The following is a 57671-nucleotide window of genomic DNA, read 5'->3' as shown; positions in this document are numbered from 1 at the left end:
TGATCTCACGGGTGAGAGGTTCGCGCAGGTTGTTCTCGAGGTTCCGGCGGTGGAGTTCCGAGGGGACGGCGAGCACCACGATGGAGTCCCCGATCATCCCCTTGGGCACGGCTCCGGCGAGGAAGCCCTTGTGGTGTGCGGAGATGTCCGGGTCGTTGAGCAGATTCGTGAGGACCGTGGTCCAGATCTGCCCCAGATCGTCGTGCGCGGTGTCCACCGTGGTCGTCCTCCCAGAAGCCTGTTGTCCACACCGCCTGTGAGCGAACTCCATCCACACCTGTGGGCAGAGCGGTGCATAGCGTCCACATAGTTTTCCACAGAATGTGCAAACTGACGAAGGCATCCCCGGATTCATCCACATCTGTGGGCAAGCATGTGGAAATCACATGGGCGTTCTTTGTGGACGGAGCTGTTCACGCGGCGTGTGAATAACCTTCCGGACGCACTGTGGACGCCTGTGGGACACATGGCCCGAGGCGGCTGTGGGCAACGGGCCCGCGGACTGTTCCCCGGAGTGGGCTGGAGTGGGGCCGACCCCGCGAGAGAGGCGGATCCGGGGCGGTTTTGACCGCTGCGCCCGGAGGCCCTTATGCTTGAGTGTCCTGTGTTGTGGGCCAGTACTCCCAGTACTCCGGTGTGTGCGAACTTCCCCGTGTCTCCCTCGACGCAGGAATGGAGTGCCGAGGACTCTCGGCTCATCCCCCTGTTCAGCGGAACCGCACCCGCTGGCGCCCCGCGCCCGCGAAGACCGTAGGAGTTAGACAAGTGAGCAAGCACACCTTCCAGCCGAACAACCGCAAGCGCGCCAAGACGCACGGCTTCCGCCTGCGCATGCGCACCCGTGCCGGCCGCGCGATCCTCGCATCGCGCCGCCGCAAGGGCCGCAGCGCCCTCTCCGCCTGAATCAGCGGACGAGAGGCTGAGGCTTCGTGCTGCCTCGTGAGAACCGTCTGAGCGATCCCCAGGAGTTCCGGACCGCATTCCGCACCGGAGCGAAGGGGACCAGCGGACATGTGATCGCTCACCTGGCGCACACCCGCGAATCCCACGCTCCGCGCGTGGGATTCGTCGTATCCAAGGCCGTGGGCAACGCAGTGGTCCGGAACCGGGTCAAGCGCCGGGCCCGGGCCTGGGCCGCGTCGCGCCTCTCCGCGCTGGAGCCGGGTGAGCTCCTCGTGGTGCGCGCACTGCCGGCCGCCGCGGAGGCGGACTGGACGCAGCTGACGGGATCGTTGGAGCGTGCGCTGCGCAGGGCACGGCGGCGGCAGGATTCCCGTGCGGAGGCATGAGGACACCGAGTCCTCCCTGCCGGTGTGGCCCTCGGGCCGGCGTGCGCGCATTCTGCATGGGGTGCGGCTCGCGCCCCGCATGCCCTTCGTATGGTTCATGCGAGCCTATCGTCGCCTCGTCTCGCCGCTCTACGGCGATGTCTGCCGGTACTATCCGAGCTGTTCCAAGTACGCTCTCGACGCCTTCGAGGTCAAGGGTGCGGTCAGAGGATTCGTCCTGACCACGTGGCGCGTGCTCCGGTGCAACCCTCTGTCCTCCGGCGGAGTGGATCATGTGGAGGGTTCGGTGCTTCATGCGAGGAGCCGAGCCATCTGGGCCGCTGCCGGGCCCACGGCCCCGTCCGTCGAGGCGGACGACGAGCCGGACAATGGCAGAATGGACAAGCGGTAGCGACACGATGATGGCACTGCTGAGCACTGGTCTCAGAGGGCCGAGGAGAGTGAATGGGCTTCTTCGATACGATTCTGTACCCCATCCAGTGGGTGGTGGCGTGGATCCTCGCCCTGTTCCATGAGCTGTTCACCATGCTCGGGATGGATGCGGCGGGAGGATGGACGTGGGTGCTCTCGATCACCGGCCTCACCGTCGTGGTGCGTGCGGCGGTGATCCCTCTCTTCGTCCGGCAGATCAAGTCGCAGCGCAAGATGCAGATGATCCAGCCGGAGATCCAGCGCCTCCAGCAGAAGTACAAGGGGAAGAAGGACCAGTTCTCCCGCCAGGCGATGGTGGAGGAGCAGCAGGCGCTCTTCAAGAAGCACGGGACCAGTCCGTTCGCCTCCTGTCTCCCGCTCCTGGTGCAGATGCCGATCTTCCTGAGCCTCTTCCGTGTGATCATGCACGTGCCGCAGGTGGCCGCAGGCGAGATGAACCCGGTGGGCGGCATGACCCGCGACCTCGCGGTGCAGATGGACGGCGCGACCGTCTTCGGCATCCCGCTCTCTGCCTCGTTCCTGGATCCGGGGACCGATGTCAACGCCTGGGCCGTGCGGATCCTCACCGCCGTGCTCATCGTGCTCATGGCTGGCATGCAGTTCCTCACGCAGCGTCACATGATGACGAAGAACATGTCGGAAGCCGCTCTGAACAACCCGTTCATGCAGCAGCAGAAGATGATGCTCTACCTCATGCCCGTGGTCTTCGGCATCGGCGGCATCTACTTCCCCCTGGGCGTCCTCATCTACTGGGTCATCTCCAACGGCTGGACGATGGGCCAGCAGACGGTGATCATCCGGAACATGCCCACCCCCGGTTCCCAGGCCGAACGTGAGCTCATGGAGCGCCGTGCGAAGAGGGGGAAGTCCCCCCTGCCGGGTTCCGAGCCCATCGAGATGAAGCCCGAGAACGCCAGCACCACGGGCAGCACCTCCGGCGGCCAGCGCCAGCAGCCTGTCAGCGCCAAGCGCCAGAAGCAGAAGCAGAAGAAGCGCAAGAAGTGACCTGAGCCGTGTGAGCGGCCACCTCCACGAAGGGACGATCATGAGCGACGCCGAGAAGACACCGGAGTCTCCCGGGCACGGATCCGTGCCCGGTGCCGCTGATGTGCCGCAGGAAGCCCCGGTGACCGCCGGGGAGCATGCTGCTCAGGGCGGCGCCGCGGAAGCGGCAGGGGAGAGCGGCCCGGACGGCCGGGCGCAGGAGGCGAAGCGCAGCAGAACCGAACTTCTGGAAGAGGAGGGCGACATCGCCGCCGACTACCTCGAGGAGCTGCTGGACATCGCGGATCTCGACGGTGACATCGACATCGACGTGGTGGACGGTCGCGCACACGTCGCGGTGGTGAACGAGGAGGGCGGAGATGACCTCCGGAAGCTGGTGGGCGCAGACGGACAGGTCCTCACTGCCCTGCAGGAGCTCACCCGGCTCACGGTGCAGGCACAGACCGGTCAGCGCTCCTGGCTGATGCTGGACGTGGACGGCTATCGCGATCGCCGGAGGAACGATCTCCGCGCCCGTGCGCAGAAGGCTGTCGACTCCGTGCAGGAGACAGGTGAAGCCGTCGCCCTGGAGCCGATGAACAGCTTTGAGCGCAAGGTGGTGCATGACGTCGTGGCCTCGGCCGGACTGCGTTCCGAATCCGAGGGCGAGGGCGACGGCAGGCACGTCGTCGTGCTGCCGGCATGAGCGCGGAGGCAGAACCGCTCGAAGCGATGCCCGCCTACGTGACGGAGCTCTTCGGCGACCGCACTGCCCTCGCACAGCGATACGCCGGGCACCTCGCCACGACGGGTGTGGAATGGGGCCTGATCGGCCCCCGGGAGGTGCCGAGGATCTGGACGCGGCACATCCTCAACTGTGCCGTGCTCGCAGAGCTCCTGGAGGCCGGCGACGAGGTGGGGGACATCGGGTCCGGTGCAGGACTGCCCGGGCTCGCGCTGGCGCTGGCTCGTCCCGACGTCTCTTTCGTCCTCGTGGAGATCATGGAGCGCCGCGTGGAGTGGCTGCAGATGGTCGTGGACGATCTGGGTGTGGAGAACGTCCGGATCGTCCGCGCACGCGTGGAGGAGCTCGTCGACGAGGAGATGTTCACGGTGGTGACGGCTCGCGCCGTGAAGAGCCTCTCCACGCTCATCGAATGGACGGTGCCCGTCCTGGCACCTGAAGGGCGCATCCTGGCCATCAAGGGGGAGCGCGCTCCTGAGGAGGCGGAGAAGGCGGCGAAGCTCATCCGGAAGAGAAGGCTCGAGGGACCTGTCTTCCATCGTCTGGGCAGTGAACATCTCGACGTTCCGACCACTGTGGTGGAGCTGCGCCGGCGCTGATGTGACGTCACTCCCCTACGGGGACGAAGGGAATATATACCGATAATCGTACTGGCTGTTGTGGGCGGTGAATCTTCTGTGGCCGGTCCCTGTTTCACGTGAAACAGGGACCGGCCACAGAAGATTCACCGCCTGCCCTCAAGAGTAGAATGACCGGGTACCCCACATCGAACGAACGCGGAGTGATCCACATGCCTGTGATGGACGAGTCGACTCCGCTCGGCGCTCAGATCGCACGAGACAACATGCGAGCCGAGCGCCTGGCGTCGACTACCTTCCCCAAACCCGCTGAGACGCGGATTCTGACCGTCGCCAACCAGAAGGGCGGCGTGGGGAAGACCACGACGGCGGTGAACGTGGCTGCTGCGCTTGCGTATCACGGTCTTGAAGTGCTCGTCGTGGACATCGATCCGCAGGGCAATGCCAGCACTGCGCTGAGTGTGGAGCATTCCACCGGGGTCGCCGGCATCTACGAGGTGCTGATCGACGACTACGACATCTCGCAGGTGGTGGCGGAAGCGCCGGACTTCGAGACGATGAAGTGCGTGCCCGCCACCATCGACCTCGCCGGGGCGGAGATCGAACTCGTCTCCAAGGTCGCACGTGAACTGCGCCTCCAGCGTGCGCTCGGGAAGTACCTGCGTGAGAGGGAAGCCGAGGGCAACCCGGTCGACTATGTGCTCATCGACTGCCCGCCCAGCCTCGGGCTGCTCACCGTCAACGCCTTCGTGGCTGCCCGTGAGGTTCTCATCCCGATCCAGTGCGAGTACTACGCCCTGGAGGGAGTGAGTCAGCTACTCAAGAACATCCAGCTCATTCAGCAGCATCTGAATCCCGAGCTGTGGATATCCACGGTTCTGCTCACCATGTACGACGGGCGCACCCGGCTGAGCGCCCAGGTGGCGGAAGAGGTGCGAGCGCATTTCGGCGAGCAGGTCCTCGACACCGTCATCCCGCGGTCGGTTCGGATCTCCGAGGCGCCGAGCTACGGCAAGACAGTCATCACCTATGAACCGAGCTCTACCGGCGCGCTCTCCTACAGGGAAGCTGCGGAGGAGATCTCTTTGAGAGGAGCAGCCAATGGCTGAGAAGAGGAAGGGCGGCCTCGGGCGCGGCCTGGGGTCCCTGATTCCCACCCCTGAGACGGGGAGGCCGGCTGATGTCTTCTTCCCTCGCAGTGAGCGCGACGAAGCAGCTGTGACCGACGGGTCCGAGGCCGAGGGCAGCTCACCGCGACGGTCGGCGGATCCTGCCGAGTCGATGCGGCGTGCGCAGGCGGGACGCCGGACCGCGGCGCCCAAGAAGGCGCCGGCGAAGACGGGGAAGAGCGCCGCCTCCGGGGCCTCAGAGAAGGGGCAGACGAAGAGGACCGATTCTGCGCGGGAGACCGCAGGCCCTGAGCAGAAGGCGTCCGGCGGTTCGCGGAAGGCCTCCGCCGCGAAGCCGAAGACCGGCGCGGCGTCGAACGGAACTGCCAAGCAGCGGGCTGCCGGTAAGGGAGCGACGGCTGCTGGAAAGGCGGCAGCTGCCGCAGAAGCCGAGTCGGAGAAGGTCTCCACGTCCACGGCTCAGCGTGTGCGGGATGTGACTGAGCCTGTTGATAGAGGCGTCGTCGGCGAAGGGCCCGCAGCCCAGCCTTCCCCCGTGAATACAGGGGACACACCGTCTGCGGCAACTGTGGATAATCCGGTGGAAACCGCTGTGGATGCCGCTGTGGATCAAGGAGAAGCCGCCGGGGCCGTTTCACGTGGAACGGGGGACGAGCAGGAGCTCGTTCCGGTTCCGGGAACCACCTTCGGTGAGATTCCCATCGAACTGATCCGCCCCAATCCCCGCCAGCCCCGCGAGGTCTTCGACGAAGACGCGCTTGAGGAGCTTGTCACCAGCATTCGCGAGATCGGTGTGCTGCAGCCCGTGGTGGTGCGACGACGCAGCGATGATCCTGCGAAGTATGAGCTCATCATGGGTGAGCGGCGATTCCGCGCGTCGCAGGAGGCCGGCCGTACGAGCGTGCCGGCTATCGTCCGAGAGACCTCGGACGACGATCTCCTTCGCGATGCGCTGCTCGAGAACCTCCACCGCGTGGATCTCAATCCGCTGGAAGAGGCGGCCGCCTACGCGCAGCTGCTCGAGGACTTCGACTGCACGCAGGAGGAGCTGTCCGGCCGTATCGGTCGCTCTCGTCCGCAGATCTCCAACACGCTGCGGCTGCTCAAGCTTCCTCCCATGGTACAGCGCCGTGTGGCAGCAGGTGTGCTGTCCAGCGGACATGCGCGGGCGATCCTGGGCCTGAATGACGCTGCGCAGATGGAGGTGCTTGCACAGCGAGTGGTGGCTGAAGGCCTTTCGGTGCGTGCTACGGAGGAGGCGGTAGTCCTTCTCAACCGCGGGGAGAAGCCAGCCGTTTCACGTGGAACGAAGGAGGCGGATCCGGCCCTGACTGAGCTCGCCCGCAGCATTGGGGACCGCCTTGAGACGCGGGTGAATGTGACGATGGGGAAGCGCAAGGGAAAGCTCTCCGTGGAGTTCGCCGATCAGGCCGATCTCAAGCGCATTCTCGAGTTGCTGGGCATCTCACAGTAGGTCGTTCAGCCTCGCAGAGCGAGTAGTCGACACAGCCGGTGCACGCTCATGGTGGAGCGTGTCGTGAACGCAGTGGCCGGGGCATAGTGCCCCGGCCACTGTCATATGCGCTCGCACTCGGCTAAGTCCCGTGTATCCGCGGAGATGAGGAAGTGACGCCATCAGCCGATAGAACGAAGTCACCCGTCCGCGATGCGCTCCCTTTCACGCGGGCGGTGCAGGACGTGAGTCGTTCTCGCGTGGATGGGGGAGCAGCAAAGCACGACTGTCGCACTCCATGGTCCCTCGCGCCGTAGTCCGTGTGGATGCCGTGCTGTGCGGCCGACTTGCTGCTGGCAGGCAGCTCGAGTACACACAATTATGTGAGCGTGTGAGCGTGTGAGCGTGTGAGCGTGTGAGCGTGTGAGCGTGTGAGCGTGGCGGCGGGCGGTGCTGACTGGATGTTTCACGTGAAACAGGGGGGCGGGGTGCGACGCGCCGCTACACGCGATCTGGATCCGGCACCGTACGGCCGCGGGGACTGTCCTGGAATGCGCGACTCGATTGCGCACGATGCTGGCAGTGCTCGGCGCGACGCTGTCGGGGCGATGCGACTCAGCTGCGGATCCCCTTCTGCTCATGCAAGCAATGAAGCGCCTCCCGTGCTTTCAGTATCGATCGTCTCTCGGAAGCGAGGCGGTCACCCCTGGCTCTCCGGTGACACCTCCGGTCCCGTTTCACGTGAAACGACCGGACTAGACATGCTCGGGCATCCGGAACCTCCCCAGTTGATGTGGAACGGATAGCCTTCCAAGGCCTCTGCCAGTACCTCAGGACGACCTGGCGACGGGGGAGGCGCGGCAGCTATGCACGACGCGCTTGAGCCGTACTGTGGGAGCTTTGATTCCTCAGGATGCAGGGCAGGGCTTCATCTCGGGACCATTGACTGTATGGCGTGTCGGTCAGATCAGAAACAGCGAGAGGATCCCCAGAGGGGCGACCTGCCGATGAACGCGAGGAGGTGCCGATGGCCCGCCCGCACGTGTCCGGGGCGCCATGGTCCGAGGCGAACTGTACTGGGCGGATACCGCTGGGACAACGGCACTGAGCGAATGGCACTGGGAGAACGCTGTAGGACGGATGCTGTAGGATGCGTCCACTCGTTGTCGGTCCGCTCAGCGCCCGCCCCCACTGGTCCTTTCTCCCACAGTGCTGGCATGCGCTCAGAAGCGCCCAGCGGTAGAGCATTACCGTACGTCAGTTGCCTGGAACGCGTGGCGCATCTCCGCTGCACGTGGGGACCTGTACTCACACGTCCGGTGCGCGACTTCCAGCACGCGAGCTGTCCACCAGCTCCGTCCCGGCTCTGTGCGGAGACTGAATGGTCGGAAGGGCCGCATGCGTGCTGGCAGCCTGCGCGGTCGGCTTGGTGACGGGGCCCCACGCCCGGCCGGGTGCCGGGATCGCTCATAGGTTCTCTGCATCCCCTTTTGCCTCACTCGCCCGCATGTTCCGCCTCTGTCAGGACACTGCTCACGCCGTCAGGACACTGCACACATCACGCTGGGAACATCGACCTCCGCAATGCCGAAAGGCGCTGGGGCGGTGGGCGGATGCTGGTGCGGAGAATGCCAGGAGACGCATGGGCTGCGGCTCGCAGCCGCGCAGCACAGACGCCGATGTTTCGTACGGAAGAGGTATCAGTTCCCGGTGTACAGCGCCTGCAGACCTACGCGCCTATGGGCGAGTAGCCGAGAGGTTGATGAGTAGGGTCGATTCGATCCGTGCTGTGGCGCATATGCTGAATGAGATTCGAGTGCAGGGAGGCAGCGCGTGAATGCGATCGTCGAGTTGAGCTATCCCTTTGGGGGCCACTGGCGCGTGCGGAACAGTCCTGCCGACCGTGTCCCCAGCCATGGCACCCGGCTCTACGCCTCGGCATATGCGATTGACTTCGTTCCTGTCGATGAACGAGACATCTCTGCGCGGATGGGATTTCAAGCGTTCATGCGTCCGGAGGCTCCTGATCGCTTCGCTGGGTTCGGACGTCCGATCCTCTCTCCGGTGGCCGGAACAGTCGTGTCTGCGCACGACGGGGAGGAGGATCACACCGCCTACAGAGGCATTCCGTCCGTGGGGTATGCACTGACGCAATACCGGCGAGCAGCGTTCGGATGGCGGGCGTTGGCGGGCAACCACGTCCTGGTGGAGAGCAACGGCGTGGTCGTCGCTCTCTGCCATCTCCGGCACGGAAGCGTGGCGGTGCGTCCCGGTATGCGAATCCGGAGGGGTGAGGTCCTGGGACTGTGCGGCAACTCGGGCAACAGTACGGAGCCCCAGGTTCACGTACAGGCCATGGACGGTGCCGATATCGCCTCCGCTGCTCCAGTGCAGATCGTGTTCAGCGGCAGGGTGCCGAAGAGCGGTGAGATCGTCCGCGCGGGGAGAGCGCTGGCATGAACCGGCGGGAAGCCTCAGCAGACAGACTCGATAGGCGTGAAAGAGGGGCTGTGCTCCCCGTGAAAAACAGTTTCACGTGAAACACAGCCCCAGGAAGGCGGCCTCTCAATGCCGGGCCGTGCGGCGGGAGATGCCTGTGGCGAACCCGACGATGCGCTCCGGCAGGCGTCACCTGTCGGAGTCGGACCGCTCGATCATCGCGCGCAGGGCCGTGAGATCGACCGTGCCCGTTTCCGGATCATTGCGTTCCGTGAGGTACAGGCGCTGGAGGGCGACGGAGACGGATTCGGCCACGGCATCCCTCACCACTGCGGAATGGAGCCGGCGACGATCCTCCGGGTTCGTCATGTACCCGACCACCACGTGAGCGGTGGGCACTCGGTGCTTCTGCAGCGAGCCCCAGGTCCGTGGATGCGTGCCGCAGTCGAGGAAATCCGTGCGCGAGGCGATCTCACGGCTGATGAGCTGTGAGAGCCTTCGTCCGATCGGTGACTGTTCGCCGTTGACGGAGCCGAAGTAGAAGACAGCGACTCCGTTGGCGGCGGCATCGGAGTGCAGGTCCTGGGAGATCGTGATGAGTGCGGAGCTCTTGGTGTCCGCGAGCTGCTCCGCCTCCCGGTTGTCCGCGTCCATGACGAAGGGGGAGGCGCCGACCGCCGCCAGCCGGCCGGCGATGCGCCGAGCGATGTCGCCCGAGTACCCCAGCATCTCCGCATCGTGTTCGCGGTGAAGCTGCGGATCGGGTGATACCGGAATCTGAGGCGCCGCGTCGATGAGGAAGGTGCGCCCGGAGAGCGAGGGGCCGTCAGAGCGCAGCCGTGCGGTCTCGCGCAGGGCGAAGAGATCGCCGCTCGCCTGTCCGCGGGTGACGGCCGAGAGCCCGCGGAGCGTGCGGGGCCCGGCGACGCCGTCCACCTCGAGCCCCAGGCTCTTCTGGAGTTCGCGCACTGCGGCATGCGTCCGTTCCGCGAACACGCAGTCCACGCGCCAGGCGTAGAGCCCCAGCCGTGCGAGGCTCCGCTGCAGTTCGGCCACGTCGTCGCCGGCGAACGGACGCACAGGGTCGAAGCGGAGGACGCGGTCACCCAGGCGATGACGTGCCAGCTCCACCTGCCCCCAGGTCTGCTGGCCGAGCACACCGTCCGTGTACAGGCCCCTGTCCTGTTGGAACGACCGCACCGCGTAGTCGAACATGTGGTCGAAGACGCTGCTGGAGGCGTCTCCGACGGAATACCCCAGCCGGCTCAGCTGGGCCTTCACCGCGGGGAGCACGGCATCGTCGTCACCCAGGCGGTAGGTGGTGGTGTGGCTAGTCATCTGTCTCGTCTCTGGCTCGGTTCCGGCAGGGAGTGCGGGAGCTGTGTCCCTGTCGCTCGGTGTCCTCGCTCCGCCCTTGCAGCAGTCCCTCAGTGCGCCTCAGGCGCCCGTTGATGCTACAACGGGCGCCTGAGAGTTCCTGAAGGCCGGTGAAGGGCGTCAGGAGGTGCTGCGGGGACGCCGCTCAGAGGGAGGGCTCGATCTCCTGCAGCAGTGCCGGCTTGGGCCGAGCACCGATGATCTGCTTGACGACCTCACCGTTCTTGAAGAGATACATCGCCGGGATCGAGGTGATGCCGTAGGAGCCTGCGGTCTGCATGTTCTCGTCCGTGTTCACCTTGACCACCTTGAGGCGGTCGGAGAGCTCCTCCCCGATCTCGTCGACGATCGGGGAGACCATGCGGCACGGACCGCACCAGGGCGCCCAGAAGTCCACGAGGACGGGCTTGTCCGATTCGAGGACCTCGGCGGAGAAAGTGGCATCTGTGACTTCGAGGGACATGTCGTCCTCCTTGCAGTAGCGGTGGTCTCGGTATGGGGGAGCTGTCGGGTTCGACACCGGCAGCCGGATGGAGGGTGTGGGGCTCAGGCGCCTGCGACCGCGGTGAGAGGAGCCTCGGCGGCAGCCTGGTCGCGGTCTGCCAGGTAGTGTTCTGCATCCAGTGCGGCGGAGCAGCCCGAACCTGCCGAGGTGATCGCCTGCCTGTACACGGGGTCGATCACGTCACCTGCGGCGAAGACGCCTTCGAAGCTGGTGCGGGAGCTGCGTCCCTCGACGGCCAGGTACCCGTCCTCACGGAGCGTGAGGACGTCTGCGAACAGTGAGGTGCGGGGATCGGACCCGATCGCCACGAACATGCCGGTGACGGGCAGCTGGCTCCGCTCGCCGGTGACGGTGTTCCGGATCGTGAGGCCCGTGAGGGAGTCCTCACCGTGGATCTCGTCCACCGCCGAGTCGAAGAGGAACTCGATCTTGGGGTCCGCCTTGGCGCGGTCCTGCATCGCCTGGGACGCACGGAGCTCCTGGCGACGGTGGACGACAGTGACCTTGGAGGCGAAGCGACTGAGGAACGTCGCCTCCTCCAGCGCGGAATCGCCTCCGCCGATCACGGCGATCTCCTGGCCCTTGAAGAAGAAGCCGTCACAGGTGGCGCACCAGCTGATGCCGTGGCCGGAGAGCTTCTTCTCGTTGGGCAGTCCGAGCTCGCGGTACGCGGAGCCGGTGGCGAGGATGAGGGACTCGGCGGTGTACTGCGCGCCCATCGCGGTGACGAGGCCGTGGGCACCGGGCCGGAAGTCGATGGTCGCCACATCGTCGTACACGACGGTGGCGCCGAAGCGTTCGGCCTGCTGGCGCATGCTCTCCATGAGCTCCGGCCCCTGGACCCCCTCGGGGAACCCGGGGAAGTTCTCCACGTCCGTGGTGTTCATCAGCTCGCCGCCGGCGGTCACGGAGCCCGCGATGACCACGGGTTCGAGGTTCGCGCGTGCGGCGTAGATCGCTGCCGTGTAGCCCGCCGGGCCCGAGCCGACGATCACGAGGCGGTGGTTGGTCATGTCCCTCCTAGGTCTCAGCAGGCCAACACGGCGCTGCGGACGAATATTCCTCTGTGCGATCTCCGCACGGCCTGCTGAGCACCGCGCAGGCGCATCAGTCGATCTCGACGTGAGTGATCTGTCCGCGGTAGCCCTCACCCGCAGGTGCGAGCTCCGTGTACCAGACGAAGACGTACTCGGCGGTCTGGGGCTCGTCCAGCTCCACCGTGGTCGAGCCGCCGTCGAGCCGGGCTTCACCGACGGTCTCCGCATCCTCCGGATCGTCGGAGTCGCCCACCCGGATCTCCACCGTGGAGCCCTGGTCCGGGGAGTCGATGGTCACGGAGGAGACGGATGCCTCCTCCTCGAGCGCGAAGCCGAGGCCGAGGCCCGACTTCAGGCTGCCGAACGCCGCCGAGTTGTAGCGGTCCGTCTGCCACTGGCTGTCGTCATCGGAGAGGACGTTGTCCACCGCGGTGGGATTCTCCGAGCCGTCGCCCTCCGGGTCGAGGTCCGTCACCGAATCGATGGCGGGTGCGGGGCCCTCCGGTTCCGCGGACGGCTCCTCGCTGGGTGAAGGCGCCTGCGAGGGCACTGCTGTGGGTGCGGGGTTGGGCTGGGGTTCGGAGGAGCTGCTGAGGTTCCTCACCGCGATGATGCCGAACACCACGGCGCCGATGAGCAGGATCGCACCGATCACCGTCCAGACGATGGCCCCCCGGCGTCGCCGCGGCTGCTGCGGAGCCGCCGGCGCTGCCGCCGCTCCACCGCCGTTCTGCGCCGGGCCGGACGGAGAGCCGGCGCCGGCAGCTGCAGCCGCACCTGCGCCCGTTCCGGCCGCGAGCCTGACGGCGCCGGGACGATCAGGCGTGCCGGAGGTCTGCTCCTGCGCGGAGTGCTGCGTCTTGGGCCGTCCTGCCGACTTCCGTGGACCGGCCGGCTCCGCGCTCCGAACATCCTGCGACGAGTTCTGCGAGGTGGCGGTACTCGGCGCTGCTGCGCCGCCTGCGGCAGGTGCATCCTGTGCCGCCGCTGCGTCCTGCGCAGAGTTCGAGTGCGCGGTCGGGGCGGACTCTGACCCTGCCGCCGCCTGCGCACCGGACGGTGTTCCATCCCCGGGATGAGCCTCTGTCTCTGACCCTGCCGCAGCCTTGGCCTGCGGCTCGCCGCCGGTGCCGGTGTGCGAATCACCGTCTGCCGTCCGAGGTGCCTGCGCCGCGGCAGCTGCGGCCGTCGCCTTCCGGTGCCGGTCGCGGCGCTGCTCCGCGGCGAGTGCGCGCTCGCGTGCCTCCTCGTTGAGCCGGCGCTCACGCGCCCGCTCGCGTTCGAAAGCGGTGCGCTGGCGCTCCAGCTCCTCCTCGCGCGTGGTGAACATGCCGCCCAGGAACCAGGAGCCGTCAGCGGCCTCCTCGCCGTCGCCGCTCTCTGCGGACACGGGTGCGGTTCCGTCCGCCTCGGAATCGACCGTCATGTCCTCGGTGACCACGGGCATCTGCTGGGTCTCGAGGTTCTCCGTGAACAGCTCTTCGCGGTTCATGATGGGAGCGGTGAGATTGCGGTCGTACTCCTGTTCGGCCAGCCCGGAGTACTCGGAGATCGTGTCCTCCGGATCCCACTCCGCCGTCTCCGCTTCCGCCAGCTGGTGGGGGGAGAGCGGGAAGACGCTGGCTTCACGCATCTGCATCTGCTCGTCCAGCTTGGTGTGCACCCCGTCCGCTCGACCGGCGGAATAGCCGGAGACGCCGGGACGCGTCATCCCGATCCGGGCGAGAGCCGCCTGGATCTGCGCGGGTGAGGCGCTGCGCTTGGACGGTGCCGGTGCGGGGGCCGGCCGGGGAGGCGCGGCCGCAGCCGTGGGGCGGGCACCGGACGCGCCCATCCCCGTGGTGGAGCGGGGGCGGCCCGTGTTGGCCGTGGGCTTGGCACCCACGGAACCGGAGCCGGCGGAGGTGCTCGCCGTCTCGCCCGCTCCCGAGGCGTCGCCGGCACCGGCGACCGTGTCGCCGGAGGACGCGCTCCCTGAAGACGTCTCGGACCGGTGGCCGTCAGCGGCGGCACCGGCACCCGGTGCCGGCGTTCCGGGCGTGCTCGCGGCGGCTGCGGAGGCCTTCTCCCGGTCTCCCTCCGGTGCGTTCGCCTCGGCGTCGTCGACCGCGCCCGCCCGGGCGGAGGCGTCTCCGTCGGCAGAGGCCGTTCCGGCGGCGCCCTCCGCGAAGAGTTCCTCGTCCGGCAGCGGGGAGCCCTCCAGCTGCATGAGCGAGTCGCGGTCCCACTCCCGCAGATAGCGGACGATCTCGCCGGGGGAGCGGGGCCCGGGGTCGGTGCGGGAGGTGACGCCGGTGATGAAGCTGTAGAGGTCCTCGGGCAGATCCGCGCGCAGCGTCTCCACGTCCACCACCCGGGTGTTCTTGCGAGGAGCGGCGGGGAGCCCGGCGCGGGACTCCGGCTTGGGCCACATGCCGGTCAGGCAGGCGTAGAGGATGTCGATGACGGCGAGGGCGTCCTCGCGCAGGGCCGTGGAATCGGTCTGCGGGGCCAGGTCCAGTGCGAGTTCGGAGAGCGCGGCGTCGATGGCGATCCCGTGCACCACGACGTCGCCGTCGCGGGTGATGCCGATGGACTCCGGTCCCAGGCAGCGGTGGTGGAGGCCCCGGCGGGCGGCGTGCACGAGCACCTCGGAGACCTCGCCGGCGATCGCGCGGGTGGGGGCAGCGTCGATGGGTCCGGCGCTGAGGATCTCCGCGAGCGAGGTGGCCGCGGTGCGGGAGCAGACCACGTAGACGACGTCCTCGCCGTCCTCCGTCGAGCCCTCTCCCACGTCCAGCACGTCCGGCACACGGGGATCGCTGATGAGGGCGAGCCGCCGTCCGGTGTCCATGAGGTCGCCGGCGAGCTCCGGTGCGGCGGCGTAGAGGATGACGGGATCGTCGAGGATCGCGTCCAGTGCCAGGCACACGACACCGGCGTCGGGGCGGTCGGCCAGCCAGGGGCGTTCGATGGCGGAGACGACGTATCTGTCTGCGATGACCGCTCCGCGCTCAATCCTCAACTGACGTTCCTCCTGATTGCGTCCGGCGTTCCGGCTGTCGATTCCGCCCACTCCACAGGCACCCGGAACAGCCTGCTCAGTCTATCGGCGGTCCCTTGGCGGAGCCTCAGAGACACTGTCACGAAAGGACCACAGGTGCGTCTCAGTCCTGCAACGGCAGGCGGCCACGGCCACCTGCTGTCGGGGCGCCTGCGCTGATACCGCTCGTCCTGCAACGGCACGCGAGCACAGTCACCCGCTGCGCGGATCAGCGGCGCAGCTTGGACCGGACGGTGGCGAGGATCTGCTGCAGCTCCTCGACGCGGAGCACGTAGCAGACGACGACGTAGAGGATGAGCATCCCGCCTGCCAGCAGCACACAGGTGACGAGGGCGCTGAACAGGGTGGAGTAGGCGCCCGCCCCCAGGAAGTGCAGGACGATGAAGCCGGAGCAGCCTGCGACGATCCCGGCGAGGAGGAACTTCACGTGGGCGAAGAAGACGCGGCCCAGCTGCAGCGTCCTGAGCCTCTTCCGCAGAATGACCGCGGACAGCACGGTGGAGACCAGGTAGCCGAAGCTCATCGCCAGACCGATGCCGGCGACGATCCAGGTGGTGGGCAGGAAGGCGCCCGCACAGAGCACGCCGGCGACGGTGACGAGGGTGGCGGGGACCTGCACCCAGAAGGGGGTCTTCGCGTCCTCGTAGGCGTAGAACACCCGCTGCAGGAGGTAGTTGGCGCTGAAGGGGACCAGGCCGGCCAGCATCGTCACGACGACGGGTGCCAGCGCCTGCGCGTTCGCCATCGAACCGCCGCCGGTGATCACCATGGCCGCAGGCACGGAGAGCGCCATCAGGCCGGACATCGCGAAGACGTTGACGAAGCCCACCAGCCGCAGGCCCAGGCCGAGCGAGGAGCGGACCGACTGTGTGTCCCGATCCGCCGCGTAGGTGCTCAGCTGGGTGAAGAGCGCGGTCGCCAGTGAGACGGCCACGATGGAGTGCGGGAGCATGAAGATGAGGTACGAGGTGGTGTAGGCGGCGTTCGAGGCGCTCGCCTCGGTGCCGTCCGAGGTGGCGGTCGAGGCCACGCGCGAGGTGACGACGAAGGCGAGCTGGCCGATCAGCATCATGCCGAAGGCCCAGCCGGCCACGTGCCCCGCCCGGCCCAGCCCCACCCCGCGGAACCCGAACCGGGGACGCCAGACGTAGCCGATCCTCGCCAGGGGCCAGAGCAGGATGAGCGCCTGCCCCACCACGCCCAGAGTCGCGGAGCCGGCGAGGACGGCGATCATCGTGCCGTCCCACGAGACGACCGGATGCTCGCCGTTGTCGCCGCGGCCGAACAGGGCGATGAAGACGCCCAGGCCCGCGATGGAGATGACGTTGTTGAGGGCCGGCGCCCACATGTAGGGACCGAAGTTCGACTTCGCGTTGAGCACCTGGCCGAGCATCGTGTAGAGGCCGTAGAAGAAGATCTGCGGCAGGCACCAGAAGGCGAAGGCGACCGCGAGTGCGCGCTGGTCGTCGCTCCACGCGGGCGAGGAGTAGAGCCGGATGAGCAGCGGTGCGCACAGCGTGGCGACGATCGTCACGGCGGCGAGGGCGAGGATCGCGAGGGTGAGCAGCCGGTCGATGTAGTCCTTGCCGCCGTCCGGCCGCTTGGCCGCTCGCACGATCTGTGGAACGAGCACCGCGTTGATCACGCCGCCGGAGAGCAGCATGTAGAGGGTGTTCGGAATCTTGTTCGCCACGTCGAAGGCGTCCGCCGTGCCTCCTACGGCGACGCCGATCGCCACGATGAGCATGGCGGCCTTGACGAAGCCGAGGATGCGCGAGACGAGCGTGCCCGCCGCCATGACGGAGGAGGACTTGGCGAGTGAGCTCAGCCGGTTCTCGGCCACGTGATTCCTAACATCGGGGAGCGGTGGTCAGCAGGGGCTCCTGGAGGAGGCCCTGCGCGAGGCGCCGTGCGGGCGGCCTCGGCGGCATCAGCTCTGTGCCCGTGCCACGGCGGCGTCGAGCTGGCTCTTGGGGATCTTACGCCTGCCGCGGCGGATGGTCCTGACGAGGCCGAACACCAGCACGAGGGCCAGCGCGGTGCCGACGGCGAGCGTGGCGGTGTTCTCCCAGTCCGCACGCACCCTCACCAGCAGCTCCGTGGACTGCGGCATCCGTGTGCCGTCCATGCTCAGCACCCGGACGTGGGCACGGACGTCCGCGTTGGCCAGCCCGCGCACGGGCACCTCCACGCTGCGCGCCTCCCCGGGGCCCAGGGTGAGGGGCTCCGACTCCTCGGTGCTCAGCTGCGGGGTCCCGGCCTCCACCCGGAGGCGGACGCGGGCGGAGCGGTCCGTGGTGTTCTCCACGCGGACGGGGATGTGGGCCTGCTCGCCCGTGACCAGCAGCACCGAGGACCCCGGTTCCGGGCGCACGCCTCCGGCCAGCGCGGCGACCCAGCCTCGGGTCCGCTCGGAGCAGGCGTCCGTGCCTGACGGCGAGTCGGTCTCGGAGCCGGACCCGGCATCGGCCCGGGTGTCCGTGCCGCCGGCGGGAGCGTCCCCGGAATCGCCGGCGCGTCGGGCCTCGATCCGCTCCGTGCCCGTGCAGGTGAGGAGGGAACGTGCCATGTCCCGGCGTGCCTCGGTCTCGTCCGTGAACACCGCCGAGGCCGCCTCGCCCTCGCCGTAGGAGCGCCCCAGATCCGTGAGCAGGTTCTGCGCCTGCTGCGCGCCGGGTGCGCTCTCCTGGTCCGCGGAGGGCTCCACGAGCGCACCACGTGCCACGGGCTCGGTCTCCGCGAGGCTGTCGAGGGACTCGGAGCTCAGCCACGGCGCGCTGCTCAGCTCCTTCGCCAGCTGCGGGAGGTCCGGGCCGGCGGCCTCGCGGGGGAGCGTGAGGAGCATGTGGCGGGAGTCGAAGGGGCGCTCGGCCGTGATCGCGGCGGACGTCGCCAGTGCCTCACCGGGTGCGCGCGGGCGTCCGCGTGCCTGTTCGGCCGCCGTCTCGCTGAGCCCGGAGTCCGCGATGAGGGTGTTGAGGATGCGGGTGGCGCCGTCCGCGCCACCTCCCTGCTCCGACCGGTCTCCCGGCTCCGCGTCCGGGGGCGGTGCGTACGCGGACTGCGGGTCCCCGTGCGTGTCCATCGTCGAGTAGGCCGAGGACGTGTAGGAGGTGATGGAGGGCTGCTGGGCGTCGGAGAGGATGAGCGTCTGCCCGCCCTGCTCCGCCAGGGCCGTGAGGTCCGCCCGGCGCACCGTGTCTGCGGCCGGCCACATGATGTCCGTGCGGAGGCTGTCCGCGAGCGGACCCGTGAGGCCCCGTTCCGTGTCCGCCTGGTCCAGGAGGCCGCCGAGGCCGTCCGCCAGCTGCGCCGCCTCGTCCGCGGCAGCGGACGCCGTGCGCCCGCGGACGGACCGTGCCTGCTCCTCCGCAGAGGTCTCCGCCGCCGAGGCCTGCGAGCGGAGCGCTGTGACGTGCGCGTCCGCCCAGGGCAGGGGCAGCACCTCGCGGTCCGCGGCGAGCTCGGTGAACTCCGCGTACCACTCGGCGAGGCGGGGGAGGCGTGCCGCCGCGGCCTCCGGATCGGGTGCCTCCTCCGTGGCATCCGCCGAGGGGCCGTCCCCGGTGCCGTCGTCCTGCCCGTCCCCGGCGCCCTCGTCCTCGGCCTCCTGTGCACCGGGGCCGTCCGTGCCCTCGAGGGAGGCCGCACCGGATTCCGTCGGGGTGTCCGCGGGCGGGGTGTCACCGGACTGTCCGTCGTCCGAGGGTGAGGCCCCCGGCGTGCGCGCTCCGTCCTGTCCCGCCGAGGCCGGGGCCTCCGCGGTCGGATCGTCCGCAGGGGCTTCCGGCTCGTTCTCCGGCAGCTCGAGGGCGGCACGGGCGGAGGCCAGCACGCGCGGGTCCACGGCGAGTGCGGCGTCGTCCAGCTCCCGTGCGGCCGTGAGCGAGCGGTCGAGGGCACCGGCGAAGGCGCCTCGGGCGGAGGGGTCCGCCGCGCGTTCCAGGACCTCTGCCTCCAGGAGCGGGCCGCCGTCCGCGGGGACCGCGTCGAGGGTGACGGGGAGGACCGTGGAGACGACGGTGGGGTCCACCCCGGGATCCGGATGCCAGACGGTGAAGGCGGGGGCCGTCTGCTGCACCGGTGTGGTCGCGGGGGTGGTCTGTTCGGCGGGATCGGACTGCTCCGCGCCCTCGGCCGGCTCCGGGGCGTCCGTCTGTCCGGGAGTGTCCGTCCCGCCCGCGCCCTGCGTCTGCTCTGCCGTGAGGGTGACGACGAGGCCCAGTGCGCCCCAGCTGTCGATCGCCGAGCCGGCGGGCTTCATCCGGTCCGCCGGGACGGTGAAGGAGAAGTCATGGCTGTCGCCGGGGGCGAGCGTACTCGGGAGCTCCGGGGCCTCGTAGGCGGGGGAGCCCGCCCGGTTTCCGGAGGACTCGTCCGCGCCGTCCTCGCCCGAGGCGCCGGTTCCGTCCCCGCCGTCCGCGTCCCCGCCGTCCGTGTCCTCGGAGGAGGCGATGAGGAGCGGCGAGTCCTGGTCCTCCGTCCACGCGGCGATGTCCGTGCGGGCGCTGATCTTCTGTGAGGACCGGGAGAGGGTGAGGGACTCCGGAGCGAGGGGGTCGGCCGTGCCGTTGACGACCTGGCCCGTCACCTCCAGCGCTCCGTCGCTGTCCACCCAGGGAGAGACGGAGTCGATGCGGACCTGCACGCTGCCGGTGGGCTCGTTCTCGTCCTCGTCCGCTGCGGCCGAGGCCTCGGGAGTCCCCTGCGTGCCCGTATCCATGTCACTGGAGGCGGCGGCGCCATCGGGGGCTTCGGAGGCAGCGAGGGCGTCGGACGCGAGGGAGTCCGAGGGTTCCGGAGCGGCCTGGGCAGGCGCTGCGAAGGCCGCGGTGCCGACAGCCAGCGCGAGAGACGCGAGGCTCGCACTGATCCGCGCCAGTGCACGGGCCCGCCGCCCACCGGCCGGCGGGGACGGATGCGACCGGCGGCGGTGCGGGCGTGGCAGAGGCGCCTCTGCCGCGGAGGGGGGCGGGAGAGGGGAGGAGCGCCGGGGGCCGTGGGGCGGAGGGGTGGCTGCGATCACGTGCTCAGCGGAGTGTCTCGGGCGGCAGGGACGGGATGAGGGAGCGTGCGGCCGCGACGATGCGCCGCTCATTGGCGAAGGAGAGCGTCTCGCCCAGCCGATCGAGCGGGAACCAGGCGGCGTCCACGGCCTCCTGGTCCGGGTCGTTCTCCACCGTGATGGTGCCTCCGGTGGCGCGCAGGAGGAAGTGGTGCACGACCTTGTGGATGCGGTTGCCGGACACGGAGAACCAGTAGTCGACGCTGCCCAGGGGTGCGATCACGCTGCCGGACACCCCGGTCTCCTCGGCGATCTCCCGGCGTGCGGCCTCGGCGGCGGTCTCGTCGCCCTCGAGGTGGCCCTTGGGCAGGCACCATTCCAGACGTCCTGCACGGTTGATCCGCGCGATGATCGCGACGTTGAGCTCCGCGGAATCGAAGTCGACCACGATGCCCCCCGCGGAGGTCTCCTCCGTGGTGGAGGTGCGCACGGGGAAGGGCCCCGGCTTGGGCATGGGTCGCGACATGACTCCACTCTATCCAAGCGGCATAGGAGTTCCTGGGACGCGGAGCGGTCCGGCGGGAACGGGCGCCGGACATGAGCGCAGGTGGCGCGCCGGGGGACGGGCGGAGGCGGTCAGCGCCTGCCGTAGCGCTTGTGGGCCGCCTGCTTGGAGATCTCGAGGGCGGCGGCGATCGCCTGCCATGAGTGCTCACGAGCGCGGGCGCGGCGCACCTGTTCCGCCTCTGCCCGTGCGAGAGCCCGCTGCGCCTCGCGGATGCGGCGCAGTTCCGCGAGGGGTTCACCGTCGTCGGCGAGGTCGAGTGCCGTGCGTGCTGTCGTGCTCATGGCGTCAACCGTAGATGACGATTCATGAGACGTCAATGATGGTTGACTGCGTATGCGGGTGATGCGGCTGGTGCGTGCGGTGCGGCTGGAATGGGTGGTGCGGCTGGAATGGGTGGTGCGGGAAGTGTGGCTGGTGCGGGGATGTGACAGGCGGGGACGCTGCGACCGGCACGTGGTCGTGGCGGGTGCTTCGGTGAGGATGCCTCCTCCAGTTCAGGTGCCTCCACGGAGAGGTTGACCCTCACACTGTGTGAGGGTCGAGGCTGTCCGCAGGAGGTGGTCGTCGTGGAGCGACAGACTCAGCTGGACCGGCAGGTGCCGGCGGACCGGCAGGCGCGGCTCGAGAGGGCGCTCAGCACGGGGGACGCCTCGGCGCGCCTGCGGGCTGCACTGCAGGCGGGGACCGCACCGGAACCCGGTGACGCGGAGGTGCTGGTGCGCCGCTGCGAGACGGAACCGGACTTCTTCGTCCGCGACATGCTCACCTGGGCGCTCACCCGGAATGCCGCCGAGGCCGTGGTGCCGCTGCTGCTCGCCGAGCTGGATTCGCCGGTGGCCCAGGCGCGCAGTCAGGCGCTGCACACGCTCTCGAAGATCCGCGACGCCTCGGCGTGGCCGGCACTGCGGGAGTCCCATCTCACCGACCCCGACGACGAGGTGGCCCGCGCCGCCTGGCGCGCCGCCGTCGTCCTCGCTCCCGAGGAGGACCGCTCGGCTCTGGCTCGTGTGCTGGCCGGTCAGTTCGGCCGGGGCGAACTCGAGGTGCAGCGGAGCCTCAGCCGTGCGCTCGTGGACCTCGGGGAGGCCTCGGTCGCGGCGGTGGAGGACGTCATCGCACGGACGGAGGCCCCGGGATCCACGAGCGATGTGGGCCTCGCACAGGATGCGGGCCTGGGGCAGAACGCGGCGCAGGCGCACGGTGAAGAGCAGGCGCACCGGGCAGATCGGGTGCACGGTGCAGAGCGGGTGCACGCCCACGCGCTCGCCACGGAGGCTCTGCGGCGCGACCCGGACATGGGTTTCGCCGAGGCCCTCGAGGAGGCCAAGCGCGTGTCCGTCATGGGGGTGGACGCGGAGGGCGGAGCTGCGGTGGACTGACCTCGGGTGCCGGGTGCCGGGTGCCGGGTGCCGGGTGCCGGGTGCCGGGTGCCGGGTGCCGGGTGCCGGGTGACCAGAGGCTGCAGAGAGAGCAGGGATGACGAGGGGGAGCGGCAGATGAGGATCGGCGAGGTCTCCGCGCTCTCCGGTGTGAGCGTGCGGATGCTGCGGCACTACGACGCGCTGGGGCTGGTGCGGCCTCGGGCCCGGACCTCGGCGGGATACCGGGAGTACTCGGACGGCGATCTGCGGCGCATCCTGCACGTGGAGGCCCTGCGGGCGCTCGGCTTGAGCCTGGGTGAGGTCTCCAGTGCCCTGGAGGATCCCGCTTTCGCCCCCGCTGCGACGGTGGAGGATCTCATCCGGCGTACCCGGGAGCGGATCGCGGCGGAGGAGGAGCTGCTGCGCCGGCTGCAGGGGATCGCCGCGGCGGAACCGTCCGGGTGGGAGGACGTGCTCGGCGTCGTCGGACTGCTCAGGGCGCTGCAGTCGCCGCATCCGCACGACCGTCAGCGTGTGCTGCTGGATGCCGCTGCGAGGGCGGAGTCCGGTCCTGCGCTGACGGCGTTCAGTCCTGCGCAGCTGGTCGAGGCGTTCCTCGCCGAGGATGAGACGAACGTCGCCGGCACTCTGCGGTGGGCCCTGCGACAGGTCGAGTCGCGGGGTGCGGATGAGACGGCCACGCGGGGCCCGGACCGGAGGCCGCAGGGTGTGGATGAGACGCGTGGGGGTCCTCCGGTCGCAGGCGATCCGAAGCCGGGTGCATCGGGTGCATCAGGTGCGGAGGGCCATGAAGCCGAGGACCTGCCCGCGCACGATGCGGCCGTGCGCCCCGCAGCACAAGGAACGGAAGAGGACGTCCTCGGGCTCCTCCGCGGGGCGCTGCGCTCCGAGGACGGCGAGCGGCGCCGCCGAGCCGTGAGTGCGCTCGAGATCCTCGACGGGGAGGCGGTGACGGAACTGCTCCTCGCAGAGCTCCGCGTCGCCGCGGCGGATCTGAGCGTGCGCACCTCCCTCGCGCTGGCGCTCGCGGCGCGCGGGAGGACAGAGGCCGTCGATCCTCTCATCGCTGCTGTCCTCGCAGGTGAGAGGGACGTGGAGGCCGCAGAGGTGCTGGGCGGACTGGCGCGTGAGGGTTTCCCCGTGGTCGCGGCGGTCCTCGGGCACGCGCAGAGCCTTCCCCGCGGAGCCGCGCGTCTGCGCCTGGTGCAGGCCCTGGGGGAGCTGCCGCGAGAGGCAGTGGACGGCGTGCTCTCAGCGATGGCGGAGGGAGATGACCCCGCGGAGGCCCGCATCGCGCGCTACCTCCTCTCCCGCAGCCCTCACCACCCGTGACCGGGTTCGCCCGTCCCTGAGACCCGCGCAGCCCCCTGGACGCGCAGCCCCCTGGACGCGCAGCCCCCTGGACGCGCAGCCCCCTGGACGCGCAGCCCCCTGGACGCGCAGCCCCCTGAGTTACGTCTGCGTAGCGGCCGCTCACCACGGCCGCTACGCAGACGTAACTTCCGGAAGGGGCGCAGGCAGGGTGGCGGGGCGCAGGCAGAGTGGCGGGGCGCAGGCAGAGTGGCGGGGCGCAGAAAGAATGATGGGGCGGGGAGAGGGCGGTGAAGCGCGGGCCTGACCGGAGGACGGACGGGCGCGGCGCGATGACGGTAAACTTGGCCGGGCTCAGCGCGGGTTCGCTCTGCTGGGCATTCGGGTGCCGGAGGCGGTGGACAGCGTGGCGCGCGTGGAAAGCGTGGCGCATGTGGTCCGCGGGAAGCACATTGCCTGCGGGAAGCGCGCTGCCGGCGGGAGACGGCGCGGCCGCACACCGCACCCGCACAAGGTCCCACATGCACGAGGAAGACAGAAGCGAGGTGGCTGCGTGTTCGCAGCAGAGGCGCACGTGACGATGGCGGATGCGCTGGACGGCCTGTCCCACATCCTCGACCCCCTGGGGGAGATGTTCTCCGCCCGCGGCTTCGAGCTCGCACTGGTGGGCGGATCCGTCCGCGACGCCCTGCTGGGCCGGGACATGCCGGACCTCGACTTCACCACCGATGCCCGTCCGGACGACATCCTCGCCCTCATCAGGCCCTGGGCGGATGCGCACTGGGAGATCGGGAAGCAGTTCGGCACCATCGGCCTGCGCAAGCGCGGCTACCTCATCGAGATCACCACCTACCGGGCCGAGCAGTACGATCCGGAGTCCCGCAAGCCCGTCGTCGCGTTCGGGGACTCCCTCGATGAGGACCTCGTCCGCCGGGACTTCACCATCGGCGCGATGGCCGTGCGCCTGCCCGGGCGTGTGTTCGTCGATCCGCACCACGGTCTGCGCGACATCGAATCCCGCGTCATCCGCACGCCCGGCACCCCGGAGGCGTCGTTCTCCGACGATCCCCTGCGCATGATGCGTGCGGCCCGCTTCGCCTCCCAGCTGGGCTTCGACGTGGCGCCCGAGGTGCGCGAGGCGATGACGGCGATGGCCGGGCGCATCGAGATCATCTCCGCGGAGCGGGTGAAGGAGGAGCTCACCAAGCTCATCTGCGGCGTCCGTCCGCGGGCGGGCGTGGAGCTGCTCGTGGACAGCGGGATCGCGGACGTGGTGCTGCCGGAGTTCGCCGCTCTCCGGGATCAGCAGGACGAGCACCACCGCCACAAGGACGTCTACGAGCACTCACTGACCGTGCTGGACCAGGCCGTGGAACTCGAGGCGGTCTATGCCCGCCGTGAGGCCGAGGCGCAGGCGGAGGGTGTGCGAACAGAGCCAACTCACGCAGTGCCCGCACAGACAGCCCCTACTCAGGCAGCCTCGGCACAGACAGCCCCGGCACAGGCACAGCGCACACCGGCAGAGCCCGCCGCCGAGGCCCCGGCCGCCCCGGCATTCCCGCTCACCTCCCCGGACTTCGTGGTCCGCTTCGCAGCTCTCATGCACGATGTGGGCAAGCCGCGCACCCGGCGGTTCGAGCCCGGGGGTGCTGTGACCTTCTACCACCACGACGTGGTGGGCGCGAAGATGACGGCGAAGCGGATGAAGGCGCTCACCTTCGACAAGGACACCACCAGGAAGGTCGCGCGGCTGGTGGAGCTGCACCTGCGGTTCTACGGCTACGGCGACGCCGGGTGGACGGACTCCGCCGTGCGCCGGTACGTCACGGACGCCGGTGAGCTGCTCAGCCGCCTGCACGTCCTCACGCGTGCGGACGTCACGACGCGCAACCAGCGCAAGGCCAAGCGCCTGGCGCGGAACTACGAGGACCTGGAACGCCGCATCGCGGAGCTCGCGGACAGGGAGCGGCTGGACTCCATCCGTCCGGAGCTGAATGGCGAGCAGATCATGGAGCTGCTGGGACTCACCCCGGGACCTCTGGTGGGGAAGGCCTACAAGTACCTGCTGGAGCTCCGGATGGAGGAGGGCGTGCTCGGTGAGGAGGAGGCCGCCCGCAGGCTCCGCGAATGGTTCGACAAGCAGGATTGAGGGCCTTCACACCGCCGTGTAACTGCGCGGAAACCTCCTGCTGATAGGTTTGTGTGCGGATTCGGCGTGCTGGGCGCGGCGGATCGGCCGCGAATTCGAAGGAGAACAGAATGGCCCCTACAGAGTCCGTGACTGAGCAGTTCCGTGCTGCACGCGATGTGCTGCTTGAACATCGCCTCGATGTGGAGCAGGCCCGCGCCGCCTTCAGCTGGCCGCGGTTCGAGGAGTTCAACTTCGGCTTGGACTGGTTCGACCCGCTCGCCGAGGGGAATGAGTCACCGGCCCTGTGGATCGTGGAGTCCGACGGCCGTGAGGGCAAGTGGTCCTACGACGAGCTCCGGTGCCGTTCCAACCAGGTCGCGAATCTGCTCCGCGCCGCCGGCGTGACCCGCGGCAGCCGCGTCATGGTCATGCTGGGCAACCAGGTGGAGCTGTGGGAGACCATGCTCGCGGGCATCAAGCTGGGAGCCGTCCTGCTGCCCACCACCACTCAGCTGGGGCCCGCGGATCTCGAGGACCGGGCAGTCCGCGGTGAGGCCGACGTGGTCGTCGCGGCGGCTGCGGACGCCGCGAAGTTCGACTCCGTGCAGCATCCGGTCGCCCGGATCATCGTGGGTCCGGAAGCGGCCGAGGCCGGCGCAGGGTCCCCGGAGGCGCCCGGCACAGCCCGGACGGCCTCGGGCGCGGAGGTGGCCGTGGTGGACTACGCCGCCGCGGACGGGCAGTCCGAGTCCTTCGTCCCCGAGGGGACCACCAAGGCGGACGATCTGCTGCTCCTCTACTTCACCTCGGGCACCACCTCGAAGGCGAAGATGGTCGCCCACACACACGTCTCCTACCCCGTGGGCCACATGTCGACGATGTACTGGATGGGTCTGGAGCCCGGCGACATCCACCTCAACATCGCCTCGCCCGGCTGGGCCAAGCACGCCTGGTCCAACATCTTCACGCCGTGGATCGCGGGTGCCTGCGTCTTCCTCTACAACTATGCGCGGTTCGATGCGCTCGCGCTCATGGACACGATGGACCGGGTGGGGGTGACGAGCTTCTGCGCGCCGCCCACCGTGTGGCGCATGCTCATCCAGGCGGATCTGCGGCACCTGCAGAACCCGCCGGCCAAGACTCTGGGCGCCGGCGAGCCGCTCAACCCGGAGGTCATCGCGATCGTGGAGCGGGAGTGGGGCGTGACGATCCGCGACGGCTTCGGCCAGACGGAGACCACGCTGCAGATCGGCAACCCGCCGGGACTCAGGGGCAAAGCGGGGGCCATGGGCGTGGCGATGCCCGGCTACGAGCCCGTGCTCATCGACCCCGCGACCGGTGAGGAGACCACGGAGGGCGAGATCTGCCTGCGGATCGATCCGCGCCCGGTGGGGCTGACCCTGGGGTACTGGGGGGATGAGGAGCGCACGGCCGAGGCCTTCGCCGACGGCGTGTATCACACCGGCGACGTCGCGACGCGGGACGAGGACGGCGTCTTCACGTACGTGGGCCGTGCCGATGACGTGTTCAAGGCCAGTGACTACCGGCTCTCGCCGTTCGAGCTGGAGAGCGTGCTGATCGAGCACGAGGCCGTGGCCGAGGCCGCCGTCGTCCCCTCCCCGGACCCTGTCAGGCTGGCCGTGCCCAAGGCCTATGTGGTGCTGCGCGGCGGGTTCGCGCCCTCTGCGGAGACAGCCGAGGACATCCTCCGCTTCTGCCGCGAGAACCTCGCGCCGTACAAGCGGATCCGCCGGATCGAGTTCACGGATCTGCCCAAGACCATCTCCGGCAAGATCCGGCGGGTGGAGCTGCGTGCGCGTGAGCGCGAGCTGCACGAGGGAGAGCCGATGCCGGAGAGCAGGGCCGCGGTGGGCGGCACCACCCCCGTCGCCGAGGCCCGGGAGTGGGCGGATACGGACTTCCCCTCGCTGAAGGGCTGAGCTGCGGGCGGTCATACGGAGTGCGCGTCCGGGACACCCGCCTCACCGGTATTCGGTGAGGCGGGGCTCAGAGCGCTCACAAACTGCGGTGCGAGAATAGGCCGGTCTCCTGCGGGGCCCCGGAGGTCGCGCCGCCCGTGCGAACATGGGATGCGGCGCTCGTCGCAGGAGCGCGAAGCAAGGGACGGTTCTCGTTCCGATACACGCCCGATGCGGAGGACTCCGTGACCCCACCCACCACACCCAGGCACTCAGGATCGGCCGGTCGCCATCACAGCGGCAAGAGCTCATCCGGGAAGGCAGCCGGCGGCAAGTCTGCCGCCGGCAAGGCCTCTGCCGGAAAGGCGGCAGGGACCGGGTTCTTCGGCAGTGTGGCGCGTGCGGCCGACTATCCCCGCAAGGGGAGGAGCGGCTGGCGGCGCTGGGTGCCCGGCTTCCGCCACTGGGCCGTGGCGGTGCTGCTGTTCGTGGCGCTGGGGCTGGGCGCGTTCGGGATCGGCTATGCCGTCACGGATGTGCCGGAGCCCAATGCGGAGGCCGCGGGGCAGACCTCGACTGTCTACTACAACGACGGGAAGACGGAGCTGGGCTCCTTCAAGGTCGAGGACCGGCGCAGCGTGGAGATCGACGGCATCTCCGAGTACATGCAGCATGCGGCCGTGGCGGCGGAGGACCAGTCCTTCTACGAGAACCGGGGCATCTCGCTCAAGGGTCTGTCGCGTGCCGTGTGGGGTGTGATCACGGACGACTACGCCGGCGGCGGTTCGACGATCACGCAGCAGTACGTGAAGAACTTCTACCTCACCAACGAGCACTCCCTGGACCGCAAGGTCAAGGAGATGTTCATCGCGCTGAAGATCGACCAGGAGCAGACCAAGGACGAGGTCCTCGCCAACTACCTCAACACGATCTTCCTGGGGCGGCAGAGCTACGGCATCGAGGTGGCCAGCCAGAACTACTTCGACAAGCCGGCCAGCGAGCTCGACCTCGAGGAGAGCGCATTCCTCGCCGCGATGATCCAGCGGCCCGGTGCCGCTGACCCCGCGGAGAATCCCGAGGAGTACTCGGACCGGTTCGACTACGTCCTGAACAGCATGGTGAAGCTGGGCTACATCTCCCAGGAGGAGGCGGACGCCGCTGAGTTCCCGGACGTGAAGGAAGCCAAGGCCAACAACCAGTTCAAGGGACAGAACGGCTATCTCCTCAGCCATGTGCTCGACGAGCTCAAGGGGCCCGGCGGCCTCACGGAGGAGGAGATCACCCGCGGCGGCTTCGACATCGTCACGACCTTCGACAAGAAGAAGATGGACGCTGCGGTGAATGCGGTGGACCAGCTGCCGGAGCGCAACGAGAACCAGCACGTGGGGCTCACCTCGATCGATCCCAAGACCGGCGGCATCGTCGCGATGTACGGCGGCGAGGACTACCTGGAGCGGGCGCTGAACTCCGCCACGCAGGAGCGTTCGCAGGCGGGTTCGACCTTCAAGGCCTTCACTCTGGTGGCGGGCCTGGAGAACGGCTACCGTCTCACGGACTACTTCACGGGGCAGAGCGGGACGACCTTCCGGCCGGAGGGCGGTGCCCCCTGGTCGCCGCGCAACTTCGGCGGTGCGTCCTATGGTCCGGTCTCCCTGCTCAAGGCCACACAGTCCTCGATCAACTCCGCCTATGCCCAGCTCAACATCGAGGTGGGGCCGGAGAAGACCGTGGACGTGGCCACGCGCGCCGGTCTGCCGGAGAACCCGGAGGACCACCCGATCCCCGGCTACGGTCTGGAGAGCAACGCCTCCAATGTGCTGGGCACGGCCAGCCCCACGACGGAGGAGATGGCGAACGCCTTCGGGACCTTCGCGTCCAACGGCATCCGCCACACCTCCCACTCCGTGGAGAAGGTGACGAACCCTGATGAGCAGGTGGTGTACGAACCTGACACGAAGGGCGAGCGGAAGTTCGACGAGAACGTCATGGCGGAGACCTCCTACGCGCTGCGCAATGTGGTGACGGGCGGCTCTGCCAGCTATGCCAACAACCTGGGCCGCCCTGCCGCCGGCAAGACCGGCACCTCGCAGCAGTCGCAGTCCGCGTGGTTCGCCGGCTACACGCCCAACCTCGTCACCGCGGTCTCGATCTTCGGTGCCGACCAGGACGGACGCCCGATGGACATCGGCATCTACGGCGGGCGGGCCTCGATCACCGGTGGTTCGTTCCCCACCCAGGCGTGGACGAACTACATGATCGAGGCGATGGAGGACATGCCCGTGGAGGACTTCCCGGAACGGGGTCCGCTGCCGGAGGTGGAGAAGCCCAGCAACGACTCCGGTGTGCCCAACCAGGCTCCGCCGCCTCCCAAGCCCCAGCCGCAGCAGCCTCAGCGGCCGCAGCAACCCGATGAGAACGACGACTCCGACGACGGCGAGAACTCCCCGCCGCCGGACGAGGGTGAGGGGAACGACGGTGACGAGGGCGACGGCGACGACAACGAGGGCGGCATCGACCCGCCGGCGACGAACCCGCCCAAGGTGGACCCACCCGAGCCGAAGCCCCCAGAGGAGCCGGAAAAGCCCGAGAAGCCGAAGCCGGAGAACCCGAAGCCGGACGGCAACGGAGACAGAGGCTCCGGCAGCGGAGGCACCGGGGGCCAGAGCGTTCCCGGCCTCTGAGTCACCCGAGGTGAGCCGCTGAGTCCCAGCGGTCAGCACTGAAGCGGCGGGACCGATCACTGTGATCGATCCCGCCGCTTCTGCGTGCTGTGCTGTGTGCCCGGGCAGTGTGCGTCTCATGCATTCGCCCTGCACGCATCCGCCCCGCGTACGCCTGCCCCGCTGTGCTCCTGCCCGTGTGGGAGCGCGGCTGCGTCCGTCCCTTCCTCTACGCTGACTGCATGACGACCTCACCCCAGGGATCCGCTTCGCCGCAGGGGCCGGGCGGGCTGCAGACGGAGACGGAGCGAACCGCCTCCGCTCCCTCGGACCCACCCGGTTCGGTGCGCGTACTGAACCGCTCGGCCCCCGCCCGCCTCGCGGCCCCCCTGCTGGGGACGGTCGGCGCTCAGCGCTTCGCCCGGCCGGACGCCCGCAGCCTGGCCTCCGCTTCGTGGGCGCTCCTGGGCGTCCTCGGCCTGAGCGTCCTGGTGGGCCTCCTCCTGCAGGCACCGTGCATGTCCGGCGGATACGAACTGCCCCGCGCCTCCTTCCGCATGTGCTCGTCTCCTGTTGCGCTCTCCCTCCTCGGCGAGGCCGCACCGCAGGCGCCGGGTGCCATCTCCTCCGGCCTGCCCGGCTTCTCCCTGCTCACCTACTGGTTCACCGTCGCCGTCTCCGGCGCCCTGGGTGCGGCCCCGGCGGAGGGCATGGCGATCCTGCTGGTGCTCAACTCCGCTGCGTTCGCGGCGATGGGCGCGGGCATGCTCGTCCTCGTCCGCCGGCTGGGCCTCCCAGGCCACGGGGCCTCCTGGGCCGCCGTGGGCTTCCTGTCCCCGGTCATCGTCTTCAGCATCGGGCAGTCGCTGGAGCCCGTGGGGGTCGCAGCCGCGGTGTGGGCGTGCGTGCTCCTGCTGGGAAGCCGCTCCACCGGTTCCCTCGTCGGAGCCGGAGCGCTCCTGGCGCTCGCCGCCGCGGCCGGACCGCTGGGTCTCGTCGTGCTCCTGGCCGTGCTGCTCGGCACCTCCCGTGACCGCGGGCAGGCCGCACTCGTCCTCGCCGGCTTCGCGCTGCTCACCGGACTCATCCTCCTGGCCGACGGCCGGCTGCCCGGCCGTCTCTCACTCTGGTTCGCGGACGCGATCGACCGCGGTTCCCTCGCCTCGATCGCGCTCGCCCAGGACTGGAGCGACGCGACCACCCTCACCACGGGTCTGCTGGTGGTGTGGGGCCTCGGGCTGGTGGCGCTCGCCTCCCTGGCGATCTCCCGCTCCATGCACCGGCCCGTGCACACCGCACTCACCGCGCCCGAGGCCGCCTCCGGGCCGCGGGAGGAGGCGGCCTCGGGCGCGTTCCGCGGGGAGGGCGCCCGGTCCGCGGCAGCCGGCGATCCGGAGGACCAGCCGTCCTCGAACCTGCCGGACAGGACGGCGCTGCGTGCCATGGAAGCCGCGGACGAACGCGCGCACATGCGGCGGACCGCCCTCACCCTCACGGCGATGCTGGGCTTCTCCGTCATCGTGGCACCGGGCTCGTCGACCTCCCTCTCCCTGTGGCTCGTGCCCTTCGCCGCGCTCATGGTCCCGTACCTCTGGGTCCACGCGGTCTGGTTCTTCGCGGAGCTGGGATTCGCGCTGGCCTCCCACCTCGCGGACGCCGCCGCCGTGGACGCCTCCACCGGCCTCGCCGACACCTGGATGTCCCTCTTCACCCTGCTGCGCTTCCTGAGCCTGGCGCTCGTCACGGCCTTCGCCCTCGACGAGCTCTTCCGGCGAAGCGGATGAGCCGAGGTCTCTGTCGAATTGTGGAATCGAGGTTCCGCGGAATCCAGATCACAGACCGGTGGAGCCCGCCGCGGCGCTCAGCCATGTACACTGGTGCGGTTGCTCTGTGCCCGCGCCGCGGGTGGCAGGCAGCCACGCATAACCCTCCTGTCATGGACAGACCATGGCCGCTGAGACCAGAGGAGGTGGGTGACAGATGCGTAAGTACGAGCTCATGCTCATCCTTGACCCGGAACTCGATGAGCGCTCGCTGGGCGCCGATATCGAGAAGCTGCTGAAGGTTGTGCCCGCTGAGGGCGGAACCGTCGACAACGTGGACATCTGGGGCCGTCGCCGTTTCGCCTACGAGATCCAGAAGAAGACCGAGGGCTACTACGTCGTCGTCGATCTGGGCGCGAAGCCGGACACCGTGAAGGAGCTCGGTCGTCAGCTCGGACTCAACGAGTCCGTCCTGCGCACCAAGTTCCTCCGTTCCGACGCCAAGTGACCGCGTGCGCGGCGGCCGGACCGTCACGCGCCTGATCAGAACTACACAGAATCCAAGGAGCTGAGGAGTCGAAATGGCAGGCGAAACGATCATCACCGTCGTGGGGAACGTCACCGCGGACCCCGAGCTGAGGTTCACCGCCAACGGCGCCGCCGTTGCGAACTTCACCGTCGCCTCCACGCCGCGCACATTCGATCGCCAGGCGAACGAGTTCCGCGACGGCGAGACGCTCTTCCTCCGCTGCAGCGCCTGGCGCGAGATGGCCGAGAACGTCGCGGAGTCCGTCTCCCGCGGCACCCGCGTCATCGTGCAGGGACGCCTGCGTGCTCGCACCTTCGACACGAAGGAGGGCGAGAAGCGCACGGTGTTCGAGCTCGACGCCGACGAGGTGGGCCCCAGCCTCCGCTTCGCCACCGCGAACGTCACGCGCAATGAGCGCGGCGGCGGTGGCGGCTACGGCGGCAACCGCGGCGGCCAGCCCGGCGGCGCCCCGCAGGGCGGCGGCTTCGGCGGTCAGGGCGGCTACGGCGGCCAGCAGGGCGGATTCGGTGGACAGCAGGGAGGCGCTCCGCAGGGCGGAAGCTGGGGTGCCAACCCGCAGCAGGGGCAGGGCCGTCCCCCGCAGGACGACCCCTGGGCGGCGTCGAACCCGCAGCAGGGCGGCGGCTGGGGAGCCCCGGCCAACGACGAGCCCCCGTTCTGATCGCTCAGCATCTTCCTTCATCGCTTAACAGGAGCACATCATGGCAAAGCCGGATCCCCGGAAGCCCATCAAGAAGAAGGCGAACCCGCTCAAGCGCGGAGAAGCCGCAACCATCACCTACAAGGACACCGCGACGCTGCGCAAGTTCATCTCGGACCGCGGCAAGATCCGCGCCCGTCGCGTCACCGGTGTCACCGTGCAGGAACAGCGCATCATCGCGAAGGCCGTGAAGAACGCCCGCGAGATGGCTCTGCTTCCCTACACCAGCTCGAACCGCTGATAGGAGGAGAGAACAATGGCTACCAGGAAGCTCATCCTCAATCAGGAAGTCGACCGTCTCGGCGCCGCCGGTGACGTCGTCGAGGTCAAGGCCGGTTACGCACGCAACCTGCTCATCCCCCGCGGCTGGGCACGTCCGTGGACCCCGGGTGCGGAGAAGGAGATCCAGTCCCTCCGCAAGGCCCGCCAGGCCCGCCAGATCGCCGACCGCGACGAGGCGATCGTCCTCAAGGAGAAGATCGAGGGGACGACCTCCCGCATCGAGATGAAGGCCGGCAAGGGCGGACGCCTGTTCGGCGCCGTCACCCCGGCCCTCGTCGCGGAGGCGATCACCGCCGCGACCGGTCACGAGTTCGACCGCCGTCAGGTGGCCCTCCCCGGCCACGTGAAGGCCGCCGGCGCGTACACCGCCATCGTGCGCGTGCACGACGAGATCACCGCGAACGCCAAGTTCACGGTGATCGGCAAGGCCTGATCCTCAGCGATCGCGCCCGGTCCTCACGGATCGAATGCCCCGTCCGGAGCCTCAGGGCTCCGGACGGGGCATTCGCGTTTCCGGAGCCGGGGGACCCGCCGGACCCGCCGGACCCGCCGGACCCGCCGGACCCGCGGGGCCCGCCGCGGCCGCTTCGCTCCTCAGCTCGCTCGCGGCAGCCCGCACAGCCCGCACAGGCCTCACAATCCTCACGGGGACACGTCGCACGCCGGGCGGTGCGGCTGAGGGTGTCTGCGGCCTCGGGCACGGTAGCTTTGAGGCGTGACGAACGGATCTGGCAGTGAGAGAGCACCGGAGGGTGTGCCCGTGCCTGCGCGCGCGGGCACGGAGGCGGACGACGCCGCGCGCGCCCGCGCCCTGAGGAAGATGCGCACCTTCGCCACGGGGCTGCTGGCCTTCGCCGCCCTCGTGTTCCTCCTCGTCCACCTCTTCACGGACCTCACCGGCGTCTGGGGGTTCGTGGCACGGGCCTCCGAAGCGGCGATGATCGGCGCGATCGCGGACTGGTTCGCCGTCACGGCGCTGTTCCGGCACCCCCTCGGCCTGCCCATCCCGCACACCGCGATCATCCCGCGCAAGAAGGACACGCTGGGGCGGAGCCTGTCCGAGTTCGTCGCCGCGAACTTCCTGCAGTCGGCCACCGTCTCGCAGAAGATCCTCAGCGCCCAGGTCACCAGACGGGCGGGGGAGTGGCTGGCCGAGGAGGGCAACCAGACCCGTGTGGTCCGCCGCGCCGGGCAGGGGCTCGAGTACGTGCTGGCCCGCGTCTCCGACGAGGACATCGAGGCCCTCACCCGCGACGTGATCGTGCCGCGGCTCGTCGCCACCCGGAAGGCGCCCGCCCTGGGGATGCTGCTGCGCGAGGTCGTGGACGACGGTGCCCATCACCGGCTGGTGGACCTGGTGGTGGGGGAGGCGCACTCCTGGCTGGAGTCGAACCCGCAGGTCATCGACGAGATCGTCAAGCAGCGCTCCCCGGACTGGGCACCGCGCTTCCTCAGCGACGTGGTCTCCAGCCGGCTCCGGCGCGAGGTGCTGTCCTGGATCGCCGAGGTCCGCGACGACCGCTACCACCGTGCCCGGCAGGCTCTGGACTCCTGGCTCGTGCAGATCGCGGACGACCTCCGCACACCCACCTCCCTGGCCGACCGCGCGGAGAACGTGCTGGACGAGCTGCTCACCCAGCCGGGTGTGGTCGACGCCGTGCTGGAGGTCTGGGCCTCGCTCAAGCGCCTGCTGCGCGCGGCGGTGATCGACGAGACCGGTGAGGTGCAGGCCCGTGTCCGCCGCCTGCTGGCGGAGGCTGCACAGAGGATGACGACGGACGAGGAGTTCGCCGCCGGCCTGGATGCGCGCATCGCCACGACCGCCGGGGATCTCGTGGAGTCGTTCGGCGGGGAGATCGCCTCCGTCATCTCCGACACCATCGCCGGCTGGGACGCCAAGGAGGCCTCCGACCGCATCGAGCTCTACGTGGGCCGGGACCTCCAGTACATCCGGATCAACGGCACGGTCATCGGCGCACTGGTGGGCACGCTCATCCACGCGCTCACCCTGCTGCTGCCGTGAGCGGGACAGCAGCGGCCGAGGGCGGCGCCGCGGAGGGGGCGCCTCGGGCAGCGGAGGCGGGCGCTGCCGGTGAGGCGGGTGCTTCCGGCGGGGTGGGTGCGGCCGGCGAGGCGTCGCCGGCCGGCGAGACGGCTGCCGGTGAGGCGGGTCCGGCCGGCGAGGTGCCGGCGGGTGGTGAGAGGGCGGCCAGTGAGGCGGCGGCCAGCGAGACGGCAGGCGGTGAGGCGGCGGTCGGTGGGGCGCGTCTCCCCGGTGAGGCGGCCTCGGCGGCGGCAGCGCTCCTCGCCTCCGCGGTGCACCGGGAGAGACCGGACCCCCAGCGCCTCCGGGAGGCGGCCCGCAGCCTCGGCATCGCCGAGGCCGATCTGGGCTGGCTCGCGGAGCAGCTGGGCCACGCGCAGGACGAGGTCACCGGGCTGCGCCACCGCAGCCGTGAGCTCCGCGCCGTGGCGGAGAGCGCGCGGGCGCTGGCGGACGCGACCTCCGCGGACGAGACGCTGAGCCGCCTGGTGGGCTCCGCCCACGGCATCGTCGAGGCGGACATCGCCTACCTCTCCGAGTACTTCCCCGACACCCGCGAGCTCCGCGTCCGCGCGAGTCGCGGCGTCACGCAGCCGGACTTCGCCCGGCTGCCGGTGCCCACGGGGATCGGTCTGGCCTCCCGGATCGCGCAGAGCCGCCGTCCGCAGGCAGTGGTGGACTACTTCGAGGAAGCCGGGCTGGTGCGTTCGGCGGCCATGGATGACGCAGTGGCTCGTGAGGGCGTCGTCTCGATTCTCGGCGTGCCGCTGCTGAGCGGTTCGACGGTGCTGGGCGTGCTCTTCGTGGGCACGCGCCGCCGCCATGTCTACACGGCCGAGGAGATCGCGGTGCTCTCCGCCCTGGCCGACCACGCCGCGATCGCGCTGCTGCGCTCCATGCGGCTGGGCGATCTGGCACGTCACGGCGACGAGGCGAGTGCGCAGGCCACGGCGTGGGAGCGCTACTTCCGTGAGCAGCGCCGCGTGCTCGACGCCGTCGACGGCCTCTTCGCCGCCGTGCTGGCCGGTGCGGGCGTGCATGAGGTGCTGGCCTCCCTCGCTGCGCGCACGGGCCGGCGGCTGGTGCTGTGTGAGGAGTCCGGAGCGGTGCTCGCCGACAGCGGCGGGACAGAGGCCGGCTCGGGGCCCGAGGCACGGTCGGGCGGGCGCTCCGCCGGGCACCTCGGTGGGCATGCTGGTGAGCATCGTGGCGAGAGGCATCTGGGCGATGCCCGCGCTGACGACGCGCGTGAGAGCCGAGGACGCGCCGGGGCCGTGTGCGTGCCCCTGCCGGAGTCGGCGGAGGCCGAGGCCGTGATCGTCATGGACATCCGCCGGCTGGGAGGCCTCCGGCTGTATGTGCGGCGCGGCGGCGAGGAGGAGGTCCCTCCGTTCGACGAGGAGACGATGGTTCACGGCGCGCAGATCTGCGGCTTCGCCTGGCTCCTGGAATCGGCCGGGCGCCTCGAGGAGGACCGGCGGCGCGACCGGCTGCTGGCCGATCTGCTCAACGATCCTGCGCCCGGCCTGCCGGAAGCGGGTTCGGGCACGGTGGACGACGGGGCCGAGGCGCGGCTCGCGGCGGCAGGTCTGCCCCTGTCCGCGGTCGCCCGTCTCTTCCTCCTCCGCGGACCGGCTCCGGCGCTGCAGCGGATCGCTGCGAGCCTCGATGCGGGCGCGGGCGCTGGTGCGGGCATGAGCACAGGCGTGGGTGTGGGAGCAGTCGCGGGTGCGGGCGCTGTGCGGATGAGCAGCACCTCGGGCGGACGGGGTTCTGCGAAAGCGGGCGGCGGTGCCGGGGTCCTCGCCGGGATGCACGGCGGGATGCTGTGCGTCCTCGCCCCCCACGCCGCTGCGGAGCGGGTGAGCGTCACCCTCGTGCGCCTGCTGGGTGAGCAGAGCGCGGTCTCGGCCGTCTGCGCGTCTCTGGGCACGCCGGCACAGGAGGAACCTGCCGCCGCAGACGGTCCGGGCCAGGGTCCCGCCCGTGCGCGGATCCGCTCCCTGCACCGGCAGTGCGCCGCACTGCTGGGGGTCGTGGACGCTCTCGGATGGTCGGCCGAACTCGTGGAGCTGAGCGAACTGCAGCCCTATGCGCGCCTGTTCGGCTCCGACCGGGCCTCCCTGGAATCGTTCGTGGACTCCGTGCTGGGGCCCGTGCCCGCCGCCGGCGGTGTCCTGGAGCTGCTGGAGGCCTACTTCCGCAGCGGCCGGAACCTCCGTCGCACGGCGGAGACCATGAGCCTCCACGTGAACACCGTGACCCAGCGGCTGCAGCGGGTCGACGCGCTGCTGGGCCCGGAATGGCGGCAGCCGGACCGCGCCTTCCTCGTGGAGGCGGCCGTGCGTCTGGCGTGCATGGACAGGCGGCTGCGGCGGACGCGCTGAGCGAGTGCGCAAGAGCGAGTGCGCAAGAGCGAGTGCGCCTGAGCAGCTGCCGCACCGGTCAGCGAGTGTGCGTGTGGATCACCCACATGAAAGCGGCACGGAGATGTGTCTCATACACGTAGCGAGTGTGCTCGGTGCCTCCTAGTGTGACTCCCACACGAGGCTTCACGACTCACGAAGAGGTGCACATGACAACGTCACGCTGGTCCGGAACCAAGGATCTCACCCCCGCTCAGCGCCGCGAAGGGCTGCGGGAGAGGACCGGTCTGAACGAGACAGACCTCGCGGCACTGGAACCCGCCCGCGGCCTCAGTGTGGAGGCGGCCGACGTCCTCGTGGAGAACGTCATCGGCGTACTGGGAGTGCCGGTGGGCATGGCGACCAACTTCACCGTCGACGGTGAGGACGTCTTCGTCCCCATGGCGACGGAGGAGCCCTCCGTGGTGGCCGCCGCCAGCAACGCGGCACGCTGGGCGCGGGAGACCGGCGGTTTCCGCACCTCCTCCACCGGGCCCGTCATGATGGCCCAGGTGCAGGTGGTGGGCGTGCCGGACCCGCTGGCGGCCAAGTCCCGTCTGCTGGAGCGCCGCGAGGAGCTCATCGGTGCGGCGAACGAGGTGGATCCGGTGCTGGCGGGCCTGGGCGGCGGCTGCCTCGACATCGTCCCCCGCATCGTGGACACGGCGCGCGGCACCCACGTGGTCGTCCACCTCGTCGTGGACGTCCGCGACGCGATGGGCGCCAATGCGGTGAACTCCATGGCCGAGCGCACCTCGGACCTCATCGGGGAGATCGCCGGCGGCACCGCGCGCCTGCGCATCCTCACGAACCTCGCCGACCGTCGCCTGGTCCGCGCCCGCGCGGTCTTCACCCCGGACTCCCTGGGCGGGCCCGAGGTCGTCACACAGATGCTCGAGGGCGCGGCCTTCGCGGACGCGGACCCCTACCGCGCGGCCACCCACAACAAGGGCATCATGAACGGCATCACCGCCGTCGTCCTCGCCACCGGCAACGACACCCGTGCCGTGGAGGCCGGCTGCCATGCCTTCGCCTCCGCGCAGGGGACCTACACCTCGCTCAGCCGCTACGAGCAGGACGCGGACGGCAGTCTGCAGGTCACGCTCGAGGTGCCCATGCCCGTGGGCCTCGTGGGCGGAGCCACCCGCTCGCACCCCGTCGCGCAGGCGAACGTGAAGATCATCGGCCCGGACTCCGCGGACCGGCTCGCCCGCGTCATCGCGGCGGTGGGGCTGGCCCAGAACGTCGCCGCCGTCCGCGCGCTCGCCACGGAGGGGATCCAGCGCGGCCACATGACTCTGCACGCCCGCACGGTGGCCGTCGCCGCGGGTGCGAGTGCGGAGGAGGTCTCGCAGGTCGCCGCCGCCCTCGTGGCCTCCGGCGTCATCCGCAGCGACCGGGCGGAGGAGATCCTCGCCCAGCTCCGCAGCGGAAGGGCCTGAGCCCATGCCCGAGCTCTACCCGCTCACCGGTCCTCTCGATCCGCGGCCCCGGCCCGCTGGTGCCGAACCCGCTGGGCCTGCGGCTGCGGGGGAGGCGCTCGCTGGTGCCGTGCCCGAGGCCGCAGCTGGTCCTGCTGGTCCTGCGTCTGCCGGGGCGGGCACCGCGTCCGCCCCGCAGCTGTGGGGCGCCTCGGGCGAGGTCTCCGCCTCCCGCGTCACCGTCCACGAGGTGGGCCCGCGCGACGGGCTCCAGGCCGAACCCGGCGTGCTCAGCACGGAGCTCAAGATCGACTTCTGCCGGTCGCTGCTGGCCGCAGGTGTCACCTCGCTGGAAGTCGCCTCGTTCGTCCACCCGCGCCTGGTGCCCCAGATGGCGGATGCCGAGGCCGTCGCCGGCGCGCTCGCGGCTCAGGCGGCTTCGACGGAGGGCAGCGACGGGCGCGATCTGCGACTGCTGAGCCTCGTGCCCAACCTCCGCGGCCTGCAGCGAGCGCTCGAGACCGGGGTGCGGGCGGTGGGCGTCTTCGCGAGCGCCACGGAGTCCTTCGCGCGGGCCAACATGTCCACCACCCTGCAGGGCAGCGTCGACCTCGCCTGTGAGACCGCCCGCGCCGCCCGGGAACAGGGCGCGAGCGTGCGCGGCTACCTCTCGATGTGCTTCGGCGATCCCTGGGAGGGGCCGGTGGTCCGCAGCGCGGTTGTGAGGGCCTCGACACAGCTGCTCGAATCTGGCTGTGCACAGGTCGTCGTCTCGGACACAATTGGTGTGGCTCACGCCGGACAGATCGAGGCGGTCCTCAGTGACCTCTTCGACGCCGGCGTGCGCGCGGACCAGGTGGCGCTGCACCTGCATGACACCTATGGTCAGGCGTTGGCCAATGTGCGGACGGCGCTGGAGGCGGACATCAGGGAGTTCGATGCCTCCGCCGGCGGCTTGGGGCGCTGCCCCTTCGCACCGGGCGCCACGGGGAACCTCGCCACCGAGGACCTCCTGTGGATGCTCCACGGCCTGGGCTGGGAGACGGGGATCGATCTGCCGGCACTGGCCGCGGCCTCGGACGCGGTGGACCGCGCCCTGGGCCGTACGAGCGCTTCCGCTGTGAAGCGAGCGCTCACCCGCACCACCGCCTCCGGCTGAGGCGGGCGGCGCCGACCGCACGGGTCCTCCGACCTCTGCGGCACAGCGCGGCGCGTCCCGGCCGGGGCCGCGCGCACCGTGTCCTCACCGGGGCGGTGCGCGCTCCTGCGTCGCCGCCGGCGGCGCACGTCGCCCTCACCGGGGCGGCACATCCCGCCCCCACCGGGGCGGGCAGGTCTCGCCCCCACCGGGGCGGGCACGGATTCGAGGAAAGGCGGACGCGCAGTGTCGCGTGCATCTGGGAAGACAGCGGACGCGGGGGAGGGCGAGTACCTCAGCGTCTGGGGAGACACCGTCAGGGGCAGGCGCCTGCTGGCGGGTGTGCTCACCGGCGTGGTCTGCGGACTCGTGGGCCTCTACGGAGGCCGAGCGCTCTTCGACGCGATGAGCCTCGGCGAGGACATGGCGGAGGTCTGGTCGCTCATCACCGGGATCGGCGGATGTCTGGTGGCCGGTGTCATCACCGCGCGGGTGACCAGTCCCTCCCGCATCGTCAGCGACGACGCGCACGAGTCCGGCAGGATCGCGGAGACCATCGCGCAGATGGGCGCGGAGGGCCGCGGACTGGGCACGCTCGAGGACGCCTCGGAGCTCTCCCGCAGCGAGCTCGAGGCCGCCGGTCTCACACAGGAGTTCCGTGACGCGGAAGCCGCCGCCGAGGCTGCGGACGGTGCAGGTGCTGACGGCGGTTCTGCCGGAGCACAGGCAGGCAGCGGGACCGGCGCCTCGGGCGCGGTCTCCGGCTCTGCCGCAGACAGTGAGGGTGCTGACGGCGGTTCCGCCGGGAAGGAGGGAGGCCGCTGATGGAAGCCCTCCTCATGGATCTGCCCATCGCCGTGCTCATGGGCGTCATCGGCGCGGTGGTGTTCACGCTCATCGGCGTGGTCTCCGGTACGGACGAGACGGCCACGATCGCGCCGCTCACGCTCGTCGTCATCCTCATCGGCGTGCCGCCGGCCGGTGTGTTCACGTTCTTCCTCGCCGCGGCGATCTCCAAGCACATGACGCACGCGATCCCCACGATGCTCCTGGGCATCCCCGGCGACACGCTGGCGGTGCCCATCCTCGAGGACGCCACGCGCATGCGCCAGCTGGGACTGCCGCACCTGGCGCTGCGCAAGGCCGTGTCCGGTGCCGTCATCTCCGCGTTCATCGCGATCCCGGCGGCGGTGCTGTTCGCGTGGATCCTCTCCCCGTTCGGGGATCTCATCACGGCATTCGCGCCGTGGATCTTCCTCGTGGCGGCGGCGGGCATCGCCTACTCCTCGCAGGCCAAGCTGGGCGGCATCGTCGCGCTGGTCCCGTTCGTCGTGTTCATCCTGGGCCTCCAGGCATGGACGGGCACCTTCGAGGTCTCGCTGTCGATCAGCTACTTCCTGGGCATCGCGATCGGTCCCATGATCTTCGACCTCGTGACGGTGCTGGTGCCGCAGAACCGTGCGGGCATGCGCAGGAACGCGCCCTCCAAGGTGTTCCTGGCACCGGAGGTGCGGCCGGCCGTGGTCCGGGGCAGTCGCAGGGCCGGCGGCGCGGGTGCGGGCGGGGCGGCGGCCTCGGGCGCGGCGAAGGGCTCGGCGAAAGCCGCCGGGCGCACCTTCCCCAACCCATTCAAGGTGCTCGACCGGACCCAGGTGACCGCGACCGCCGCCACCTCCGTGGTCTCCAGCGCGACGTTCGTGTTCTCCCCCGTGGCGGTCACCGTGCTCATGGGCGAGATCGTGGGCGCGCGCATCAAGCAGGGCTACCAGCGGCTCACCAGCGTCATCACGGCGAAGAACGGCACCACGGAGTCGACGTACATCGCGGAGACCCTCATTCCGCTCATCGCGTTCGGTCTGCCGCTGAGCCCCGTGGCCGCCGGCCCCGCCGCCCCGCTGTTCAACGCGCCCCCCGTGTTCGAGACGAACCCAGACGCGGGCATCATCAACAACATCTCCACCTTCATGTCCACCCCGCAGTTCCTGGTCTACGGCCTGCTCGCGGCGGTGTGCGCCACCGTCATCGCCTACCCCTTCGCGATGCGCTACGCCCATGCGGCCGCGCGCTTCGTGGTGACGAAGGTGAGCCACGAGGCGATCATCGCGGCCTTCGTGGGCCTCGTGGTGGTCGTGAGCCTGTGGGAGGGCGGCCTCATGGGTCTGCTCGTCGTCACCGCGGTCGGCCTGGTGGGCGGCACGCTCATCCGCACCGTCAAGGTGCACGCCGGCGTGCTCTTCATGGGCTACTACGTGGCGGTGCTGTCCGTGCCGGGGATCCTCGCAGCGGTGGGGTGAGAGGGCGTGGCGACGCGGAGGCACGGTGCCCGTGAGCGAAAAGAGGGCCTCTGCGCTTCCGTGGCGCAGCGCGGCTCCGCGCACGAGGGTCGGCGCATCATCCTCGGGGATGACGCCTCGGGCCCGGTGGTTTTCCGGGGATGATCCGGTCTGCCTCCAAGACCATCCCCTGGGCCGATGCCCGCACACCCCTCCGCGCGGTTGAGTGGAGGCATGAACACGTACCCCCACTCCCAGCCCGTGCACACACCACCGCCGGCACCGGCGCACGCGCCCGCATACGCCGCCGCTCCCGGCTCGACGACCGACGCGGCTCCCGCACATGCGGCAGCCCACTCCGCTCCGGCCTCCGGCGCGCCTGCTGCGAACGCGGTGGGCGCAGCCCCCGCCCAGCCGGGATCCGCAGGGCACGTCGCACCCTCCGCAGCCTCGGCGGCAGCTCCCGGCGGCACCGCACCGGCGATCTCCGCCCGCGGCCTCCTCAAGGCCTACGGTCCCACGCATGCGCTCGCCGGCGTGGACCTCGTCGTCCCGCAGGGTGAGTCGCTGGCGATCATGGGGCCCTCGGGCTCCGGCAAGTCCACGCTGCTGCACGTCCTGGCGGGCATGATCCTGCCGGACTCCGGCACCGTGACCCTGGGGGCAGGGCAGGCGGCCGGCGCCGAGGTGACCGGCATGTCCACCGGGGAGCGCACCCGCCTGCGTCGTGAGTCCTTCGGCTTCGTCTTCCAGCAGGGCCTGCTCCTGCCGGAGCTCACGGCGGAGGAGAACGTGGCAGTCGCCGCGATGCTCAAGGGCGCTCCCCGCGCCCAGGCCACCGCCCGCGCCCGCGAGTGGCTGGGCAGCCTCGGCCTGGCCGAGCACGCGAACAAGCGGATCGGCCAGCTCTCCGGCGGGCAGGCGCAGCGAGTGGCGATCGCCCGCGCGCAGATCACGGAGCCTGCGGTCATCTTCGCCGACGAGCCCACCGGCGCCCTGGACTCCACGACCTCGGCGGAGGTTCTGCGCATCCTCCTCGACACCACCGTGGGCCGAGGCCGCACGCTCATCATGGTCACGCACGACGAGAAGGTCGCCGCGACCTGCCGCCGCACCGTCCGGTTGGCCGACGGCCGCATCGTCGCGGATTCAGCGGTCGCGGCCTCCACCTACGGGGGTGCGGGATACGCCCAGCAGGAGGGCGGTGCGCGATGAGGTCCGCATCCCGCCTCCTGCCGCTGGTGCTGCGCACCAAGACGCTCTTCTCCGCTCAGGGCCTGCTCATGATCGCGGCCTTCGCGGCCTGCTCGATGCTGTTCCTCACGGTGGCCGGTGGTCTCTGGGCGTTCATGTACTGGGACACCGCCGCTGATGAGAGCGGGGTCCTGGGCTTCTACAAGATCCTCGCCGGCATCGCGACCGCGCTCCTCCTCGTCCCCGCCGTGACCCTGGGCCAGGCGACGGCCAACCTCGCCGCCCGCAGCGATACGGAACGCCTCTCCAGCCTCTCGCTGCTGGGCGCCTCGCAGTCCACCATCACCGTCCTCGCCGTGGCGCAGCCCATCGTGGGTGCGCTCATCGGCACGGCGCTGGGCGTGATCGGACATTTCCTGCTGCTCTTCCCCGTGAGCGCCATCCCCTTCCAGGGCTCCGGGCTGGGCTACGCGGAGATGGTCATGCCCTGGTGGCTGATCGCGCTGGCCTGCCTGGGGCTGGTGCTGGTGAGCGCGGCCTCGGCGCTCATGGGCCTGCGCAAGCTCGTGATCTCCCCGCTGGGCGTGCGCACCCGCGCCTTGGAGCGGAAGTTCCCGTGGGCGCGGATCATTGTCGGCGCCGCGGCGCTGCTGGTGGTGGGCGTGCTGCTCTCGCTGACGAAGGGCGGCCAGACGATGGCGATGATCGTCGTCTCCCTGCTGGCCATGCTCATCATGGGCCTCCTCGTCATCGACATCCTGGGCGTGCTCCTGGTGCGCCTCATCGCGCACATCGGCGCGCAGCGGGCGAAGACGCCGGACCGGCTCATCGCGGCCCGCTCCGTGCAGGACGATCCCAAGCAGTACTGGCGGCGCGTGTCCGGCCTCGCGATGACGGCGTTCATCGCAGTGTTCGCGGGCACGGGCGTGGCGATCGTGAATGCAGTCCCGGACGATGCGCACATGCCCGCGGAGCAGCTGTACCTCAGCGGGGACATGCGCACCGGAGTCCTGCTGACCCTGGGGATCGCGATCCTCTTCGTCGCGGTCTCCGCGGCGCTCAACCAGACTGCGGACGTCTATGACCGGTCCTCCACCTTCCGCGAGCTCCACGCCGCGGGGATGGAGGAGAGGACGGTCGCGGCGATGACGGTGCGCGCGACGATGATGCCCGTCATCTGGGTCTCGCTGCTCGCCGCCGGTCTGGGGCTCGTGCTCGTGCTGCCGCTGGCGGGCATGGCGATGGTGATGTCCCCGCTGACCTTCCTCACGCTCCTGGCCTCCGTGGCCGTGGGCATCCTGGTGGTCCGCGCCGGTCTCCAGCTCAGCCGTCCGGCGATCCGGAGGGTGACGCTGGCCGAGGTGGCGTCTGTGTGAGAGGGCGTGCCTGGGCGGCGGGTGCCTGAACGGCGGGGGAGGTGCGCGCCGAGGTGGAGTGTGAGTGGACGGCACGCACGGGACCTGAGCAGACGGGAACAGGTGGACTCCTCGTTCCCGTCTGCTGATTCGCCGTTCTGCGGGGTGTGAGGAGGCCGATCCGCAGACGGGAAGGGTCTGGAGCGGCGGTCCCGTCTGCTGCGTGCGGGGAGTGCAGCAGAAGGGCCTGCGCTGCACCGGCAGTCGGGTCTATCCTTGCGCGGATCCAGTCCGCAGGCGGAGACCCGAGGAGCGCGATGAACCCCGACGAGGCGCGGCGGCATGACGGGTACGGGGCACAGGACCCGTGGAACTCGCGGGAGCAGGCGGAGACGCAGGACCCGGGCGGTCCGCTCCCTCCTTCCTTGCAGGAGCCGCCTGCCGGACAGGAGCTGCCTGCCGCGCAGGAACCGCGCACGCAGGCGGTTCCGGTGTTCTCCCCGGGAGCGCAGACTCGGGCCATGCCCGCTCTGGGCCCGGGAGGACAGCGAGGGGCGAGGGCGGAGGCCGCCGAGGCCGGCGCGGGTCCGGGTGCATATGGCACCCCCGCGCTCGCGTCCGGCGCGGGGTCAGGTGCAGATGCGCTCGGCACGAGCCCGGCCGCCTCCGGCACCCCCGTGACCGGATCGCGCCGCCCCGTGCTCTGGGTGAGTCTCGCGGCAGCGCTGGTGCTGGTGCTCGGGGTGGGCGGCTTCGTCCTCCTCCAGCAGCGCGGCACCGGCGACAAGCCCAGCACGGTCGTCGCAGAGACGACGCCCGGCGCGGAAGGAGAGAACACCGAGGGCACAGACTCCGAGGCCTCCGGCCCGCCCGGCGACGGCACCGCCGGCCCCGAGGACGCGGGCACCGGCGAGGGGCGGGGAGGAGGCGGCGCCGGTGACGGTGCGCAGTCCGGCACCGGAGAGCAGGAGGGCGCAGGCAGCGGCAACGGCGCAGGTGGTGGGGGAGGGGCCTCGGGCGCGGATGTGCCTGCGGGCACCCATACGACCGGCGAGTACTCCGTGTACGCGAACGGGCGCTACGGGTTCTCCGTCGAGGTGCCGGAGGGCTGGTCGCAGCGCGAGGCCGACAACGGCGACGGACTCACCCTCCAGGCTCCGGAGGGGCCCGCGGAGATGCGGGTCTACGGGACGAACACCGGCCTGAGCGGCTGCGGTGGGGACGGCACCGTCGCCGCGTGCCAGGACCAGCGGCGAGAGGAACTTGCAGGTGAGGGCGCCAGTGTGACTTATGAAGCGGCCCGGGAGGACTGGTTCGTGCTCTCCGGATACCGCGCGGACGGGGAGGTGTAATACGAGCGCCGGCATGTGGGTTCGGGAGGCAGCACCGTCCTCGTCCTCACCTATCCGGAGGATCTGAGCGAGCTCTGCGGACCCATCATCGAGCGCGTCACCAAGAGCCTGCAGCCCGGGGATCTCTCGATGCCGCACTAGAGGCAGGCGGTTGCGCCGCGCCGGCCTCGACCAGTCGGAGCGAGCGGGTGCTGCCGGGCGGGCGGTTCGCCTTGGCGGGTGGCGCGGGTTGGTGCTGCCGGGCGGGCGTGGGGAGGGTGGGTGTGAGTGGGCGGTTCGGCCGCGAGACCGAGGTGCCTATCGCGCGGCGGCCCCGGCTGCCAGAGTGCCGTGGATGCGGTGGAGTCGCACTGCGCTCCAGGCGTAGAGCAGTCCGAGGGGGAGCAGCAGCGCGCCCACGAGGCTCAGAGCCAGACCGAGGCCGCCGTCCGGTGGCCCCAGCACAGGCGTGAGTCGCAGGAGCCCGTTCATGATCCCGTTGACGGTGAGCACCACAGAGATGACCCACCGGGCGGTCACCCCGGTCACCTCGGGGCGGCTCAGCAGCCAGTTCCATCTGCGAGGCCAGGGTTCTCCGCTCCGGAGCTGCAGGCGCGCGATCCTCGTCAGGTTCACCATGTCTCGCCTCCCACCTCACACCCGGCCCACCTCGCGGCGGTGCCAGCCGAGTATGCCCAGCAGCATACCCAGCGCCGCGATCGCCAGCAGCCAGAGCACCGGCGCCCACTCGACCTCCTCGACCGGGTACTCCGCGAGATGGCCGAACAGGTTGAGGTCCTGGGCGGCCTCGGGCAGGTCCAGGAGTGAGCCGAAGGTCGACATCACGCCGCCGAACCCCACCAGCACCCAGCCCACCGCACCGGCCAGGCGCGGCAGCCAGCCCAGCAGCGCGGCGACGATCCCCACAGCAGCCAGCACCGCCGGTGCCTGCAGGAGGCCGGCGAGGAAGAGGTCCCGGAAGTGCGACCAGCCGTCGACCTCGAGGGAGAGCCCGGCGCCCACGCCCATCGCCGCTCCCACCAGGGCGAGGATGAGGAGGAGCCCGCCTGCGATGACCGTCAGGTGCGCACCCAGCCACGTCGTACGGCTCACCGGTACGGACAGGCCGTACTCCGCCCGCCCGCGGACCTCCTCGCCGCGCATCTGCTGGAGTGCGCCCACCCCGGCCGCGGCCACGAACACGCCCATGAACAGCGCGATATAGGCCAGGTAGCCGCGCATGAGGTCCTCGCCGGCGAAGATCTGCGCCATCTCCTCAGGCAGCGAGTCCGCCGCGTCCACCATCGACTGGGCGTAGGCGCCGAACATCAGTGCGGCCAGCACCAGGGCGATGCCCCAGCCCCGCAGACCGCCGGCCAGCGTGCGAGCCGCCAAACCCAGCGGAGTGCCGAGGACGGGCCGGGCCTCGGCCCTGCCCAGGCGGGCCGGCAGCAGGCTCGCACCCACATCGCGCCGGGTGGAGAGCAGGAAGCCCAGCAGCGCCAGGAGCACCGCACCACCGCCCAGCAGCGCCAGCGGCCACCACAGGTCGTCCACATAGGGCGCGGTCTGCTGCGACCAGCCCAGCGGGGAGGCCCAGGAGAGTGCGCTGCCGCCCACCTCGGCGGAATCCCCGCCCATGCGGATGAGGTAGGCCAGCCCCAGCAGCCCGCCCGCCATCGCCGAGGCCCGGCGCGAGGACTCGCTCAGCTGCGCAGTCACCGACGCCGCCCCGGCGAAGAGGAGACCCACCGCGGCCGAGGTCGCGGCGACGAGGAGCGAGCCCTCGGTCTCGTAGCCGGCGGTGAGGGCACCGGCGGCGATGAGTGCGGCCGCGCCGAGGTTCGCGGCCGTCACCAGGAGGAGTGCGGCGGCGAGTGTGGCGTGCCGGCCCACGGGACCGGCGCGGAGGAGCTCGGCGCGGCCGGTCTGCTCCTCCGCCCGCGTGTGGCGCACCACCGTGAAGATGCTCATGAGGGCCACGAGGATGTAGAGGAAGAGCGCGTAGCCGGCGGCGTAGAAGCGCGCGTGCGTGGGTGCGTCCATGCCGAAGCCGGGCCCCACCATCATCCGTCCGATGGGATCCGCGTACAGGCCGGCGAGGCTGCGCAGCTGCTCCTCGTCCTCGGCGATGGTCTGGATGGCGTGGGCGAAGTAGAAGCCCAGGAGCCCGGCGCCCAGCACCCACACCGTGAGGCGGATGCGGTCACGGCGCAGCATGAGGCGCAGGAGGGTGCCGAGGCCGGCGAGGGGACGGCGCCCGCGGGCGGGGGTACGGGCGGGGGCGCCGGAATGGCCTCGGCGGACCCGGGCGGTGGCGCCCGAGGCCGGATCGGGGGTGGCGGGGTGCTCGCCCGAGGTGCCTGCTCCGGCGGGCGGGGGAGCCGGCATCGGGGTGCCGTGCGTGGTGACTGGCATGGCTCCTCCTCTCAGTGTGCTGCCGGTCGGCGGTACGTGGTGGCCGGGGCGGGAGCTGCCGCCCCGGGGGCGTGCGATTCGGCCCGCCCGGCGGGAGCGGTGGCGCGGGACTGGGCGGGCGCCTCGGCGGTCAGGCCCGACTGGTCCGACTGGCCCGGCGGGTCCGACTGGCCCAGCTGGTCCGGCGCTTCGGGACCCGGACCAGCCTGCTCCGCGCGGTCCTGGGGGCTGAGCTCGCTCCCGTAGTGGCGCATGAGCAGCTGCTCCAGGGTGGGCGGATGGGCCACGAGTGAGCGGATGCCCAGGGGCGCGAGCTCGCGCATGAGGCCCGCGACCTGGTTGCCGTCCACCTCGAACAGCGTGCGCTCGCCCGCCGTGCGGAAGTCGTGCACACCGGGCGCCTGTGCGAGCGCCTGCGCGGACCGGGCGGTCTCGACCTCGACGCTCGTCCGCGTCATATGGCGCAGCTGCGCGAGCGAACCCGACTCCACGATGGCGCCTGCACGGATGATCGAGATGCGGTCGGAGAGCGCCTCGACCTGCGCGAGGATGTGGCTGGAGAGCAGCACGGACTTCCCGTCGGCGCGGGCCTCGCGGATGACGTCCTGGAAGACGACCTCCATGAGGGGGTCGAGGCCGGCGGTGGGTTCGTCGAGGAGCAGCAGGTCCACGTCCGCGGCGAGGGCCGCGATGAGTGCGACCTTCTGCCGGTTGCCCTTGGAGTAGGTGCGCGTCTTCTTGCGCGGGTCCAGGTCGAAGCGCTCGATGAGCTCATTGCGGCGGCGGGCGCTGTAGCTGCCGCGCAGGCGGAGGAACATGTCGATGACCTCGCCGCCGGTGAGATTGGGCCAGATCTCGACGTCGCCGGGGACGTAGGCGAGGCGGCGGTGCAGCTCCACCGCGTCCTTCCAGGGGTCGCGGCGGAACATGCGGACGGTGCCGGAATCCGGGCGCAGGAGGCCCAGGAGGACGCGGATCGTCGTGGACTTGCCGGCGCCGTTGGGGCCCAGGAAGCCGTGCACCTCGCCGGGCGCGATGCTGAGGTCGAGGCGGTCGAGCGCGCGGACGGAGCCGAAGCTCTTCACGAGCCCCTCCACGGCGATGACAGGGTGGTTGCCGGTCATGGTTCCTTGCCTTTCCGGGTGGTCTCCTCGTGGGAGTGCGTGTCTTGGCGGTTCTCCTCGTGGGAGGTCCGCTGGGTCGTGGGGTGGGTGGGAGCGCCGGCTGCGGGGCGCGGGTCCATGAGGTTGTGGTAGGCGCGGATGTTGAGAAGCGGCCGGGTGTAGATCTCCATCGCTCCGGCGAGATAGGCGCCGAGGTCCTCGAGAGGTCCCTCGAGGGGATCGATGCCCAGGTGCCGCTGGAACTGCCGGTGCAGCAGCAGTGAGCCGAAGCCCTGCAGGAGGAGGTGGACCGCGCGCCGGTGGGGATCTGCGCTGGGGCTCACGAGACCCATGCGTTCGGCCTGGTCGGTGTATTCGACCGCGTCCTCGACGAGTTGGTCGAAGAGGGCGTCCGTGGCCTCCCCGCCGGCGGCGAAGGCGCGGAAGAGGTAGAGCAGGAGCGGCTTGGAGGTCCGCATGAGGTCCAGGACGTAGTTGCGCGGGAGGACGCCCTTCTGCATCGTGTCCTCCTTGCCCTTGCGCACCTGCTCCGTCACATGGAGATCGCAGGCGCGGCGCAGCCCGGCCGTGGAGGTGAAGTGGTGGATGACCAGCGACGGTGAGACCTCCGCCGCAGCGGCGATGTCCTTGAGGGTGACCGCGTCGAAGCCGTGGCGGCCGTAGAGGTCGATCGCGGCATCGCGGATGCGCTCGGCCGCCGAGGCCTCGGGCCGGGTCCAGCGCTGCTCTGCCATTGCGTCCACCTCATCGATGTCGTGGGCTCGGATGCCCTGGGCTGAACGGCTATTCAGCCAGGTGAGACGACGGTAGGCCGGGCGGCGCAGGGACCACAAGGAAAACTGAACGGGCAGGCCGATCTGTGCAGTCACGGTTCTGACGCGGGCGAGGTCGTGTGACGTCGTTCGGCTAGGTGTGGCCGGGCCGGTTCCGTGGGCAGCGGCTCGCTGGGCAGACGCGAAGCAGAGTCAGCACCGTTCCCGTCTGCGGATTCCCCGCGCAGAGGGGTGTGTGAGGGCGGATCCGCAGACGCGAACGCTCCGGGGCGCCGTTCCCGTCTGCTCCGTCGCGGCGTGCGCGTCCGCCTGGCCAGCGGGCCTCGGCGTCAGAGGGCGCCCGAGGCCCGCGCCCGGTGCCGGCGGACGGCGGCCCGGTTGGCGCAGCGCACGGAGCAGTACCGCTGCCGGCCGTTGCGGGTGAGGTCCACGACGACCGCCTCGCAGGGATCGCCGGCCTCCTGACCGGCGGCGCATCGACGGAGGCGGTGCATGCCGCGGGTGGTGAGGTGCAGGGCGGTGCCTACGCTGATGACGGCGGAGAGCACGTGGGGGAGCGAGCGGGCGTCGTCGTCGCGGTAGTGGAGGTGCCAGCCCTCGTCGTTGTGGTCGGTGAGGCGGGGGTAGGCGGTGGCGGCGGCCATGTGCGCGTTGAGGAGGAGGGCGCGGGTCTGGGGATCGGGGGCGTCCACGACGGTGAGCCACTCGTCGATGACGCGGCGGACCGCCTGGACGTCCCCGGATTCCTCCGGGAAGTCCACCGTCATGCCCATTTCGCGTGTGCGCTGGACGATCCCGGCTCTGTCCTCGGGCCAGTCGTTCGCCAGGGAGGCGGCGAGGGCGACGGCATACTCTCCGTAAGGGTTGAGATGCATAAGACCATTACATCACTGTGGTGGCATGAGGAGAAAACGAGAAGAAGAGGTGGTTGCTAGGACTATCGCCGCGCCCGAGGCTGCATCCCCTGATATGCGCGAGGCTGCCCTGCCCGAGCCCACCTGGCCTGTGCCCGCCCCACTCGAGCCCACCTCGGGCGCTGTGGATTCCCCCGGGCCCGAGGTGGCCCGGGCGCACGAGCACGGCTGGCAGGTGGAGTCCCGGCACGCCACCTCGCAGGGCTGGGTGCTCTACGTGCGCTGTGGTGAGTGCGGGGTGCGGCGGGTTGATCTTGCGCAACGTTCCGCTGCGGTGCCGGAGGCGCTGAGCACGGAGGTGGGTGTGCCGGAGGTGCGGCACTGCAGGGCTTGACCCTCACGCGGCGTGAGGCCGGAGAGTTCTTCTCGTGGGCGATGATGAATGGATGAGCACGCACACAGATGACGGAGGCCTCACCGTGGGGCGGACCGCCGAGCTCGTGGGGGTGAGCGTGAGAACGCTGCACCACTGGGACGAGATCGGGCTGGTCAGCCCGCAGACGCGGACGTGGTCCGACTACCGGATCTATACCGCCGAGGACGTGGCCCGGATCCAGCGCGTGCTGCTCTACCGCGAGCTCGGCATGCCGCTGGCGAAGATCCAGCAGGTGCTCGACGATCCGGAGGTGGACGTCGCGGCGCACCTGGAGAGCCAGCATGCGCAGCTGCTCGACCGCATCGCCCGCCTGCAGGAGATGGTCTCCGCAGTGGAGCAGATGATGGAGGCAGAGAACATGGGCAAGCGACTCACGGCAGAGCAGCAGGCGGAGATCCTGGGCTCGGACTGGGACCCCAAGTGGGAGGAAGAGGCCAAGGAGAAGTGGTCCGACACCCCCGAATGGGCGCAGGGCGAGCGGGTCAAGGAGCAGATGTCCGCTGAGGACTGGAAGCGCGTGAAGGAGGAGGTCGACGCCTTCGAAGCGGAGCTGGGCGAGGCGCACCGCGCCGGTGTGCAGCCCGGGTCCGAGGAGGGCAACCGGCTGGCGGAGGCGCACAGGGCGTCTATTGGCCGGTGGTTCGACATCACGCATTCGAAGCACGTGCTCATCGCCCGCAGTTATGTGGACGATCCGCGCTTCGCTGAGCACTACGACAAGCAGGGCGAGGGCGTGAGCTCCTGGCTCAAGGCGCTGATCGACGAGAACGCCCGGGCGCATGGGGTGGACCCGGAGACGGCTGAGTGGGAGTGAGGGGGCTTGGCTCGGGCTGAGAGCGGGCCGGCCCCTGCGGGGGCTCGTCCGCGGGAACTGGTTCCTTCGTCTTCAGCTGCATGTTTGGGATGTCTTCACTAACGTTGAAGGCTGATGAAGCAAAGAAGATGATGTGTTGTTCTCTGCCGGGGCTCGCTAGATGGCAACTGTACCTGCGAAGTCCGATAGGGTTTGAACAGTCTTTGCCTGGGTAGGGGGCCAGGGAAGCGGATTGTCGCATAGACGGCGTCATGCCGCTCAGCAGACTCAGCTCACTGCTGGGCGACGGGGTTCCGCTTGATTGGATTGAGAGAGGATTACGACGCGTCAGCCGACGCCGCATTGTCGTCGTGTGCACGGCCCATTGATGTCCGCGGCCGGGTGGCTCGCGCGTTCCACGCTTGGTTCAACAACTCCTCGACCGCCAGGTTTGCCTGGTCGTTGTTGATGCGAATGACCTCGCGGTAAGCCTTGCCGAGATCAGCGCTGAACTTGTCGGTCCACGCCGCACACTCCACCGACACCATGAAGCTCAGAGCGGTAAGGGCATGGGTGCGCCCGGTGAACTGCGCTAGTTCGTCCTGGGGATCGGATTGCAGGGCAACTAGTGCTTCACGGGCCCGAACCCAGTCTGCGTCGGTCGAGCCGTGCGCAAACTCACCGAGGGCCCAGTTCAGCTGACGGAGGCGACGCCAGCCCGAGGCCTCGATCCAGTCGCGCGGGGTGGCGTTCTGCCTGGCTTCGATCTTAGCTGCCCGATCTGGCTTCAACCGCCAGGTCCGGGCACGCGCGAGCTGTTCGATCACGCACCGCAGGCATCCCATCGCCCGGTCGTCGTCTTCAAGCCATAGCCAGTGCGCCGACCTCAATGCCGAGGCACATGTTGCGAAAGCATCCGCGGCCAGTGGCACAGTGTTCCGCTGGCGCAGCCACACCGCGAGCATTGCGGCCATCTCGCCGGAGAGGACTGATTTGGTCATCAACTTTTCGATGCCGTGCTCGCCGAAGCGTTCGCCGAGCATGTCGCGCTCGTGATCGAATGCCATCCTTGCCGCGATTAGCGCGCGATACCGCTGGTGCCCGAACGCGAACAGCGGCCACAATTCCGATGGGTTCTCGGGTTCTTGACCGTGGCGTAGTGAGTCAATGGTCTCGATGTAGCCTGTGGCGAGCGCCCCAACTTGCCCGTCCAGACTGGCGAAATGACTAGGGATCAGGGGGGCAACAGTCGCCGCGACATCGCGTGCCCAGCCATTGGTGGGAGCGATAAGTCGGATGGCAGCGGCGACATTGGCTAGTGCGAGCCTGTCCTTCGCCTGGGCCGCTGACGTCAGACAGCTGCGCAGTTGCGTCAAGCTCACAACCAGAGTGTCAGTCAAGGTGTCTACGAGTCGAAGGTGTTCGGGACTCGGAAGATCGGTGATGTCGGCAACGTCGAGCCAGACCAGTGGCATCAGTGGTCCACGGCCATGCATGACCTCGCTGAGGTCGGCGAATAGATTGCCCACGATAGAAGTCCGAGGGGGCAGAGGTGCCCCGGGCGAACCCCAAAGGCGGGTCAACCATGCGGCGGTGTCCTCGCCCGAGGCTTGATCAAGACCGCTATTGAACTGCAGGTTCGATGACCAGCGTTCGAGTTGAGTGCGGGCGAGCACCGCTGCACCGACTGGTTGCATGGCAAGTATGAGCCGGACCGAAGCCGCGACGCTGTCCAACCCCCACGCTAGATGGTCGGGCCAAGTACGACCGCTGTAGAAAGGCATCCGGCCGGGATGGGCGCCAAGTTCCTCAGCGACGAGCTGCATCGGCAGATGGCCTGACAGAACCGGGAAGGTACATCGCTGCATGGTTTCTCCCGCAACTTGCAGGCGTTCCATGCGTTGGTTGTGTCGCGAGATCAACGCCTCGGCTAATCCGTCATACCCGCTGTTGGCCAGCGCAGTCTTGAATCCTTCGACAGTCGCGGGGACTTGGCGACCGCGACGTTCGGCGCGGGCACTGTCTTTGCGCCTGGCCCGCTCAGCTGCACGCCGGGCAGTACGCGCCCTGATCGGTCGCGGAGTGGAGCGCTCTTTCGACATTTCGCTATCCCATCGTTTTTTTCGTCGTGTCTGGGTTGGCCGCGGACCGCTCAAGATTCCGGTCGTGAAAACTTGCTGATGCTCTGGCACAAGTAGCTGCCCGAACCGAACGATCGGCGCAGCGGCGTATTGGAGCACATCCCAAGCTGGGGAGCTTGGACCCCCTCCGCATGAGGACCTCAACTTGCGATGTGACACCTACTACTTTCTTGCTAAGTTCGTAGCTCGCGAGCCAAGGTCGGTGCAGCTTGTCCGTAAACCGTTTGAGTTCTTGCCTTCGCGAACAGGGTCAGAACTTTGGGGAGCGTCAGGCTCAGCCGTGGACGTCAGGTCGATTCGGCTGCCGAGGTAGCCGCATTTTCCTCGACGAGGTCGGCGACGCGGTTTAGCGCCTTGGTCAGGGCCACTGTCATGTGAGCAAAGGCATCTGACGGCGACATTCCCTCGATACCAAGCCGGACCCTCGCCGCGTTAGCTTTCGACCCGCCAAGGTGAGCGACCCCGCCCGCGGACCGGAACGCCTGGAGGGCAGCGAAGACCTCTGCAGAGTCTTGGGTGTCACCCAAGGACAAAAGCAGACGACGTAAGAGCGCGATCGACTTCTCACCAGGTTCGTTGCCACCGAGATACTTCTTTAACGGCGCAGGATCGATTCCGTCGACCAGCGATTTGGTGAGAGTGATTGTGGGAGCCGTCAGTGCTGCTGGATCATTGTTGGCGGGACCAACGAGCGCCTCGAACTCGGTAGCCGCCTGAGGATCAAGGTCACGCCAGACTGGCGATCCGAGCAACGCAGTGGTCACCTCGGCCGCCCTGCGTCGGGCTCGCCGAAGGTCGCCGGCCGGATCGGGCGACCCAATAGACTGGTTCAAGAAGTCTCGGCGGAATCGCCCCTCGTCCATTTCTCCCTCGGGAGGGACGTTATAAGCGCGCCAGTGCACTTGTTCGCCTTCGGGAAGCCTACCAAGTTCGCCGAGGTAGACCTCAACCAGTCCGGCAGTGTTAGTGCTGATGTCGAGACCCCAGAGGTCCAAGCACCAGATGTGACCCGCCGTCACCTTGTAACGGTGAGGCTCGCTCGTGTACCGGTTGAGCACTTCGCGACTGAAGTAGACGGGAGTCATCCAATGCATCCGCGAACTGTCCCCATAGTCGCCCAGCATGTCTGGATTGCACGTGTGAAGACTCATGTTGCCCGTGCGAGGGTCAATCGCGTGGATGTACTCGATGTAGTTCTTATCCTCCTTCCGTGTGTCGACCCGGCGTACCCGTGCGGTGACTGTGCCGGTCACGATGTACTTGCCCATCACGTTTGAGAATGCGGTTGTCTCACTGGAGCGTTCATCCTCCATTGCGAACCAATCGAAGTGGGACCAGGGCGTGCGGTGCTTGTCTTCGACTCGTCTGAATGGGGCTATCTTGTCGGTTGTGAGGAGTGTGTAGTCCTTTTGGACGAGAAGTTCACGACCTGATGCGGCCAGGAACGTGCGCATTTCCAAAGCCGAGACTTCGACCTTCCACTCATCCATAGAGATGGCAATCCGGATCAATTCGACGCTACGACCTGCCGAGTCGAAATAGGACCAGCCGCCATTGCTAGGAAAGGCGTCCCAGTACCAGAGGAAGGTGGGTGTGATCTCGAAGGTAGGGTTCACGAACCGGTGGTGTTCCCGGACAGCAGAGAAGAAGGCCAGGCTACCCTCAAGATCGTGGCTTGCGCTTAGACCGTCGGAGAAAGTCTCGTCATTCCAAACCTCGACCCTGCCGATTTCACTTTGCCCGGACCAGCCGGTGCCCGATTGTAAGACCTGATCTCGAGACTCGGCATCAATGATGATGCAGTGAGTACCTCCATATATGCCGTTCGTCCGGTGGAAATATTCCTCGATGGTCAGCCAACCCGTCGGCTCAGGGCAGATACGCAGAAGCTCCGCTTCTGGCCAAAGACTTGTGGGATAGAAGCCGTCTGGGCGCGCCCAGAGGCGCCCCAGGGTCGTCGGTCCGTCATGGGTTTCGTATCCTGGGATCAAAGGAAAGTGCATGGTCAAAGTATGCCCTAAGCATCGACACGGTGGCGTCTCGTATTTCGGCTGTCTGCGGTTGGGATCTCGCCGGCCCGTTCGGACAGCCCTTACCGGTCATGCCCGCCGCTGTTCTGGCATAACGGCAAGATCCCGAAGTGGGTGTCCCGTAAGACCCGTCCGGTGGCCTGTCCCGCGACAGTACGCTATCTGACGCATCGTCCAGAAGAGCCTTAGGTCCTAGTGGTGGGGGTCACGGGTCAGGACGAATATTCTGACAGAGTCTTGTCGATCGGGGTGGGCTCTCCATTCCTTGGCGAGGCTCGCAGGATGACACCTGTGCCTCGTCAGCTCTTTACGATCGGGAGGGAATGGCCCTCGAGTGTCAAGTCGCTCAGAGTGACGCGAGCTTCGGCTGTCTACCTGCCGAGGCTATTGACCGCACGACAGGATGGGCTCAGTGGTCGAGTCTCCGGCCGATCATTGACGAACTTCGCTCCGACTCGACTGCTCCAAACATCTACCCCTCCCCACGCCCCACACGCCTCACGGCCCAAGGCCGCGTATACGACCCTTCGAGCTCTACCAGCTCAGCATGCACCCCCTGCTCTACGATTCGGCCGCCCTCCAGCACCAGGATGCGGTCGGCGAAGCGGACCTGCGAGAGCCGATTAGCGATGACAAGGACAGTTCGCCCCTCGCAGAC

Annotated in this window: 46 protein-coding genes and 1 pseudogene (1 of these 47 only partly in view); 31 read left to right on the top strand and 16 right to left on the bottom strand. The window is 69.5% G+C overall.

Translation table 11 applies throughout. The features are described 5' to 3' along the window. On the bottom strand, nucleotides 1–217 hold the beginning of the coding sequence (dnaA, locus tag ABD240_RS07140; RefSeq protein WP_291798129.1) for a chromosomal replication initiator protein DnaA. It extends 1553 nt beyond the left edge of the window; the window shows 217 of its 1770 coding nt (coding positions 1–217); it begins with the start codon at nucleotides 215–217; its stop codon lies beyond the left edge, outside the window. 548 nt (nucleotides 218–765) lie between these two features. Here dnaA and rpmH point away from each other — a divergent pair. From rpmH to ABD240_RS07095, 9 genes are all read left to right on the top strand, one after another. Next, on the top strand, nucleotides 766–903 hold the full coding sequence (gene rpmH / locus ABD240_RS07135; protein WP_291791945.1) for a 50S ribosomal protein L34: 138 nt from the start codon (nucleotides 766–768) through the stop codon (nucleotides 901–903). A gap of 26 nt (nucleotides 904–929) precedes the next feature. After that, complete coding sequence (gene rnpA / locus ABD240_RS07130) at nucleotides 930–1289, top strand: ribonuclease P protein component (RefSeq protein ID WP_291791947.1); 360 nt, start codon at nucleotides 930–932, stop codon at nucleotides 1287–1289. A 79-nt stretch (nucleotides 1290–1368) separates the two neighbouring features. Beyond that, on the top strand, nucleotides 1369–1680 hold the full coding sequence (gene yidD / locus ABD240_RS07125; RefSeq protein WP_344336681.1) for a membrane protein insertion efficiency factor YidD: 312 nt from the start codon (nucleotides 1369–1371) through the stop codon (nucleotides 1678–1680). 53 nt (nucleotides 1681–1733) lie between these two features. Then, nucleotides 1734–2726 carry a membrane protein insertase YidC gene (gene yidC / locus ABD240_RS07120; protein WP_291791952.1) on the top strand — a complete coding sequence of 331 codons (993 nt, stop codon included), beginning with the start codon at nucleotides 1734–1736 and terminating at the stop codon, nucleotides 2724–2726. A 40-nt stretch (nucleotides 2727–2766) separates the two neighbouring features. Further along, nucleotides 2767–3411 (top strand): Jag family protein, encoded by a 645-nt coding sequence (locus ABD240_RS07115; RefSeq protein ID WP_291791955.1) that lies wholly within the window; start codon nucleotides 2767–2769, stop codon nucleotides 3409–3411. Then, nucleotides 3408–4049, top strand: coding sequence for a 16S rRNA (guanine(527)-N(7))-methyltransferase RsmG (gene rsmG / locus ABD240_RS07110; protein WP_291791958.1), 642 nt, complete (start codon nucleotides 3408–3410; stop codon nucleotides 4047–4049). The genes ABD240_RS07115 and rsmG overlap by 4 nt, the downstream gene beginning before the upstream one ends. A 191-nt stretch (nucleotides 4050–4240) precedes the next feature. Continuing rightward, complete coding sequence (locus ABD240_RS07105; protein ID WP_291791964.1) at nucleotides 4241–5137, top strand: ParA family protein; 897 nt, start codon at nucleotides 4241–4243, stop codon at nucleotides 5135–5137. A 556-nt stretch (nucleotides 5138–5693) separates the two neighbouring features. Continuing rightward, nucleotides 5694–6632 carry a ParB/RepB/Spo0J family partition protein gene (locus tag ABD240_RS07100; RefSeq protein WP_344336559.1) on the top strand — a complete coding sequence of 313 codons (939 nt, stop codon included), beginning with the start codon at nucleotides 5694–5696 and terminating at the stop codon, nucleotides 6630–6632. Nucleotides 6633–8444: 1812 nt separating this feature from the next. Then, nucleotides 8445–9071, top strand: coding sequence for a M23 family metallopeptidase (locus ABD240_RS07095; protein ID WP_344336557.1), 627 nt, complete (start codon nucleotides 8445–8447; stop codon nucleotides 9069–9071). A gap of 168 nt (nucleotides 9072–9239) precedes the next feature. Here the strand turns inward: ABD240_RS07095 and ABD240_RS07090 are convergent, their stop codons facing one another. The 8 genes from ABD240_RS07090 to ABD240_RS07055 all read right to left on the bottom strand — a co-directional run bounded on the left by ABD240_RS07090 (nucleotide 9240) and on the right by ABD240_RS07055 (nucleotide 20866). Beyond that, nucleotides 9240–10388: an N-acetylmuramoyl-L-alanine amidase gene (locus ABD240_RS07090; protein ID WP_291794015.1), complete on the bottom strand. Its 1149-nt coding sequence runs from the start codon at nucleotides 10386–10388 to the stop codon at nucleotides 9240–9242. A gap of 184 nt (nucleotides 10389–10572) precedes the next feature. Next, nucleotides 10573–10890, bottom strand: coding sequence for a thioredoxin (gene trxA, locus ABD240_RS07085; RefSeq protein WP_291794011.1), 318 nt, complete (start codon nucleotides 10888–10890; stop codon nucleotides 10573–10575). Nucleotides 10891–10973: 83 nt separating this feature from the next. Next, nucleotides 10974–11945, bottom strand: a complete 972-nt coding sequence (gene trxB / locus ABD240_RS07080; RefSeq protein ID WP_291794008.1) for a thioredoxin-disulfide reductase — start codon at nucleotides 11943–11945, stop codon at nucleotides 10974–10976. Nucleotides 11946–12039: 94 nt separating this feature from the next. Further along, nucleotides 12040–14973: a protein kinase family protein gene (locus ABD240_RS07075; protein ID WP_344336554.1), complete on the bottom strand. Its 2934-nt coding sequence runs from the start codon at nucleotides 14971–14973 to the stop codon at nucleotides 12040–12042. Between the two features lie 247 nt (nucleotides 14974–15220). After that, complete coding sequence (gene murJ, locus ABD240_RS07070; protein ID WP_344336552.1) at nucleotides 15221–16855, bottom strand: murein biosynthesis integral membrane protein MurJ; 1635 nt, start codon at nucleotides 16853–16855, stop codon at nucleotides 15221–15223. An 87-nt stretch (nucleotides 16856–16942) separates the two neighbouring features. Then, nucleotides 16943–20110 (bottom strand): DUF6049 family protein, encoded by a 3168-nt coding sequence (locus ABD240_RS07065; protein ID WP_344336551.1) that lies wholly within the window; start codon nucleotides 20108–20110, stop codon nucleotides 16943–16945. Then, on the bottom strand, nucleotides 20043–20543 hold the full coding sequence (locus tag ABD240_RS07060) for an NUDIX hydrolase (protein WP_344336549.1): 501 nt from the start codon (nucleotides 20541–20543) through the stop codon (nucleotides 20043–20045). Before ABD240_RS07060 ends, ABD240_RS07065 begins: the two co-directional genes overlap by 68 nt. A gap of 110 nt (nucleotides 20544–20653) precedes the next feature. Then, nucleotides 20654–20866: an AsnC family protein gene (locus tag ABD240_RS07055; RefSeq protein ID WP_291798713.1), complete on the bottom strand. Its 213-nt coding sequence runs from the start codon at nucleotides 20864–20866 to the stop codon at nucleotides 20654–20656. A 285-nt stretch (nucleotides 20867–21151) separates the two neighbouring features. On the opposite strand from ABD240_RS07055, the gene ABD240_RS07050 reads away from it, so the two are divergent. The 20 genes from ABD240_RS07050 (at nucleotide 21152) to ABD240_RS06955 (ending at nucleotide 46606) form a co-directional block, all read left to right on the top strand. After that, nucleotides 21152–21964 carry a HEAT repeat domain-containing protein gene (locus ABD240_RS07050; protein ID WP_344336546.1) on the top strand — a complete coding sequence of 271 codons (813 nt, stop codon included), beginning with the start codon at nucleotides 21152–21154 and terminating at the stop codon, nucleotides 21962–21964. A 117-nt stretch (nucleotides 21965–22081) separates the two neighbouring features. Continuing rightward, nucleotides 22082–23299, top strand: coding sequence for a MerR family transcriptional regulator (locus ABD240_RS07045; protein WP_344336545.1), 1218 nt, complete (start codon nucleotides 22082–22084; stop codon nucleotides 23297–23299). Between the two features lie 532 nt (nucleotides 23300–23831). After that, nucleotides 23832–25427: a tRNA nucleotidyltransferase/poly(A) polymerase-related protein gene (locus tag ABD240_RS07040; protein ID WP_486303407.1), complete on the top strand. Its 1596-nt coding sequence runs from the start codon at nucleotides 23832–23834 to the stop codon at nucleotides 25425–25427. Between the two features lie 110 nt (nucleotides 25428–25537). Further along, the gene (locus ABD240_RS07035) at nucleotides 25538–27349 is read left to right on the top strand and encodes an AMP-binding protein (protein ID WP_344336543.1); all 1812 of its coding nucleotides are present in this window, start codon (nucleotides 25538–25540) and stop codon (nucleotides 27347–27349) included. 224 nt (nucleotides 27350–27573) lie between these two features. Further along, nucleotides 27574–30009 (top strand): transglycosylase domain-containing protein, encoded by a 2436-nt coding sequence (locus tag ABD240_RS07030; protein ID WP_344336542.1) that lies wholly within the window; start codon nucleotides 27574–27576, stop codon nucleotides 30007–30009. 221 nt (nucleotides 30010–30230) lie between these two features. Then, entirely contained in the window at nucleotides 30231–31772 is a 1542-nt protein-coding gene (locus ABD240_RS07025; protein ID WP_344336540.1) for a hypothetical protein, read from the top strand. A gap of 196 nt (nucleotides 31773–31968) precedes the next feature. Then, complete coding sequence (gene rpsF / locus ABD240_RS07020; RefSeq protein ID WP_291792028.1) at nucleotides 31969–32259, top strand: 30S ribosomal protein S6; 291 nt, start codon at nucleotides 31969–31971, stop codon at nucleotides 32257–32259. A gap of 73 nt (nucleotides 32260–32332) precedes the next feature. Next, nucleotides 32333–32962 (top strand): single-stranded DNA-binding protein, encoded by a 630-nt coding sequence (locus ABD240_RS07015; RefSeq protein WP_291792030.1) that lies wholly within the window; start codon nucleotides 32333–32335, stop codon nucleotides 32960–32962. A gap of 40 nt (nucleotides 32963–33002) precedes the next feature. Next, nucleotides 33003–33242, top strand: a complete 240-nt coding sequence (gene rpsR, locus ABD240_RS07010) for a 30S ribosomal protein S18 (protein WP_291792033.1) — start codon at nucleotides 33003–33005, stop codon at nucleotides 33240–33242. 15 nt (nucleotides 33243–33257) lie between these two features. Next, nucleotides 33258–33716: a 50S ribosomal protein L9 gene (gene rplI / locus ABD240_RS07005; protein WP_291792035.1), complete on the top strand. Its 459-nt coding sequence runs from the start codon at nucleotides 33258–33260 to the stop codon at nucleotides 33714–33716. A 282-nt stretch (nucleotides 33717–33998) separates the two neighbouring features. Then, nucleotides 33999–35306: a DUF445 domain-containing protein gene (locus ABD240_RS07000; RefSeq protein WP_291792037.1), complete on the top strand. Its 1308-nt coding sequence runs from the start codon at nucleotides 33999–34001 to the stop codon at nucleotides 35304–35306. After that, nucleotides 35303–37714, top strand: a complete 2412-nt coding sequence (locus ABD240_RS06995; RefSeq protein ID WP_344336536.1) for a GAF domain-containing protein — start codon at nucleotides 35303–35305, stop codon at nucleotides 37712–37714. The genes ABD240_RS07000 and ABD240_RS06995 overlap by 4 nt, the downstream gene beginning before the upstream one ends. A gap of 188 nt (nucleotides 37715–37902) precedes the next feature. Beyond that, complete coding sequence (locus ABD240_RS06990; RefSeq protein WP_344336534.1) at nucleotides 37903–39174, top strand: hydroxymethylglutaryl-CoA reductase, degradative; 1272 nt, start codon at nucleotides 37903–37905, stop codon at nucleotides 39172–39174. Between the two features lie 4 nt (nucleotides 39175–39178). Continuing rightward, a complete protein-coding gene (locus ABD240_RS06985) occupies nucleotides 39179–40312 on the top strand; it encodes a hydroxymethylglutaryl-CoA lyase (protein WP_344336532.1) in 1134 nt (377 codons plus the stop codon). A 225-nt stretch (nucleotides 40313–40537) separates the two neighbouring features. Beyond that, entirely contained in the window at nucleotides 40538–41116 is a 579-nt protein-coding gene (locus ABD240_RS06980) for a hypothetical protein (protein ID WP_344336530.1), read from the top strand. Continuing rightward, entirely contained in the window at nucleotides 41116–42585 is a 1470-nt protein-coding gene (locus ABD240_RS06975; RefSeq protein ID WP_344336528.1) for a tripartite tricarboxylate transporter permease, read from the top strand. The genes ABD240_RS06980 and ABD240_RS06975 overlap by 1 nt, the downstream gene beginning before the upstream one ends. A gap of 462 nt (nucleotides 42586–43047) precedes the next feature. Further along, on the top strand, nucleotides 43048–43779 hold the full coding sequence (locus ABD240_RS06970) for an ABC transporter ATP-binding protein (RefSeq protein WP_425547002.1): 732 nt from the start codon (nucleotides 43048–43050) through the stop codon (nucleotides 43777–43779). Then, nucleotides 43776–45134 carry an ABC transporter permease gene (locus ABD240_RS06965; RefSeq protein ID WP_344336525.1) on the top strand — a complete coding sequence of 453 codons (1359 nt, stop codon included), beginning with the start codon at nucleotides 43776–43778 and terminating at the stop codon, nucleotides 45132–45134. The genes ABD240_RS06970 and ABD240_RS06965 overlap by 4 nt, the downstream gene beginning before the upstream one ends. A 296-nt stretch (nucleotides 45135–45430) precedes the next feature. Further along, the gene (locus tag ABD240_RS06960; protein ID WP_344336523.1) at nucleotides 45431–46465 is read left to right on the top strand and encodes a hypothetical protein; all 1035 of its coding nucleotides are present in this window, start codon (nucleotides 45431–45433) and stop codon (nucleotides 46463–46465) included. A 15-nt stretch (nucleotides 46466–46480) separates the two neighbouring features. Further along, nucleotides 46481–46606: a hypothetical protein gene (locus tag ABD240_RS06955; protein WP_344336521.1), complete on the top strand. Its 126-nt coding sequence runs from the start codon at nucleotides 46481–46483 to the stop codon at nucleotides 46604–46606. A gap of 156 nt (nucleotides 46607–46762) precedes the next feature. On the opposite strand, the gene ABD240_RS06950 is transcribed toward ABD240_RS06955, so the two are convergent. The 5 genes and pseudogenes from ABD240_RS06950 to ABD240_RS06930 all read right to left on the bottom strand — a co-directional run bounded on the left by ABD240_RS06950 (nucleotide 46763) and on the right by ABD240_RS06930 (nucleotide 51634). Further along, on the bottom strand, nucleotides 46763–47083 hold the full coding sequence (locus ABD240_RS06950) for a hypothetical protein (protein WP_344336519.1): 321 nt from the start codon (nucleotides 47081–47083) through the stop codon (nucleotides 46763–46765). 15 nt (nucleotides 47084–47098) lie between these two features. Then, entirely contained in the window at nucleotides 47099–48862 is a 1764-nt protein-coding gene (locus ABD240_RS06945; RefSeq protein WP_344336518.1) for an ABC transporter permease, read from the bottom strand. Between the two features lie 227 nt (nucleotides 48863–49089). After that, nucleotides 49090–49986 (bottom strand): annotated as a pseudogene (locus ABD240_RS06940) (ABC transporter ATP-binding protein); the annotation flags it as partial. Then, a complete protein-coding gene (locus tag ABD240_RS06935; protein ID WP_344336516.1) occupies nucleotides 49983–50720 on the bottom strand; it encodes a TetR/AcrR family transcriptional regulator in 738 nt (245 codons plus the stop codon). The pseudogene ABD240_RS06940 and the gene ABD240_RS06935, both read right to left, overlap by 4 nt. Nucleotides 50721–51088: 368 nt before the next feature. Further along, nucleotides 51089–51634, bottom strand: a complete 546-nt coding sequence (locus tag ABD240_RS06930) for a CGNR zinc finger domain-containing protein (RefSeq protein ID WP_344336515.1) — start codon at nucleotides 51632–51634, stop codon at nucleotides 51089–51091. 49 nt (nucleotides 51635–51683) lie between these two features. On the opposite strand from ABD240_RS06930, the gene ABD240_RS06925 reads away from it, so the two are divergent. Further along, entirely contained in the window at nucleotides 51684–52007 is a 324-nt protein-coding gene (locus ABD240_RS06925) for a hypothetical protein (protein WP_344336513.1), read from the top strand. Nucleotides 52008–52059: 52 nt separating this feature from the next. Next, a complete protein-coding gene (locus tag ABD240_RS06920; protein ID WP_344336512.1) occupies nucleotides 52060–52863 on the top strand; it encodes a MerR family transcriptional regulator in 804 nt (267 codons plus the stop codon). Between the two features lie 317 nt (nucleotides 52864–53180). Here the strand turns inward: ABD240_RS06920 and ABD240_RS06915 are convergent, their stop codons facing one another. Further along, the gene (locus tag ABD240_RS06915) at nucleotides 53181–54740 is read right to left on the bottom strand and encodes a hypothetical protein (RefSeq protein ID WP_344336510.1); all 1560 of its coding nucleotides are present in this window, start codon (nucleotides 54738–54740) and stop codon (nucleotides 53181–53183) included. Nucleotides 54741–55270: 530 nt separating this feature from the next. After that, on the bottom strand, nucleotides 55271–56986 hold the full coding sequence (locus ABD240_RS06910) for a hypothetical protein (protein WP_344336508.1): 1716 nt from the start codon (nucleotides 56984–56986) through the stop codon (nucleotides 55271–55273). Nucleotides 56987–57671: the final 685 nt, after the last annotated feature.

The sequence above is a fragment of the Brevibacterium salitolerans genome, from assembly GCF_039531405.1.
In the GTDB taxonomy this organism is placed as follows: Bacteria; Actinomycetota; Actinomycetes; order Actinomycetales; family Brevibacteriaceae; genus Brevibacterium; species Brevibacterium salitolerans.
Note: the sequence above shows the minus strand (reverse complement) of the source record. Positions and strands in the feature narration are given on the sequence as shown.

Excerpts from the sequence above, each read along its gene's own strand:
- yidD (WP_344336681.1), top strand. The coding sequence starts at position 1,369 with ATGCCCTTCGTATGGTTCATGCGAGCCTATCGTCGCCTCGTCTCGCCG.
- yidC (WP_291791952.1), top strand. The coding sequence starts at position 1,734 with ATGGGCTTCTTCGATACGATTCTGTACCCCATCCAGTGGGTGGTGGCG.
- ABD240_RS07115 (WP_291791955.1), top strand. The coding sequence starts at position 2,767 with ATGAGCGACGCCGAGAAGACACCGGAGTCTCCCGGGCACGGATCCGTG.
- rsmG (WP_291791958.1), top strand. The coding sequence starts at position 3,408 with ATGAGCGCGGAGGCAGAACCGCTCGAAGCGATGCCCGCCTACGTGACG.
- ABD240_RS07105 (WP_291791964.1), top strand. The coding sequence starts at position 4,241 with ATGCCTGTGATGGACGAGTCGACTCCGCTCGGCGCTCAGATCGCACGA.
- ABD240_RS07090 (WP_291794015.1), bottom strand. The coding sequence starts at position 10,388 with ATGACTAGCCACACCACCACCTACCGCCTGGGTGACGACGATGCCGTG.
- trxA (WP_291794011.1), bottom strand. The coding sequence starts at position 10,890 with ATGTCCCTCGAAGTCACAGATGCCACTTTCTCCGCCGAGGTCCTCGAA.
- trxB (WP_291794008.1), bottom strand. The coding sequence starts at position 11,945 with ATGACCAACCACCGCCTCGTGATCGTCGGCTCGGGCCCGGCGGGCTAC.
- ABD240_RS07065 (WP_344336551.1), bottom strand. The coding sequence starts at position 20,110 with ATGAGCGGCGCATCGTCGCGGCCGCACGCTCCCTCATCCCGTCCCTGC.
- ABD240_RS07060 (WP_344336549.1), bottom strand. The coding sequence starts at position 20,543 with ATGTCGCGACCCATGCCCAAGCCGGGGCCCTTCCCCGTGCGCACCTCC.
- ABD240_RS07055 (WP_291798713.1), bottom strand. The coding sequence starts at position 20,866 with ATGAGCACGACAGCACGCACGGCACTCGACCTCGCCGACGACGGTGAA.
- ABD240_RS07045 (WP_344336545.1), top strand. The coding sequence starts at position 22,082 with ATGAGGATCGGCGAGGTCTCCGCGCTCTCCGGTGTGAGCGTGCGGATG.
- ABD240_RS07035 (WP_344336543.1), top strand. The coding sequence starts at position 25,538 with ATGGCCCCTACAGAGTCCGTGACTGAGCAGTTCCGTGCTGCACGCGAT.
- ABD240_RS07025 (WP_344336540.1), top strand. The coding sequence starts at position 30,231 with ATGACGACCTCACCCCAGGGATCCGCTTCGCCGCAGGGGCCGGGCGGG.
- rpsF (WP_291792028.1), top strand. The coding sequence starts at position 31,969 with ATGCGTAAGTACGAGCTCATGCTCATCCTTGACCCGGAACTCGATGAG.
- ABD240_RS07015 (WP_291792030.1), top strand. The coding sequence starts at position 32,333 with ATGGCAGGCGAAACGATCATCACCGTCGTGGGGAACGTCACCGCGGAC.
- rpsR (WP_291792033.1), top strand. The coding sequence starts at position 33,003 with ATGGCAAAGCCGGATCCCCGGAAGCCCATCAAGAAGAAGGCGAACCCG.
- rplI (WP_291792035.1), top strand. The coding sequence starts at position 33,258 with ATGGCTACCAGGAAGCTCATCCTCAATCAGGAAGTCGACCGTCTCGGC.
- ABD240_RS06990 (WP_344336534.1), top strand. The coding sequence starts at position 37,903 with ATGACAACGTCACGCTGGTCCGGAACCAAGGATCTCACCCCCGCTCAG.
- ABD240_RS06985 (WP_344336532.1), top strand. The coding sequence starts at position 39,179 with ATGCCCGAGCTCTACCCGCTCACCGGTCCTCTCGATCCGCGGCCCCGG.
- ABD240_RS06975 (WP_344336528.1), top strand. The coding sequence starts at position 41,116 with ATGGAAGCCCTCCTCATGGATCTGCCCATCGCCGTGCTCATGGGCGTC.
- ABD240_RS06965 (WP_344336525.1), top strand. The coding sequence starts at position 43,776 with ATGAGGTCCGCATCCCGCCTCCTGCCGCTGGTGCTGCGCACCAAGACG.
- ABD240_RS06960 (WP_344336523.1), top strand. The coding sequence starts at position 45,431 with ATGAACCCCGACGAGGCGCGGCGGCATGACGGGTACGGGGCACAGGAC.
- ABD240_RS06950 (WP_344336519.1), bottom strand. The coding sequence starts at position 47,083 with ATGGTGAACCTGACGAGGATCGCGCGCCTGCAGCTCCGGAGCGGAGAA.
- ABD240_RS06945 (WP_344336518.1), bottom strand. The coding sequence starts at position 48,862 with ATGCCAGTCACCACGCACGGCACCCCGATGCCGGCTCCCCCGCCCGCC.
- ABD240_RS06935 (WP_344336516.1), bottom strand. The coding sequence starts at position 50,720 with ATGGCAGAGCAGCGCTGGACCCGGCCCGAGGCCTCGGCGGCCGAGCGC.
- ABD240_RS06930 (WP_344336515.1), bottom strand. The coding sequence starts at position 51,634 with ATGCATCTCAACCCTTACGGAGAGTATGCCGTCGCCCTCGCCGCCTCC.
- ABD240_RS06920 (WP_344336512.1), top strand. The coding sequence starts at position 52,060 with ATGAGCACGCACACAGATGACGGAGGCCTCACCGTGGGGCGGACCGCC.
- ABD240_RS06915 (WP_344336510.1), bottom strand. The coding sequence starts at position 54,740 with ATGGAACGCCTGCAAGTTGCGGGAGAAACCATGCAGCGATGTACCTTC.
- ABD240_RS06910 (WP_344336508.1), bottom strand. The coding sequence starts at position 56,986 with ATGCACTTTCCTTTGATCCCAGGATACGAAACCCATGACGGACCGACG.